The organism is Streptomyces agglomeratus, assembly GCF_001746415.1.
Lineage (GTDB): Bacteria > Actinomycetota > Actinomycetes > Streptomycetales > Streptomycetaceae > Streptomyces > Streptomyces agglomeratus.
This window is the reverse complement of sequence record NZ_MEHJ01000001.1, coordinates 8,143,636-8,200,271: the sequence shown is the minus strand read 5'-3', so window position 1 is coordinate 8,200,271 and position 56,636 is coordinate 8,143,636. Positions and strand designations below refer to the sequence as shown.

Annotated in this window: 54 protein-coding genes and 6 pseudogenes (1 of these 60 running past the window's edge); 34 read left to right on the top strand and 26 right to left on the bottom strand. The window is 68.0% G+C overall.

Features of this window, described 5'->3' with window-relative positions:
• Both AS594_RS45060 and AS594_RS45055 read left to right on the top strand, forming a co-directional pair.
• Positions 1-274, top strand: partial view of a hypothetical protein gene (locus tag AS594_RS45060; RefSeq protein WP_167368111.1) — the 3' portion only. The gene continues 152 nt to the left of window position 1, outside the view; the window shows 274 of its 426 coding nt (coding positions 153-426); the start codon falls outside the window, past its left edge; the stop codon is at positions 272-274.
• Between the two features lie 183 nt (positions 275-457).
• Positions 458-1,102, top strand: a complete 645-nt coding sequence (locus AS594_RS45055) for a hypothetical protein (protein WP_167368110.1) — start codon at positions 458-460, stop codon at positions 1,100-1,102.
• Between the two features lie 968 nt (positions 1,103-2,070).
• Here AS594_RS45055 and AS594_RS36080 read toward each other — a convergent pair.
• From AS594_RS36080 to AS594_RS36065, 4 genes are all read right to left on the bottom strand, one after another.
• Positions 2,071-2,397 carry a helix-turn-helix domain-containing protein gene (locus AS594_RS36080; protein ID WP_069935851.1) on the bottom strand — a complete coding sequence of 109 codons (327 nt, stop codon included), beginning with the start codon at positions 2,395-2,397 and terminating at the stop codon, positions 2,071-2,073.
• Entirely contained in the window at positions 2,394-3,422 is a 1,029-nt protein-coding gene (locus tag AS594_RS36075) for a tyrosine-type recombinase/integrase (RefSeq protein ID WP_069936060.1), read from the bottom strand. The genes AS594_RS36080 and AS594_RS36075 overlap by 4 nt, the downstream gene beginning before the upstream one ends.
• Before the next feature lie 405 nt (positions 3,423-3,827).
• Positions 3,828-4,061: a hypothetical protein gene (locus tag AS594_RS36070; RefSeq protein WP_069935850.1), complete on the bottom strand. Its 234-nt coding sequence runs from the start codon at positions 4,059-4,061 to the stop codon at positions 3,828-3,830.
• A 119-nt stretch (positions 4,062-4,180) separates the two neighbouring features.
• Complete coding sequence (locus AS594_RS36065) at positions 4,181-5,917, bottom strand: immunity 49 family protein (protein ID WP_107393254.1); 1,737 nt, start codon at positions 5,915-5,917, stop codon at positions 4,181-4,183.
• 258 nt (positions 5,918-6,175) lie between these two features.
• On the opposite strand from AS594_RS36065, the pseudogene AS594_RS47690 reads away from it, so the two are divergent.
• Positions 6,176-6,631, top strand: a pseudogene (locus AS594_RS47690) (ATP-dependent DNA ligase); the annotation flags it as partial.
• Positions 6,632-6,892: 261 nt separating this feature from the next.
• Here AS594_RS47690 and AS594_RS36055 read toward each other — a convergent pair.
• Positions 6,893-8,044 carry a HEAT repeat domain-containing protein gene (locus AS594_RS36055; protein ID WP_069935847.1) on the bottom strand — a complete coding sequence of 384 codons (1,152 nt, stop codon included), beginning with the start codon at positions 8,042-8,044 and terminating at the stop codon, positions 6,893-6,895.
• Positions 8,045-8,357: 313 nt separating this feature from the next.
• On the opposite strand from AS594_RS36055, the gene AS594_RS36050 reads away from it, so the two are divergent.
• Positions 8,358-8,756, top strand: coding sequence for a hypothetical protein (locus AS594_RS36050; protein WP_079148900.1), 399 nt, complete (start codon positions 8,358-8,360; stop codon positions 8,754-8,756).
• Here AS594_RS36050 and AS594_RS36045 read toward each other — a convergent pair.
• The 4 genes from AS594_RS36045 to AS594_RS36030 form a co-directional block, all read right to left on the bottom strand.
• Complete coding sequence (locus tag AS594_RS36045) at positions 8,738-9,190, bottom strand: hypothetical protein (RefSeq protein ID WP_069935846.1); 453 nt, start codon at positions 9,188-9,190, stop codon at positions 8,738-8,740. The two genes, AS594_RS36050 and AS594_RS36045, sit on opposite strands and share 19 nt — an antisense overlap.
• A gap of 515 nt (positions 9,191-9,705) precedes the next feature.
• Positions 9,706-10,308: a restriction endonuclease gene (locus AS594_RS36040; protein ID WP_240509206.1), complete on the bottom strand. Its 603-nt coding sequence runs from the start codon at positions 10,306-10,308 to the stop codon at positions 9,706-9,708.
• Between the two features lie 161 nt (positions 10,309-10,469).
• Entirely contained in the window at positions 10,470-11,150 is a 681-nt protein-coding gene (locus AS594_RS36035) for a restriction endonuclease (protein ID WP_069935845.1), read from the bottom strand.
• Positions 11,150-11,365 (bottom strand): hypothetical protein, encoded by a 216-nt coding sequence (locus AS594_RS36030; protein WP_069935844.1) that lies wholly within the window; start codon positions 11,363-11,365, stop codon positions 11,150-11,152. Before AS594_RS36030 ends, AS594_RS36035 begins: the two co-directional genes overlap by 1 nt.
• A gap of 582 nt (positions 11,366-11,947) precedes the next feature.
• Between AS594_RS36030 and AS594_RS45050 the strand changes: the two genes are divergently transcribed.
• Both AS594_RS45050 and AS594_RS36020 read left to right on the top strand, forming a co-directional pair.
• Positions 11,948-12,142: a hypothetical protein gene (locus AS594_RS45050; protein WP_167368109.1), complete on the top strand. Its 195-nt coding sequence runs from the start codon at positions 11,948-11,950 to the stop codon at positions 12,140-12,142.
• Positions 12,143-12,414: 272 nt separating this feature from the next.
• Positions 12,415-12,591, top strand: a pseudogene (locus AS594_RS36020) (helix-turn-helix domain-containing protein); the annotation flags it as partial.
• A gap of 26 nt (positions 12,592-12,617) precedes the next feature.
• Here the strand turns inward: AS594_RS36020 and AS594_RS46760 are convergent.
• From AS594_RS46760 to AS594_RS36000, 6 genes and pseudogenes are all read right to left on the bottom strand, one after another.
• Positions 12,618-13,076 carry a transposase family protein gene (locus AS594_RS46760; protein WP_240509319.1) on the bottom strand — a complete coding sequence of 153 codons (459 nt, stop codon included), beginning with the start codon at positions 13,074-13,076 and terminating at the stop codon, positions 12,618-12,620.
• 326 nt (positions 13,077-13,402) lie between these two features.
• On the bottom strand, positions 13,403-14,626 hold the full coding sequence (locus AS594_RS36015; protein ID WP_240509205.1) for a reverse transcriptase domain-containing protein: 1,224 nt from the start codon (positions 14,624-14,626) through the stop codon (positions 13,403-13,405).
• Positions 14,627-14,635: 9 nt separating this feature from the next.
• Complete coding sequence (locus AS594_RS46755) at positions 14,636-14,788, bottom strand: hypothetical protein (RefSeq protein ID WP_240509204.1); 153 nt, start codon at positions 14,786-14,788, stop codon at positions 14,636-14,638.
• Between the two features lie 502 nt (positions 14,789-15,290).
• The gene (locus tag AS594_RS36010) at positions 15,291-15,689 is read right to left on the bottom strand and encodes a hypothetical protein (protein ID WP_069935842.1); all 399 of its coding nucleotides are present in this window, start codon (positions 15,687-15,689) and stop codon (positions 15,291-15,293) included.
• A pseudogene (locus AS594_RS36005) lies at positions 15,686-16,533 on the bottom strand (IS5 family transposase). Before AS594_RS36005 ends, AS594_RS36010 begins: the two are co-directional and overlap by 4 nt.
• A gap of 533 nt (positions 16,534-17,066) precedes the next feature.
• Positions 17,067-17,740 (bottom strand): annotated as a pseudogene (locus AS594_RS36000) (ribonuclease H family protein).
• Between the two features lie 773 nt (positions 17,741-18,513).
• Between AS594_RS36000 and AS594_RS48110 the strand changes: the two are divergent.
• Together AS594_RS48110 and AS594_RS44105 are read left to right on the top strand one after the other, a co-directional pair.
• Positions 18,514-19,586, top strand: a protein-coding gene (locus tag AS594_RS48110; RefSeq protein ID WP_420877877.1) for an IS630 family transposase whose coding sequence is annotated in 2 segments (ribosomal slippage) — positions 18,514-19,024 and positions 19,024-19,586 — 1,074 coding nt in all. Because the reading frame shifts where the segments join, the coding sequence is not laid out codon by codon here.
• A 54-nt stretch (positions 19,587-19,640) separates the two neighbouring features.
• Positions 19,641-21,494 carry a hypothetical protein gene (locus AS594_RS44105; protein WP_141747222.1) on the top strand — a complete coding sequence of 618 codons (1,854 nt, stop codon included), beginning with the start codon at positions 19,641-19,643 and terminating at the stop codon, positions 21,492-21,494.
• A 181-nt stretch (positions 21,495-21,675) separates the two neighbouring features.
• Here AS594_RS44105 and AS594_RS41815 read toward each other — a convergent pair whose 3' ends face one another.
• Together AS594_RS41815 and AS594_RS35985 are read right to left on the bottom strand one after the other, a co-directional pair.
• Positions 21,676-22,083, bottom strand: coding sequence for a hypothetical protein (locus AS594_RS41815; protein WP_276207457.1), 408 nt, complete (start codon positions 22,081-22,083; stop codon positions 21,676-21,678).
• A gap of 237 nt (positions 22,084-22,320) precedes the next feature.
• Entirely contained in the window at positions 22,321-23,511 is a 1,191-nt protein-coding gene (locus tag AS594_RS35985; RefSeq protein ID WP_069935839.1) for a DUF1266 domain-containing protein, read from the bottom strand.
• A gap of 691 nt (positions 23,512-24,202) precedes the next feature.
• On the opposite strand from AS594_RS35985, the gene AS594_RS35980 reads away from it, so the two are divergent.
• Complete coding sequence (locus AS594_RS35980) at positions 24,203-24,913, top strand: anti-sigma factor (RefSeq protein ID WP_167368108.1); 711 nt, start codon at positions 24,203-24,205, stop codon at positions 24,911-24,913.
• Positions 24,914-24,933: 20 nt separating this feature from the next.
• Here AS594_RS35980 and AS594_RS46750 read toward each other — a convergent pair whose 3' ends face one another.
• A complete protein-coding gene (locus AS594_RS46750) occupies positions 24,934-26,172 on the bottom strand; it encodes a helix-turn-helix domain-containing protein (protein ID WP_240509201.1) in 1,239 nt (412 codons plus the stop codon).
• A gap of 539 nt (positions 26,173-26,711) precedes the next feature.
• Between AS594_RS46750 and AS594_RS35970 the strand changes: the two genes are divergently transcribed.
• Positions 26,712-27,335, top strand: a complete 624-nt coding sequence (locus AS594_RS35970) for a histidine phosphatase family protein (RefSeq protein ID WP_069935837.1) — start codon at positions 26,712-26,714, stop codon at positions 27,333-27,335.
• Positions 27,336-27,738: 403 nt separating this feature from the next.
• Here the strand turns inward: AS594_RS35970 and AS594_RS41805 are convergent, their stop codons facing one another.
• From AS594_RS41805 to AS594_RS35955, 5 genes are all read right to left on the bottom strand, one after another.
• On the bottom strand, positions 27,739-27,963 hold the full coding sequence (locus tag AS594_RS41805) for a DUF397 domain-containing protein (protein WP_079148832.1): 225 nt from the start codon (positions 27,961-27,963) through the stop codon (positions 27,739-27,741).
• A 160-nt stretch (positions 27,964-28,123) separates the two neighbouring features.
• On the bottom strand, positions 28,124-28,987 hold the full coding sequence (locus tag AS594_RS35965) for a helix-turn-helix domain-containing protein (RefSeq protein ID WP_069935836.1): 864 nt from the start codon (positions 28,985-28,987) through the stop codon (positions 28,124-28,126).
• A 537-nt stretch (positions 28,988-29,524) separates the two neighbouring features.
• Positions 29,525-30,013 (bottom strand): TrmO family methyltransferase domain-containing protein, encoded by a 489-nt coding sequence (locus tag AS594_RS35960; protein WP_079148830.1) that lies wholly within the window; start codon positions 30,011-30,013, stop codon positions 29,525-29,527.
• Positions 30,014-30,085: 72 nt separating this feature from the next.
• Positions 30,086-30,223, bottom strand: a complete 138-nt coding sequence (locus AS594_RS47685) for a hypothetical protein (RefSeq protein WP_338120203.1) — start codon at positions 30,221-30,223, stop codon at positions 30,086-30,088.
• Positions 30,224-30,235: 12 nt separating this feature from the next.
• Complete coding sequence (locus tag AS594_RS35955) at positions 30,236-31,468, bottom strand: NsdA family TPR-like regulatory protein (protein WP_338120202.1); 1,233 nt, start codon at positions 31,466-31,468, stop codon at positions 30,236-30,238.
• A gap of 282 nt (positions 31,469-31,750) precedes the next feature.
• Between AS594_RS35955 and AS594_RS35950 the strand changes: the two genes are divergently transcribed.
• The 12 genes and pseudogenes from AS594_RS35950 (at position 31,751) to AS594_RS35900 (ending at position 40,806) form a co-directional block, all read left to right on the top strand.
• Complete coding sequence (locus tag AS594_RS35950; RefSeq protein ID WP_141747221.1) at positions 31,751-32,233, top strand: ATP-binding protein; 483 nt, start codon at positions 31,751-31,753, stop codon at positions 32,231-32,233.
• A complete protein-coding gene (locus tag AS594_RS48105) occupies positions 32,230-32,805 on the top strand; it encodes a DUF5999 family protein (protein ID WP_420877876.1) in 576 nt (191 codons plus the stop codon). The genes AS594_RS35950 and AS594_RS48105 overlap by 4 nt, the downstream gene beginning before the upstream one ends.
• 50 nt (positions 32,806-32,855) lie before the next feature.
• The gene (locus tag AS594_RS35940; RefSeq protein WP_141747220.1) at positions 32,856-33,776 is read left to right on the top strand and encodes a Scr1 family TA system antitoxin-like transcriptional regulator; all 921 of its coding nucleotides are present in this window, start codon (positions 32,856-32,858) and stop codon (positions 33,774-33,776) included.
• A gap of 378 nt (positions 33,777-34,154) precedes the next feature.
• Positions 34,155-34,319: a hypothetical protein gene (locus AS594_RS45045; RefSeq protein ID WP_167368107.1), complete on the top strand. Its 165-nt coding sequence runs from the start codon at positions 34,155-34,157 to the stop codon at positions 34,317-34,319.
• A gap of 681 nt (positions 34,320-35,000) precedes the next feature.
• Complete coding sequence (locus AS594_RS35935; RefSeq protein WP_069935833.1) at positions 35,001-36,512, top strand: sensor histidine kinase; 1,512 nt, start codon at positions 35,001-35,003, stop codon at positions 36,510-36,512.
• A gap of 57 nt (positions 36,513-36,569) precedes the next feature.
• Positions 36,570-37,040 (top strand): roadblock/LC7 domain-containing protein, encoded by a 471-nt coding sequence (locus AS594_RS35930; RefSeq protein ID WP_069935832.1) that lies wholly within the window; start codon positions 36,570-36,572, stop codon positions 37,038-37,040.
• Between the two features lies 1 nt (position 37,041).
• Positions 37,042-37,404 (top strand): DUF742 domain-containing protein, encoded by a 363-nt coding sequence (locus tag AS594_RS35925; RefSeq protein ID WP_069935831.1) that lies wholly within the window; start codon positions 37,042-37,044, stop codon positions 37,402-37,404.
• Positions 37,382-38,057 (top strand): annotated as a pseudogene (locus tag AS594_RS35920) (GTP-binding protein). Before AS594_RS35925 ends, AS594_RS35920 begins: the two are co-directional and overlap by 23 nt.
• The gene (locus AS594_RS35915; protein WP_069935829.1) at positions 38,005-38,532 is read left to right on the top strand and encodes a GAF domain-containing protein; all 528 of its coding nucleotides are present in this window, start codon (positions 38,005-38,007) and stop codon (positions 38,530-38,532) included. Before AS594_RS35920 ends, AS594_RS35915 begins: the two are co-directional and overlap by 53 nt.
• Positions 38,533-38,592: 60 nt before the next feature.
• Positions 38,593-39,843 (top strand): acyl-CoA dehydrogenase family protein, encoded by a 1,251-nt coding sequence (locus AS594_RS35910; RefSeq protein ID WP_069935828.1) that lies wholly within the window; start codon positions 38,593-38,595, stop codon positions 39,841-39,843.
• Between the two features lie 53 nt (positions 39,844-39,896).
• Positions 39,897-40,397: a LuxR C-terminal-related transcriptional regulator gene (locus tag AS594_RS35905; RefSeq protein ID WP_069935827.1), complete on the top strand. Its 501-nt coding sequence runs from the start codon at positions 39,897-39,899 to the stop codon at positions 40,395-40,397.
• A gap of 55 nt (positions 40,398-40,452) precedes the next feature.
• On the top strand, positions 40,453-40,806 hold the full coding sequence (locus AS594_RS35900; protein ID WP_069935826.1) for an STAS domain-containing protein: 354 nt from the start codon (positions 40,453-40,455) through the stop codon (positions 40,804-40,806).
• 314 nt (positions 40,807-41,120) lie between these two features.
• On the opposite strand, the gene AS594_RS35895 is transcribed toward AS594_RS35900, so the two are convergent.
• Entirely contained in the window at positions 41,121-42,443 is a 1,323-nt protein-coding gene (locus tag AS594_RS35895; protein WP_107393252.1) for an NsdA family TPR-like regulatory protein, read from the bottom strand.
• A 233-nt stretch (positions 42,444-42,676) separates the two neighbouring features.
• On the opposite strand from AS594_RS35895, the gene AS594_RS44100 reads away from it, so the two are divergent.
• The 8 genes from AS594_RS44100 to AS594_RS35860 all read left to right on the top strand — a co-directional run bounded on the left by AS594_RS44100 (position 42,677) and on the right by AS594_RS35860 (position 51,162).
• Positions 42,677-43,096 carry a hypothetical protein gene (locus tag AS594_RS44100; protein ID WP_141747219.1) on the top strand — a complete coding sequence of 140 codons (420 nt, stop codon included), beginning with the start codon at positions 42,677-42,679 and terminating at the stop codon, positions 43,094-43,096.
• Between the two features lie 32 nt (positions 43,097-43,128).
• Positions 43,129-44,352 carry a class I SAM-dependent methyltransferase gene (locus AS594_RS35890; RefSeq protein ID WP_167368106.1) on the top strand — a complete coding sequence of 408 codons (1,224 nt, stop codon included), beginning with the start codon at positions 43,129-43,131 and terminating at the stop codon, positions 44,350-44,352.
• Positions 44,353-44,478: 126 nt separating this feature from the next.
• Positions 44,479-45,195, top strand: coding sequence for a uracil-DNA glycosylase family protein (locus AS594_RS35885; RefSeq protein ID WP_069935824.1), 717 nt, complete (start codon positions 44,479-44,481; stop codon positions 45,193-45,195).
• An 89-nt stretch (positions 45,196-45,284) separates the two neighbouring features.
• A complete protein-coding gene (locus tag AS594_RS35880; protein WP_069935823.1) occupies positions 45,285-46,064 on the top strand; it encodes a TIR domain-containing protein in 780 nt (259 codons plus the stop codon).
• A gap of 173 nt (positions 46,065-46,237) precedes the next feature.
• Positions 46,238-48,022 carry an AMP-binding protein gene (locus AS594_RS35875; RefSeq protein WP_240509200.1) on the top strand — a complete coding sequence of 595 codons (1,785 nt, stop codon included), beginning with the start codon at positions 46,238-46,240 and terminating at the stop codon, positions 48,020-48,022.
• Positions 48,019-49,155: a beta-ketoacyl synthase N-terminal-like domain-containing protein gene (locus tag AS594_RS35870; RefSeq protein WP_069774259.1), complete on the top strand. Its 1,137-nt coding sequence runs from the start codon at positions 48,019-48,021 to the stop codon at positions 49,153-49,155. Before AS594_RS35875 ends, AS594_RS35870 begins: the two co-directional genes overlap by 4 nt.
• The gene (locus AS594_RS35865; RefSeq protein WP_069935822.1) at positions 49,152-50,120 is read left to right on the top strand and encodes a beta-ketoacyl synthase N-terminal-like domain-containing protein; all 969 of its coding nucleotides are present in this window, start codon (positions 49,152-49,154) and stop codon (positions 50,118-50,120) included. Before AS594_RS35870 ends, AS594_RS35865 begins: the two co-directional genes overlap by 4 nt.
• A gap of 40 nt (positions 50,121-50,160) precedes the next feature.
• Positions 50,161-51,162: a thioesterase domain-containing protein gene (locus AS594_RS35860; RefSeq protein WP_069935821.1), complete on the top strand. Its 1,002-nt coding sequence runs from the start codon at positions 50,161-50,163 to the stop codon at positions 51,160-51,162.
• A gap of 77 nt (positions 51,163-51,239) precedes the next feature.
• On the opposite strand, the gene AS594_RS35855 is transcribed toward AS594_RS35860, so the two are convergent.
• Positions 51,240-51,629 (bottom strand): hypothetical protein, encoded by a 390-nt coding sequence (locus AS594_RS35855; protein WP_069774265.1) that lies wholly within the window; start codon positions 51,627-51,629, stop codon positions 51,240-51,242.
• A 612-nt stretch (positions 51,630-52,241) separates the two neighbouring features.
• Between AS594_RS35855 and AS594_RS35850 the strand changes: the two genes are divergently transcribed.
• On the top strand, positions 52,242-53,258 hold the full coding sequence (locus tag AS594_RS35850; RefSeq protein ID WP_240509199.1) for a phosphotransferase enzyme family protein: 1,017 nt from the start codon (positions 52,242-52,244) through the stop codon (positions 53,256-53,258).
• Positions 53,259-53,260: 2 nt separating this feature from the next.
• Here the strand turns inward: AS594_RS35850 and AS594_RS46740 are convergent, their stop codons facing one another.
• Positions 53,261-53,452 (bottom strand): hypothetical protein, encoded by a 192-nt coding sequence (locus AS594_RS46740; protein WP_069935820.1) that lies wholly within the window; start codon positions 53,450-53,452, stop codon positions 53,261-53,263.
• Positions 53,453-53,477: 25 nt separating this feature from the next.
• Here AS594_RS46740 and AS594_RS46735 point away from each other — a divergent pair, with 25 nt between their 5' ends.
• From AS594_RS46735 to AS594_RS35835, 3 genes and pseudogenes are all read left to right on the top strand, one after another.
• Entirely contained in the window at positions 53,478-53,690 is a 213-nt protein-coding gene (locus AS594_RS46735; RefSeq protein ID WP_240509198.1) for a hypothetical protein, read from the top strand.
• Between the two features lie 41 nt (positions 53,691-53,731).
• Positions 53,732-55,610, top strand: a pseudogene (locus AS594_RS35840) (ATP-binding cassette domain-containing protein).
• Positions 55,611-55,743: 133 nt separating this feature from the next.
• Entirely contained in the window at positions 55,744-56,331 is a 588-nt protein-coding gene (locus tag AS594_RS35835) for a phosphotransferase (protein WP_206281739.1), read from the top strand.
• Positions 56,332-56,636 lie beyond the last annotated feature (305 nt).

The window sequence follows — 56,636 nt, the reverse complement described above, 5'->3', positions numbered from 1 at the left end:
CGGGCAGCAGGTAGGGGGAGGCTTCGTCCAGAGCCCGGCGCATCCGGGTGGTGGTGCGGGGCTGGGCGATCTGCTCTTTGATGAGCTGGCCCAGTCTGGGCGGGAGCAGCACGGGGTGCCGGTCGATGGTGAGGTAGGAGCCGGTGTCGTCCTGGTGGAACCGGTCCGTGGTGATTTCGATGATCTTGGTGACGGGCAGGGCGTAGAGCCGGACCAGCGCACCGATGATGCGCACCTCGCGGGGCAGCGTGGTGTCGTTGAGGCAGCGGCGTAGCTGCTGGTCGTACTCGTCGGCCGTCTGGAAGGTGACCGCGAATGGGCGGCCCCGCTTGGGCAGTTCGAGTGGGCCGGTTAGGCGCCGGGCCATGGCCCAGCGGATGAAGGAACCGATCACGACGTGCTGGGTCGGGTGGCTGGTGAGCCAGAGGTCGAAGTCCGCCTGGTTCAAGGAGTCCAGTTGCTGTTCGCGTTCGTCGAGCCAGGTCAGGAACGTGATGGCGGCCTGGATGTCCTTGATATCTCCGGAGGCGGCACCGTAGGCGTAGCGGCCTCGGGCAGCCCGGCGGCGGGCGTCGCGGACTACGTGCCACTCGGCGAACGGCCGGATGACCGTGGCCTGGTGGTTGGGCAGCCGGGGGAGTTCGCTGGTCACCCATCGTTCCAGCCGGGCGAGGTGTTCGTTGCGCTCGGGCAGGACGCCGGCGATGACGAGCAGGGAGCGGACGTGCCGGATGGTGGTGCCTTGCGGGAGGGCGTCGAGCAGATCGTGGGTGAGCGGCTCGGCCCGGCCGGCGAGCTGAGCGAGGGCTTTGGCAGACGGGCTGCGGCGCAACCAGCCCAGCACGGGGTAGGGGTTTTCCGCGCTGGTCAGGGCGTCAGCCATCGCCTGCAAATGGTCCGGGACGGCGCCGTGGTCACCGCTGAGCAGATCACGGACCCGCTCGCCCAGGACGCAGCGGGGACACTGACCGTCATCGAAGAGATCACCGGGCTGATCACACCTGCCGCAGCGTGCGCCAGGGTCATCGCGTCCGCAGCAGGTGGCACACAGGTCGCTGCCGTCGGCCGCGCGGCCGATCATTATGCGCCGGGCACCACATGAGGAGCAGGGCGCCGGCGTCGCACGCCGGGTCTGGTAGCAGCCCGAGCAGACCGGCCCAAGAGGCCAGATGGTTTTGGTGCGCCGGTCGTGGCCGCACAACCCGCAGGTACGGACCGGACGCGGCCAGCAGGAACGGCAGTGAAAGGCTCCGCCCCGCTGGCTGACCTGCCCGCCGTGACGCCACCGGCCGCAGACGCTGCATTCGCCTTTCGGGCCGCGGTAGCAGCGGATGCAGACCTCCGGCTGCCCGTCAGTGGCACGCACCTGAATCTGCTCGATCTCGCCGCACACGCCGCACCGGCGTTTCGGCCCCTCGTAGCAGGCGCCGCAGACCGGGCCCGCCGGGGTCCGGGCGTTGACCTTGCGTACCCGGCCGCAGCCGACGCACTTCCTCTTGGTCCTCGGCGCGCAGTTGCAGCACAGCGCCGTCCCGTCCTCGGATCTGTACCCCGGAGGCCGCATCCGGTGACACCCCGCGCACTCCGTGACGACCAAGGGATCGCTGCGGTAGCAGCGCCGGCAAATAGGCCCGTCCTGGCGGCGGGTGACAATCTGGTCGACCCGCCCGCAGCGCCCACACGGACGGAAGTTCATCCGGGCCCAGCACCAGCCACAACAACGCCCTTCAGGTGAACGCTCAGTGGGCAGCGGATCCGTGCGCCCGCAGCGGACGCACGTCACCCTCGTGACCTTCTCCCCATGGCCGGCGGCGTGCAGCAAGTGCCGCAGCCTGACGACACTCAGCGGGCCGGTGACCACCCGGACGGTCAACCCGTCCGGCGTCTGCTCCAGATACCCGGCGAGCTCCCGGACCGGCAGGGGCCCCCACCCCTTCGCCTGTTCGACGGCGACCTGCGCGGCCTGAGCCGTCAAGCCTGGCTTGACGGCCTCACACAGGTGGGCCACCACCCACGCGCGGGTGCTCTCCAGTTCCTGCCGGGCTGTCCGCTGCCGCGGGGTGCGGTAGCTCATGACTGTCCCGGTCGGCGGACGACAGTACGCCGCGGAGCCGCCGGGGCTGGCCCCGGCGTGCCGTCGGCGCTCTTGCGGACCTGCGCGTTGACGACCTCGGGCTTGATCAGGTCGTTCGGCGTGCAGCCCAGGATGTCGCACAACGCGACGAGGGTGTCCATGCTCAGACGCTGCGGCGGCTGCGTGACCAGCCGGTAGACCTGTTCACGCGAGAGCGTGATACCGCGCTCGGCGAGCAGCGGAACCAGGTCCGAGGTCTGGAACATGCCCTGGTCCGCCATGAGCTGGCGCAACTTCCACTGGTAGCCCATTTTCTTGATCACACCGTCACGCTCCAGTCGTCGCCCAGGCGGCCCTTCAACGAAGCCTCCAGCAGCTGGTTGCGGTACTCGTTCGAGACGCCCATGTAAATGGCGGTGGTGGCCGCGTGAGAGTGGCCGACCTGCTCCTGTACGAACCGGGCCGGGTAACCGAACTCGGTCAGGTGCGTGATGTAGCTGTGGCGCAGACAGTGCAGGTCGAGGTCCTCGTCCAGGCCCGCGTCCTGGCGGGCAGCGACGAAGGCTTCGTTAACCGAGCGGGGCGAGAGCCGTCCAACCCGTTCAGTAATCCACAGAGCCGGGTGCCGGCCCGGTGAGAAGTGCGGCCGGATCTCCGTGATCCACTCGTCGAGGACATCGACCACCCAGTCCATCTCCGGAACCGTCAGCACCGTGCGCCGCTTGGGCGGAGAGCCCTTCGAGGACTTCCCGAAACGCACCATCATGCTGCCGTAGGCACCGAACTTCGGGGCTCTCCGATTACGCCGCAGATCCACCAGGTCGACCCGCGACGACTCGGTACGCCGGGTGCCGAAGGCGTAGATCGTCTTCAGCACCGCCGCATCCCGCAGCGCGGTCAAGGCCCCCTTCCGGCCCTGACCGCGCACCTTGGCCGGGCGCGCATCGGCCGCGTCGAACAGCGCCTGGACCTCGTCGTAGTCCAGCGGGCGCCGACGAGGGTCCGCCTCGTACTCCACGGTGTGCAGAACTGAGTTGCCCTCGTGGAAGACCTCTTGCGGGGCCTCGCCGAACCTCTCCAGACAGGTATCGGCCCAGCCGTAACGCCGGTCGAGCAGATACTCCAGGAAGAGCGCGATCGTCACCTCGTACGTGCGGGCCGTGGACATCTGGATCGGCTGCGTGCCGCTGCGCAGGTGCGCGATGAACGCCTCCCCCTCCGCCGGCGTCCACTGCCACGGATACAACCCGGTGAACTCCTCCAGACGCTTCACCAGACGCAGACGCGGATCGATCGTCTTCGCCTTCAGGAAGCGAGCCGCCTGCTGACGGGCCCAGCCTTCCTGCATCCCCTCGAACACCGCCGCTGCCGGGTCGAGATGCACCACATTTCGGGCCAGAACAAGCCGTGCTGACCCCGGGGCCTCGGTAACCACGAAGCTGTTGTAGCCAACGCAACATTGTTGCGACGACTACTCGGCCCCCAGGTCACCGCCAAGAGTGAACTTCCGGCGAAGGCGACCTCATCGCGATCGACCAGCAGTATCAAGAGTTGCCACGGCATACGGGATGTTGCATTCAGTGCAATTCATCCCGTTTTCCTTAGCCACCCATGACGGCACGCCAATGCGGTAGCGCCACGGGTGTCCCTGGGCGCTGATGAATTTCTCGTACAGGCGCACCTCCACGGTCTGCTCGTCGGGAAGGACCAGCAGTATCCGGGCGGGCAGGGTCCTGGGGCGGTCGTTCACCGGCTACGCCGTGGGGGCCGGCTCCAGCGTGCGGGCCTGCCTTCGCAAGCCCTCAAGGCGGCCCCTCCCGCCGGTCTTCTCCCAGTAGGGGTGAAAGAGGACTTGGGCGGACAGGTGCAGCAGACGGCGCCGCCGCTCGGTGTGGAAGCCGTAGGGGTCGGCTGCGAGCGCCTGGTATGCGCGGTGGTAGTCGATCTGTGCCTGGACGAGGTCGGTGGGATAGGTGTGCTGCTCCATGACACAATTCCATCACGTGTTCGAATGCCTCGTCGCGGTCGCGCGCCTGGGCATGATGAGTACGAAGGACTGCCGGCCCTGCATTTCGGTTGCTGCAGCCCTTCGGCGTGGGGCGCACCCTAGAAGGGTTCAGCAGCCCGCAGGAGGTACTGCGGCAGGTAGGGGGACTCCACGCGGATAGCCCAGCCGCGGCGGCGGGCGTGGCAGGCCAGCGCGAGGACGTCGAGGTTGACGGAGACCTCCGGATAGTCGGAGCGGTCGGCGACTTCGTAGTACGCGCGGTGGGCTTCCAGGGCGTCGGCCAGGGCCAGGTTGAAGCTCTCCTCGTCGCCCTCCACCAGTTGCGAGAGCAGCACGGCCGGCGGCATCGCGAAGCCCCAGTCCTTGGCCTTCTCGGCCTCTTGCAGCGCCCGCTGCGCCGCCGCTTCGGGCTCGGCGCCCTTCAGATAGGCGTGAAGGGCCTCGCGGTACGCGGTGAAGGCGGAGCCGTCCGGGCGGGCGAAGGTTGGGCCGGTGAGGACCAGCGGGGCGAGGTCCTCGCGTGCGCCGCTGATCAGGGCGAAGGCGGTGGCCGTCTGCCAGCGCCCGGCACCGGCATCCTCGCCGCGCTTGGCCTGGTAGCGCAGCGTGCGGCCGTCGATGTTGACCTCGACCTCGGTGCCCGGCTCCGCCAGGGCGATACGGAACAGGGCCGCCCCCGCGCGAGAGGCCAGCCAAAGGGTGGCGAGCTGGGCGTCCTCGGTGTCGCCGGGATTCCCCGCCCGCCACTGGAAGAGGCGCTTCTGATCGTCCATCACGCTGCCGAGGTGCCAGACGGCGAGGGGCTCCCCGTCGGCGGGGGCGAACGCCTCCCGCAGGTGCTCCTCGTACATGGCCTCGATCCGCGGGATCCCCTCGCGCTCACAGGCAGGCCGCTCCACCACCAGCGGGCCTGCGGCAAGCGCGGCGACCGCGTCCGGCCGCCGGTCCCGGCCGAACCCTCCGACCCTGGGGCCCCGGGTCTCGAAGCCGGTGATCAGCGCGTGCGGGAGGTAGTCGGTGCGGACGGCCGGCGCCCAGCCCAGCGTCCGGTACCCGAGCGCGGCGAGAGCGATGGGGACGAGCGGGAGCAGAGTGCTCGGAGAGGCCGCGGGGCCCTGCAGGGCGGCGTGCCTGGCCAGAAGATCGGCGAGCGCGGCATCGAAGGCCTCCCGGTCCTCGACGACAAGGGCGCGCAACGCGCGGAGGGCCGCGCTGTCCGGCCGCTCCAGAAGGGACTCGCCGGTCTCTGCGGCGCGGGTGCGGATACGGTCCAGGGCCGCATCGATGGCGGCGAGCTTGGCCTGCGCGCTCGGCGGGTACTCCTCGTCGTCGCCGGTGTCGTCCAGGACCACGGCCATCAATCCGGTGACGAGTTCGCCGGCAGGCGTGCCCTGCGCCTGTGCGGCGAACTTGTCGCGGGCGAAGTGGAAGGCCTCGCCGTGCCACTTGGCCTTGTCCCTGAGGACGGCCAGGCAGAGCGCGTCGATCCACTCCCCGGTCGTGACGCTCTCCTCGGGTGCGTCCTCACCCGGGTCGTAGCTCATGCCGAAATTCACGTACTCCAGGAACACCTGGAAGCTGCAGTGCGGGTGGTAGGCGGCGTAGGCGACGGCGCCGGCCGCGGCCTCCGAGGCGTCCTTGAGGGCCGCCTTGGCCTCCGAGGTGTCGAGGTCGGGTGTCGCGACGGAGAGGGCGCCCAGGTAGTCGAGGAACTCGTCGGCGATCGACTGCCATTCGTAGGTGGCCATCCGGCCGGCCCTCGACATGGACCGCACCTGACCCCCGATCCGGTTCGTGAAATCCTCGCGCGCTGCCGACACTGCTGCCCCGCTCACCTGGTGACGCTCTATTCGCACTGCCCTGCTCCTTGATCGATCTCTGCAACAGCCTAGATGCGGGATCTGACAGGCCAGCGACTTCTGTGACCGTGGCCCTGGTCGCGCCGCGCCGCCCCTGGGAGCCCAGGGTGGAGGGCAAACCGCCGTCGTCCGTCAGCCGCGGGCTGGGGCCGCCGAGCACCTCCGGCCCGAGTGCTGCGCTGCTGGTGAGCCGCGGGCCGCGCGGCGTGCGGGCGGGGCGCGGAAGGCGTAGGAGTGGAGAGTGCACCTCTCACCGCCGGTCGAGCCGATGCTGGCCCGCTCTGTGACGGCTCTGCCGTCGTCCGGGGCAAGGCCGGTGCTGTTCGAGCAGACGGCGGACGGGTCCGCGTCCTCGTGTTCACCGGCCCCAAGCCGTACCTCCAGTCCAAGCGCGGCGCCGATCTTGGCCCGGCCTTCCCGGAGATCACCCGGGCCGCGGCCGCGCTCGGCGTCGAGGCCGTCGTCGACGCCGAGCTGGTGGTCTGGCACAACGGCAGGCTGGACTTCACAGCACTTCAGCACCGGGCCCGGCTCCGCGGTGCCAGGGCCGAGCGGGCCGCCCGGGAGCAGCCCGCCCACCTGATCACCTTTGATCTGCTGGAGGTCTCCGGCGCCGTCCTCATGGACCAGCCCCTGCACCAGCGCAGGAGCGCGCTGGAGAACCTCCTCGCGTCCCTCGGACTCGCGGCGCCCTGGACGCTGTGCCCGCAGACCGCCGATGCCGCGACGGCCCGCACCTGGTTGGACCCGGCGTGGGGAGCGGCGGGCGTCGAGGGCTTGTTGCAGCCAGGGTTTGGCATTGACCGATTGACCGCTATGTTGCCGTGCCGACGGTCAGTCAATTCCCCATACCAAACGTCAGACAATTCCCCACCGTCTCACGCCAGCCGCTGTACGGTCAGGTCGACCGACGGCGTTCAGAGTGAACGTCAGTCGAGACGAGCGTCGAGCTCAGGTCGATGCGGTGCGCGCGCGAATGCGGTGCGCGGTCCGCAGTCCCTGCTTGGCGGCGGTTGCCACGAGGCCGCCGAGGGTGGTTCTGGCGAGGTCGTGGGCGGCGAGGCGTTCCAGTGCTGGCAGGGCCCGGTCGTCGGCGGTGGAGCCGAGAGCGCGGCAGGCCAGTGCTCGGAGGTCCGGGTCGGGATCGGTGGTGAGGGCGATCAGGTCGTCCACAACCGGCGGGCCGAAGGCGGCGATCGCTGAGGCGAGATGACTGGCCTTCGGGTTCCGGCGTTCCATCATGGCCTGCCAGAGCACAGCGAGTGCCCGGTCGCCGCCGATTTGGCCGAGCGCCAGGGCGGCCCTGCTGCGTACCCAGTTGGTCTCGTCGTTCAGCCGGGCTGCCAGCGCGGGCACGGCGGCGTGTTCCTCAAGGAGGCCGAGCGCCTCGCAGGCACCCTCGCGGACCATCGGATCGGGATGCTCCAGCAGGGCCGTGATCAGCGGAACGGCCCGGCGGAAGCCGAGTTCGGCACATGCGAGCGCCGACCACCGCACCCCGCGGTGCCCGGTGTCGGCGAGCGCGCGCAGTAGGCCCGGTTCGACGCTCGCGTCGCCGAACAGGGCGATCCGGTTGAGTGCCTTGGTCCAGACGGTGACATCCTGCGTCCGGTGGTCGGAGGCGACCTCGGACAGGGCCGCCCGGGCCTGCGGATGGCCGAGCTCGGCCCACTCCAGCAGGGCGTCGATCGCCCGCAGCCCGATCGTGCGGTTCCTGCTCAACTCGGCGGCGTGGACGGTGACGAGGGATGTCGGCCCGTCCGGCGGGTGGCCGAGTGCGTCCCCGAGCGGGCCGGCGAGCGGTGGTTCGAGCTCGCCCAGCCACAGGGCCAGTGGGCTGATTCGGGTGCCGACGTCCGCGTCGTAGCGGCCGTCGCCCCGCAGGTTCGCGGCCAGCTTGGCGACCGTACGGAACAGCAGCCATGCGCGGTCCGATGGGGAATCAGCGAGGGCGTCGAGTCGGCCGGACATCGCCGCGGTAACGGCGGTCGGCGGGCGACCGGTGGCCTCCAGGACCGCCTCCGCCCAGGCCAGTGGCTCGCCCTGACGCTCGTAGAGCTGGCGACCCCACAGGCGGAGGACGGCATCACGGTGGTCGGTCATCCCAGGATCGTTCCAGCAGGGAACACCGACAGCCAACGGGTTTTCCTCGCGGTCGGTCGGATACCAGATCATCTCGGCATTACTCCGGCAGCTTTTGTTACGAGCACCATCAACGGTCAGCGTCCCCCTGGGGAATCGTGACCGCCAGGGTGGCGAGGTACCTGACGCTGATCAGGCAGAACGTGGGGAATTACTTGATCGTTGACATGCCGGTCTCCAGCTCTACCTGTCACGACCGCCGCTGTCCCAAAGCCCTGCGCAGGTCACGCCGAATCCTGTAGCAACGCCTGTGTTCGGTCTCTACAGTCGCCGCGTGGCCACCGAAGACAAGAATCCAAGCCAGCGCGACATCACTGCGATGCTCAAAGACCAGACCAGTGCCTGCAAGGCAGCGCGCGACGCCATCGCCGCCGGCGGCGAGGTCATGCTCTACGACGGACAGCCGCCACAGTGGATGGTCCTTGGCATCGCTGCGACAAGGCTGAAGCGGTCGTTGAAGATCGGCCTGACAACCCTCGGCCTCGACGAGACCGTTGAGATCCTCCGCGCTCGGCACTGCGACGAGCAACTGCGTACGGGCAACATCGTCGCTGCAGACCGGTCCTGGTTCTTCACCTTGTACTTCGACGCGACCGGGACCGAGCTCCTGGCGTGCAGCGGCGTCAAGAACGAGCGCCCCTTGCGGAGGGACGGTCAGAAGCTCCAGCTGTAGAGGCCGCCGCCCGTATTCACCGCAGACGCTGCGAGGCGGGCAACGCCTTGCAGGACAGCCAGCATGTCATCGTCGGTCATGTCGTCTCTGTCCTCGGATCGGAGGCGCGTGGTCCAGCGGCCTGCAAGCTCTTCCAGCTCGGCGGAGCTCGCGTTGGCCAGCGCCCGGGTCAACCGCTGCGGCAGAGCGAACACCTCAACGCCGTCGTTCAAGGGGGCAGTGACCCAGTCTGGCCACGCCCACCCAAGGAGCTGATCAACCGGCGGGGCATCGGCCGAAGGCTCCTCGAAGTACATGTCCCATTCGGCGATGGCACTGTCCGGCTCAATGAAACGGCAGGTCACTGACTCAAAAGCCTCACCAGGTCCCCGCGGGCGCGTGGCAGCAGCGGTCTCGTCGTCGGCGGCGAGGAAGAACACTATGTCGTGGGCCATCTGAGCATGATGGCAGCCCGCCGAACCGACGCGGGTCGGCCTTTCAATCCCACCAGAATGTCCAGTGGGGGTTACCCACCAGAGCAGCCGTCACCTCGTACCGGCTCAGGACGACGCAACGGCGGCCCGGCCCCCCTGTGACCCGGGCCGCCGTCTGCGGACCCACGCTCAACCCCGCCCCGGCCGTCAGCCGACCTCCAACAGTCCGCTCCTCGGCCGGGCCCCACCACCGCGGCCTTGGCCAGCGAGCCCTGAGGGCGGGCACCATGCACCCCACTCCCGCCACCCGGCGCACCGGTATCCCGGGCGGGAGCAAGCCGCACACACCCAAGGCAAACTCGACGCCCTCGCCACGGTGACGCGAACCTCTAGGCCGAGAACCTCACCCTGGATTGGCCGCAAAGGCATAGCGGTCCTGCCGTCCCCGGAACGGGATTAGCCCTACCCGCGCCGCTCCCGCCACGCGGAGGTGAGGCGTGCGTGCCGACCAGCAGCAGGGCGGGGCCGGTCTCGGATCACTGCGTCGTGCTCTGGATACCAAGGACGTCGTAGAGGTGCTGGCCGTGGGCCCACCTCTTCAGTTCCGGACGGCCCATGAGGATGAGGTTGTGGTGCGCGGCGAAGTCGATCGCGGGCTGTGTGAAGCCGTTGAGGCCGATCATGATCGGGAGATCGGCTCCATGGTGGAGGCGGGCCGTTCCGTTGAATTTCTGGACGTGTCCTGAGCCGACCGGGTTCTGATACTGCTTGCACTGCAGAATCAGGAGCCGGTCGTCGTGGTCACGGGCGGTGACGTCCACTCCGAGGTCACCGGCGCCTCCCACCCTCCGTGTGCTGCGGAACCCGTCACGGGCCAGGAGATCGGCGCACGCCTGCTCGAAGCCCGTCGCGCTCGTCGCGGAGAGTTGCTTCATCTTGAAGGTCAGCACAGCCGGATCCACGGCCTCGCTCGACGGAGCGGCAGAGGCGTAGTCCTCGCCCTGTTCGACGTAGGCGTACGTGCCGGCGCCGAACAGGAAGGACAGCAGCTTCGCGAGAAGGACGAGCGTGGCCAGGGCGCCGACGACGATGAAGCCGGCCCACCAGGGATGATCAGCGATCAGCCCCCACAGATCCACGGTGATCCACCGGCTGACGTCTTCTGTGAGTCACTCCCACACCATCTTGCCCGCGGCCAGCGCAAGGACGGCGTACAACAGGAACTTCAGCAGCGGGTCCAGTGACCCCTCTTCGTCGAACACCACACCTCCGAAAGCGTTGACGATGGGAGAGCGGCCTGTCAGGCAGCACGCCTGAAGCGGGCGCCGCAGGAGCGGGCGGACAGCCCTAGGAGTTCGTGCAGCGCGGTTCCGTTCTCCGCCCAGCGCCGGAGTCTGTCCCGGTCGACCCAGTGGACGCCGTGCAGGTCGCCCCAGGCCATGGCGTCACGGGTGAAGGTGCCGTTGGTGACAACGACGGCGTGGTCGGCTCGGTGCGCTGGGCCGGCCGTCCCCTTCACGGTGTACATCACCGACGACCCCACCTTGCCGCCGACGCGGGTGTGCTTGGCTTGCAGGACGATCCGGCCGCGCTGCTGGTGGTCACCGATCACGTCAGCGGCCTGATCACCGCCACCGCCCACCCGGCGCGCCGGCCAGCCGTCACGGACCAGCAGATCCCGCAACGTGTACTCGAACTGCCGGTCGTCCATGGCATCGAACTCCGCCAGCGTGATCTGCAGCGCAGCCAGCCGTTCAGCGTCACGTCGCCGACCGCCCACGGCCCGCGCGACCCTCCAGGCGCCGACGGCCCCCGCCAGCAGGACCAGGGCCAGAAGGAACGGCCACGCGTCCTTGAGCGCCCAGACCGCCGCGGCGGCCGTCCGGACGGCCATGACCAGGACGGCCAGGGCCACGACGGCGGCCGAGAGGACCTCGGCCGCGCCGCGCGGGCGGCGAAGACGTAACCGCTTGCGTCCCATCAGCGAGTGGCCGGAGTGGAGATGGCCGGCTGCGGTTGCGCGGGCGGCGTCGTGTTCGTGGTTGTCTCTCCGAACCCGAACACCTGCCCCCACAACCACACGCCGGCCGCAAGGCCGGCGATCATCCAGCCGCTCATCCGCTTCCCGCTCCCCGGCTTCGGATTACGGCGGATGTGTCCGCGCACGTAGTGGAACCCGTCCGGCACCTTCGACATGTGTCCCCTCCCGTCGGCAAGCCGCACTCGCGGCCCGTCCCTGAAATTGGTGTAGCAGCGGGCACTGACAGAAACTGATGGATCATCACGAGGCCGAGCCGGGCCAGGACGTCATCAAGCCAGGCCCGGCACACCGCCCGGCTGCCCATCAGGCGGGAAGCCTTGACTGCTGACCTCGGAGAACGTCCTTTCTGGTGCCTATGTGGCCACCGTCGCCAACCGACGAAGTCCTGCGAGCTTCATCCGTCGGATGCCCCTCACCTGCGAAGAACGGCTGCGACCTGGTCAGGCTGTACCGCGATGGTGAATGGCGAAAAGCAACAGGAGCGCACTCACTGCTGGTGTGCGCCGGTGCCGCCCCCTGGGTTGAGGGTTCTCCGCGGTGCGCCGCGCCGTGTGAACCGCCCCCATCCGGGACCTGGGGCCCGGGGCTACCGGGCTGACAGCGGCGGCCTCGTCATCGACGCCGAACGGGAAACCATCATGGCTCGCGGCGCCGGCCAGCTTGCTGTCTGCCTTGGAGGAATTCGGCACTGCGTGCGCGTGGGTAACCCGGACGGCCCGGGCGGCGTTGAAGGAGACGTGACCACGACGATGCGGCTCACGCCTGTCATCGGCGTGCAGCGAAGCAGCGGTGAAACGGTTCCTCGCGCAGAGCTGGAGCCGATCTTCACCGAGTTGGCCCGGCGGTGGGAGACGGACGGCCGTCTCGTTCCCGGCCGGGCGGATGAGGAGTGGACGATCCTGGCCCGCCGGTCCCCCTGGCCCGGACGCTGACGCGCGGTGCGGGCACGGCCCCCACCGTCCCCGCACCGCATCCCAAGGAACCGCAGGCGCCCGCCGAGGGCGCACAAAACGACGCCGGGCAGCACGAAGCCCTGGTCCCGCGGGAGACCAGGGCTGTCGACAGCACGGCCTGGAAGGGGCGGAACCGGGAGCCGTTGACGCGGCCCCGACGCCAGAGCGCGGAATCGGGGGCCGCGGACTGCACCAGCCCGACGTGGGGGTCCAAACCCTCGAACAAGACTCCGGCCCGTCGGCTCACGCCCGGCCCGGACCGGGACAAGCTCGCCGAGGACCTGAAGAAGAAGTACGACTCAGGTGCGAGCATCCGGGCCCTGGCCGAGGAGACGGGTCGCTCCTACGGCGGCGTCCACCGCCTGCTCGAAGACGCCGGGGCCACCTTCCGCCCCCGGCGCGGAGCCCCGCGCCGCACCGAGTCCTGACCCGCGGGCCCGGGCGCACGGTGCACTCATGGCGAATCTGCACCGCCCGAAGCGCTACCACAGTTACTTACTGACTGGCGGAGGACATCGCGGTCCGTCGCGACGGCCCCGGCCAACCCGTGCCAGGGCCGTCGTGAACCTCGACGGAGACGAGGACCTGCCGAAGCCGATGGGAGCGGCTCGCCCGCACCCGTGCCGAGTTGCCCGCCCGTTTGGGCACCGGCCCGCCCGGCGAGCGCGAGGCCGACCGCGGCCAGCGTCGACCGCAGGCGCTCGGTCCGCCGACCGTACCGACGGGTCAACCCTGGCAGCTGTTCGGCGAAGGTCCGCCGCCCGCACGAGATCACCGGGCAGAGGAACCTTCGGACGCGTAAACAGAGAGCGACCCGTCTGCCTCCGCTGGGCACATCAGCAGGAAAGCGCAGGTAGGAGCTGTGAATTCGCCGCGACCAACTTCCGCAGCCAGGGCAATCGGACCCGGCCACAGTGCTCCGGGCCTCGATGCGTACCGCCTCATCGTTCACGTCGACCGACAGCACAGCCACGTCCGAGATCGACCGGAACAGTAACTCCTCCAGCCGGAGCACGACTTCTTCCACGGGCCGAACTGTCAGTCACATCGCTCTGGGGACGGATCATTTTCAGGCAGCCTCCCGCGGACCCGCCCACCCGACAAACGTCACTCAGCGTGGTGATCCGCTGAGTAGGCCCGGAGCGCGGTGCCGGGATTGCTCCCGGTCCGTTTCTCCGGACCTCTCGCCGAACCCGCCGTGCGTCTCTCAACGCAACGGGCTCTCCACGGTCTCTGCCGTCAGACGGGGTTCGCAGGCTGCCAAGGGTTGGGGATCGTGCTGGCTCGGTATCGGTAACGGCTGACCGTGACCGATGCGATCCGGAACAGCTCGTCCCCGTCCGCCGCGATCGGAAGCCACCGCCCGGTGGGGGTGGTGAACCGGCGGCGGATGTCGCCCCAACTCCATCGGTGACGTTCCCGCAGCATGCGGATGAGACGCCACCACACGAAGGCGTCGAGCCTGTCGAAGACATGCTTGGCGACAGCGTGCTTGAAGTAGTTGGCCCAACCGCGCATGATCTGAGTGAGTCTCTTCAGCACGGTGGCGAGATCCTGCTGCGATGTCCTGCCTGTCAGAGCACGGACCTTCGCCTTCAGCGACCGGATGGGCCGGTCGGCGATGAAGGTGTAGACGTGCCACTTGGTCGTGCCTCCTTTGCGTTTCCACTGGATGCGGAAGCCCAGGAAGTCGAACCCGTCGCTCATGTGCGTGATCCGAGTCTTTGCCTGTGACAGGCGCAATCCCAGAGGTTCGAGCACGTCAGCGACTTCTTCGCGCAGTGCCGCGGTGTCGGCCTCGGTGCCGTGCACCAGGACGACGAAGTCATCCGCGTAGCGGACGACCCGCCACGTGGGGTGACCTTTGCGGCGCCGGTAGGCGCGTTTGCCTTCGGTGGCCATTGCCCCACCTGGTTCCCATGGTCCGTGCAGGTGCTCGTCGAGCGCCGACAGGGCGATGTTCGCCAGCAGTGGGGACAGGATGCCGCCTTGCGGGGTGCCGGTCAGTGTCTCCTTGTTCTCGCCGAGTTCCGTGAGAACTCCGGCTTTGAGAAAGGCTTTGACCAGCGTCAGCACGCGCTTGTCCTTCACCCGGTGACGCACTCGGTCCATGAGAGCCGTGTGGTCGATCGAGTCGAAGCATGCCTCGATGTCCGCATCCAGCACCCAGCGATACCCCGGGTGCCGAAATAGTGGATCTCGGCGATCGCGTCCTGGGCCCGCCGTCGGGGCCGGAACCCGTAGGAGACCGGCTTGAAGTCGGCCTCGAAGATCGGTTCCAGCACCAGCTTCAGCGCTGCCTGAACGACCCGGTCCGCAATCGTCGGAATCCCGAGCTTGCGGACCTTCCGAGCCTCCCGGCTTGGGAATGCTGCGTTCCCGCACCGGCAAAGGACGGAACGAGCGTCCTTGAGGCGGCCCGCAGGTCGTACAGGAACGGGAACACCGATGACTCCTCGACATCAATAGCGGTCAGGCCGTCGACGCCGGGGTCCGGGCTCCCTGGTTGCCCGCGACCCGGTCGAACGCCACCAACAGCGTCGCCGGGTCGTGCACGAAGTTGAACAGGTCATCGAACCGGCGGCCGGGATCGGCCACCGTCCAACGGTGAAGCTTGGCCTGCATCTCCAGTACCCGGGCCCGAGGCCCGGAGCTCCGCTGTTCAGCGGGGCGTCTTCCGGCATTGCAGCATCCTTCCCTTCTCGATACCGCTGCCGCCCTTCCCCATGCGGCCGGCTTCCCGGCCTCGGAGTACTACGGCGGCTCCGCCCCGTCCCCAACCGATCGCGGTCGATGCGCCAGCCCAACAGCCTGCTGGCAGCAGACGACAGGGCGAGGTTCGGACGGTTCCCGTGTTCACTGTGGTTCGCTCGATGAAGGAGGAGCCCGACTGTGTCCCTGCGGCATCGCCACGAGTACGCCGCAGACTTTCCCCGTGGCCTCCCGGCCAGCTTTCGTAGACCGACCCAGGAGTTGTCAGACCACCCGAAAGGATGACCCGCATACGCACCGCTACCGGCCCCGATCCACCAGGTTCGAGCCGGAGGCACTTTAAGTGGGCGGTTCGTAAGACGATGTCCGTTTCTGGCTGAGGTGGGAGCAAGGCCGCTGGTGGAGGTTCTGTCGGCTATTGCTTCCTGGCGAAGTTGCCGGTGTCGGCCTCGGTGAGGATCCCGAGTTTGACCAGTCGTTTCAGCTTGGCGCGGGTGCCTTCGACGTTCTTCGGCAGCAGTTCGTGGCCAAGGGCTTCGCAGACGTCCTTGGCCCGTAGCGGCCCGGCTGCGTGGTTGAAGGCGTCGAGGATGCGGGGGTAGTCCGGGTGCTCGGGCAGATCCGGCGGGCCGGCCGGGAGCCGGTCGGCGAGGCCGATGACGGTCTTGCGGGTGATCGCGAGGTGCTCCAGGTGCGTCTCGGCCTCCCGCAACCGGGTCTGCAGGTCGTCCATCTGTGCGCGGAGGTCGTCGGCCAGGGCCTGGGCGGCGTCTTCCTGGAGGTCCAGGGCGTCGAGCAGGGGCCGGACGTTCACGCTGCCGCCGCCTGCGCCGTGCGCCAGGTGGGGGTGTTCGCGCCGGTGAGGCGTCGGGTCATGACGTGGGTCATCGCCCAGTAGACGCGGGAGGCGGAGGAGGAGGGGCGGTGCTCGTAGTCGCGGACCAGGCGCCGGTGCAGTATCAGGATCCCGTAGGTCTGCTCGACCTCCACCGCTTCGGCTGCGGCACGAACCCCTTGTCCTGTGGGTTGCGTCGGACGATCTCGACGTCGATTCCCAGGCCGGCGCCGTGCATGACGACCTGGTTCTTGAAGCCCTGGTCGACCAGGGCTTTGCGGACGGTTTTGCCGGCGTGCTCGGCGACCTGGTCCAGCAGGACGATGCCCGCGGCGTTGTCGTGGGTGTTCGCGGCGAGGACGACGACCGCGATGACCAGGCCGAGGACGTCCACGGCCAGTCCGCGTTTGCGTCCGGGCACCCGCTTGGCCGGATCATGGCCGGTCGTGGCGGCGGGGACCCCGGCGGCCGCATGGACACTCTGGGTGTCCAGGACCACCAGGGACGGGTCCTCTAATCGGCGGGCTCGTTCACGGACCTGGCAGCGCAGGAGTTCATGGATGACCTGGTCGGTTCCGTCGTCCCGCCAGGCGGCGAAGTAGTAGTAGGTCGCGCTCTTGGGCGGCAGGTCGTGCGGGAGGTAGGCCCACTGGCAGCCGGTCCGCCCCTGGTAGAGGATCGCGTTCACGATCTCCCGCATGTCGTAGGCGCCCTGGTGGCCGCTGACCGAGCGGTGCCGGTCCTTCCACGCGGTGATCACCGGCTCGATCAACGACCACTGCTCGTCCGATAAGTCACTCGGATACCGCTTGCGTTCACTCACCCGATCACATCACCAGATCAACAACCGCGGACCGGCAGATTCCGCCCTGCCACCACACCATTAGGCGACAGCAGATCCACTTAAAGACTCACGAACCGCTCACTAAGAGACGTAAAACGCCGGTTCCTCGCGTACTCTTCTCCATCACGCTCGCCGGACCCGCCCCATCTGGCAGTACTGGAAACGTCCCGGCTTTGTCAGGGCCGCTCTCGCCCTCCCCGGCATCACCCGGATCAGGCTGCCCTCAGCTTCAACCCGGCTGCTGCGACAGCGGGTTGGTGCAGGTCTTCCACCTCCACTCGAACCAACAGCGCCTCACGGCGCAAACACAAGTTGAGCCAGAACCACTACACGCGAACAAAGCCAAGCAGCAGAGCAGCACTCAACCAGACCTCAGTCCGTGTCGCACGCGACGTGTTTTCACTGCCTCTTGTTCGGCGGAAACGATGGGGCGCCGGGCCCGGAAAGCGAGTAGGCCAGATTCTCCATGCCCTATGGGGGCGGCGGCAGGCCGCGGACGCCGGGGCGGTGATCTACGCAGGGGCCGCCACCACGCAGTCCGGGTGGCCCCAGCCGCTGGCGTTCTTCGTGATCGTCTCGCCCTTGGCGTAGGGGCGTCCGCAGGAGCACCGGCCCGGGAACTTCGCTTTCACTGAACCACCGGAGGAAGGGCGCCTCGGACGGCCGATCGGCTCGAACGTGTCGCGACGGCCGGGGTCTCGGCCGGCGGCAGCGCCGAACCGGCCGCGGACCCGGCTGGCCGCTGTGTACGGGCGACGTGACTGGCCGCGCCGTCGGCCGCCGCGTTCAGCCGATCCCCGTCAACCTGGTGCGCCGGAGTGTGGACGAATTCCACGTCCCGGCCGGTCAGCAGCTGATCGATGGCCACTACCAGGTCCCGGTTGGCCACCGGCGAGCCTGCGGCCGTCTTCCATCCCTTGCGTCGCCAGCCCGGAAGCCAGGTCGTGACCGCCTTCATCGCGTACTGCGAATCCATACGCACCTCAAGCGGCACCGCCGGATCCGTAGCTTCCAACAGCCGCTGCAGAGCGGTCAACTCGGCCTGGTTGTTCGTCGCCCGGCCCAGTGGGCCCGCCTCCCAGGACGCCACCTCACCGTCCGCGTCGGCAATGACCCACGCCCAGGCCGCCGGCCCGGGATTTCCCTTCGACGCCCCGTCACACGCGGCAGTAATCCGTTCCACCATCTACCCGATGCTGCCACGTCCTCCCATGTCCATCTCGGTGGCCCCTCAACGGGCCCAGCAGCCCGCCAGGATCCAGCGCCACCAGCTTCATCACGCGACCGCCACCCGGGCCGCAAATAAGCCGGCCCCGGAGCAGGTTCACTCAGGCCAACCGGGTCTGCGCTCGCCGCCGTACGCAATGCAGTCCTGACCGCGCGGCAATCCTGGCGACCACCCCCAGGCGTACGGCGGCAACAGGCATCGCTGAGCGGTCGAAGGTCCTCAGCTGTTCCCGCACATGGGTCGCCGTCGCGGCGCTCCACCCGGTGCTTGGTACGCTCCTCCTCGCGGCGGCCCTGCTCGCTGGCACGGACCGGGAGTTCGCGATGTACGCCGGTGAGCAGACTCGTGCAGCGCAGTTCCCACCGTGACCGCGTGGCGTCCTTCGTACATGCTCTCGGGTGCGCTGGGCGTCTCCCTTCATCTCGGCTGCCTCAGTGAGCCTTTTCAGCTCTCACCCGCAGGGGTGGTGCCTTGCGAGGCGCTCACCGGCGAGTGGCCTGGGCAGAACTGGACTCCGGCTCCAGAGCTCGTCACCCGATCGGTGGCCACTCTGAAAATGCTCAGTGACAGGGATAGAGACCTCACTGTCAGTGTGGATCGCTACGCTGAATGGCTGAAGGCTGCAGCCTCCTAGATCTCAGGGTCCCGACCGTTAGGGGAAGGCCGTTACTGAGATTTTCGTGTTGTCGTCGGGTGGTGACGGTTCATGATCCCTGCGGTATGCCGGTGGGATGAGGTATTCGGAGGGTGGGGGCCTGACCGCTGAGCGTCGGGCGTTTCGTGAGGAGATCCGGCTTCAGGCCGGGCAACGGTTCGCGGCGGGTGAGAAGACCGCGGTGATCGCGAAGGACTTGCGAGTGAGCGTGCGGTCGGTGGAACGCTGGCGCCGTGCCTGGCGCGAGGGCGGCATGGAGGGCCTGCGTTCTGCGGGTCCGGCGAACTCACCGGCCATCACCGATGCCCAGTTCACTGTGCTGGAGGAGGAACTCGGCAAAGGCCCGGCGACGCACGGCTTCGAAGACGAACGCTGGACCCTGGTCCGGGTCCAGGCGGTGATCCGCCGTCGGCTGCGAGTGAGCCTGTCGGTGGCGACGGTGTGGCGGCTACTGAAACGGCACGGCTGGTCCTGGCAGGCGCCCGCCCGCAGAGCACTGGAGCGTGACGAGCACGCGGTGGAGCTGTGGAAGAAGGAGGTGTGGCCCCGGGTAAAAGGCTCGCGGCGGCCTCTGGGGCCTGGATCGTCTTCGAGGACGAGGCCGGCTTCTCGATGACGCCGCCCCGTGCCCGCACCTGGGGCCGGCGCGGGCATACCCCCGTCATCCGCGTGCGTGGCAGGTCCCGCCGCCGGACCTCGGTTGCCGCGCTGTGTTGCTACAAGGCCGGCGAGAAGAGCCGTCTCATCCACCGGCCCCGCACGCACCTCCTGCTCAAGGGCGCCCGCAAGAGCTTCTCCTGGCAGGACTATCGCGACCTCCTGGTGCGGGCACACATCCAACTCGACGGACCGATCGTGGTGGTCTGGGACAATCTCAACACTCATCTGGCCGCGGGGCTGAAGCGGTACGAGGCCGAACACGACTGGCTCACCACCGTCCGGCTTCCGCCGTATGCACCCGACCTGAATCCCGTCGAGGCCGTCTGGTCACTCGTGCGCAGAGCAATGGCCAACACCGCTTTCACCACACCCGACGACCTCGACCGCAAGCTCCGCAGCGAGTTACGCAGGATCCAACTCCGACCCCGTCTCATCGACGGCTGCCTCACCGCCACAAGACTGGCCATCAACCCACCGACCCCACCCTGAAAACCTCAGTAGGCATGGAGGCAGTTGCGAGGATTGCTGGCGAAGGGGCTGGCGATGGGCTTTGACAACCGGCAGATCCAAACAGCGGTGCAAGGTGGGCCGGAGTCTGACGAGCCGTTGCTCTGTCCGACCGATCCGGTCGATCTCGACTTCTTCCGTGAGGAGTACCACGGTGAGTCGTTCTGGTGTGGTGTCCTGCTGGGTGGATGCGGTGGGCAACTGACGACGAAGCGGTGTAGCAGCCGCGTGAGCCACTTCGCTCACTTCCCGGATCCTGATGGGCTGTTGCCCGAATGCGGGCGTCGGGCCCGCGGGGTCAGCAGTGCCGACCATCTGTACGTCAAGGCGGCCACCCATGCGTGGTTGCGTCGTCAGGGGCACACGCCGCGATACCACTTCATTGTGCGAGACGACGTGCCTGTCGGCTCCGTAGTGGAGATCGAGTTGGACGGCCACACCCTGCGCATTCACATGAATCCATCTGTACCGCCCGACTGGGATGCCGAGGGTGGTGGAGAACTCATTCTGGGGCCGGGTGTTCGTATCGACCCCGTCCGGCTGGCACGCCGGGGCTATGTCAACCGCGTCAAGCTCGAGAGCGACGGGCACAACCGTGTCCTGCGTTTTGGCACGGAGGTCCCACACGAGGGGACCACCTGGGGCTTCCACCCCTCAGACTGCGAAATCACTGGTGGAATGCTGCGGACGCCTGTTGTCGCGCGGATCTGGAGCACCGCCAAGCGCGTCCCAGCATCAGCTCCGGCGCCGGATTCCTCCCCTTCGCCTGCCTCTCAGGAGGGGACGCCCCGTCTCTCACCGGTCGTCACGGAAGCCCGTGAGCCGGTGCAGATCGGTACGCTGGTCCGCCGAATCAACACCGCTGTCCGCGAGCATGAGACCGCCGTCGCCCGCCGGCTGTGCGCAGATGCCGAGGGCGAGATGTCCCGGTGCGAGGGCGTGGCTCTCCACCATCTGCAGGCGGCTGTCGAGAAGGCCAGCGAGTGGCTCAGCACCCAGGACCGTCTTCGCCGGGTGCTCTTCAACCGCCTCGAGGAAGCCGAGCGAAACAACGACGCGTTGGTGGCGCGATCCCTGATGGGCCAGGTCAACGCCGTCCTCGCACACGATGATCCGCCGAGCAAGGCGGAGGCGGGCATCGTGGCCGCAGTCAGAGGACTCAAGCCGCCTCGTCGGCCCCAGCCAGCCCGTCCCATCCAGTCCCGGACGAAGCCGGCTCCGGGGACGAGCACGCCGCGGGAGGAACGGCGTGCTCGACGCATCGCGCTCGCGGAGGCCAGGAGCTTGCTCGGCCGTCTTGACGCCAAGTGTCTGCCCGCCGCAAAGGAGCAGCGGCTCATCAGGGATCTGGCCCGAGTCACCGAGACCGCCGGCGAATGGCTCTCCGTACGGGAGCGGGGTGATGTGGAGAGGTGGATCAGTAAGCTCGCCGCCCAACAGCGACAACAGGACGCTGACGACACTGCGAAGCCGGCGCCTTGCGCGCCTGTGAGCTCCTCGGTGCCAGAAGCGAGTGACCGACTCGGGCAACCTCGGCTCTCCCCCGACGTCCATGCGTCGGCGGCAGCAGCCGTGCGTGGAGCGCTGAAGAAGGCCGCCCGCGAGCAGACCACGACCAGTTGGGCTCGCCTAGGTCACCAGCTCGGCTCAGCCTTGCCGCCAATGGGCAACGCCGACCGTGTGCAGGTGTTGATCCTGGTTGACCAGGCGACCCCCCCCAACGAGCCGCTGCTGTGTTCATTGCTTGCCGCGGGCGACCTGGAGGTCCGCAAGGACTACCGCAGCGTGGCGGCTGCCCTGAGTTTGGAAGCACCAATCGACGATGAAGATCTCCGAGACGTCGTCGAAGCTGACGTCCAGCAGGTGTTCGACACCTGGCACAACCGCTGACGCCGCCCCAGTGCTTCGGCGCTGCGGCGCGGCTTGTCGCACTGGCCGCACGATGTGCGACCGTTCCAGGTGAAGGCGATCGGTACGTTGCGCGGGCTTCCGTTCTGCGATGTCGGCCAGGGCGGGTCCCGTCACGGGCCGGCGGCTCCTGGCTGATCGGGCAGTTCGGAACCCTGCGTCGTCAGTCGCGGCGACGTTTGGGCCTCGGCGGCGGTCCGTAGGCCAAGGCGAGAGCATTGCGTACTGCAACACGTCCGGCCGCTCGGAAGGCTCTTGGGTGGGAGTCCACTTCGTGGACACGCATGTTGCGCAGCACAACCGCTACCGCCGCAGTGGTTCCGGCGCCCAGCTCAGCCAGTTCTTCGCGGATGCCCGTGCTGAGGGCCGTTTGGTACGTGGCCAGCTCTGTTTGGCTCATGGATCCGTGAGCAGTGAAGTGGGCTGCCACCTCGAGCACGATTCCCTCCTCCCATGGCTCGAAGTCCACGGTGACCTCCGCAAAATCGGAGGGGCAGCTGCTCTGACGGGCATATACCGCTCGGACACCCCGGATGGGGTGGGGAGGGAAGGTTCTGGCTTCGGAGTCCACGTGACCACGGTAGTCCGAGAGATGGATGGTGCGGCCCTCGCCCTGCGCTCTGCTGACCGTGCTGACTGCCTTCAGCTATCCGTTCTGCTGGGCGAAGTCGCCGATGTGGAGCGAGCGGCCACTCCCGTCCTGGGCGCGTCGAAGCGGCACCGTAGGTGCTGGCACGTACTCGAGCCACTCCGTCGGGCGTGGCCCTCAGCGTGGGCCGGAGCTTACTCGTCCTTGGCCCGCGCCTGTTCAGCGCCAGGGTATGTTCCGCCATGGGCTGCCCTCATTCTCTGTCAGGAGACGGTGGGCAATGAGGTTCTGTTCGTACCATTTCCCGTACTTTTCGTCGTCGAAGCGCAGCACTCTGCCGAGTGCGTAGGCGGCGGAGAAGTCTTGCCATGAGTGGTAGGCCGACTTGCTCAGTGCTCCGGCGTGCACGATCGCTTGTTCGGCCTCGTGCGGGTTGCAGAACCGGGCTGACAGGCCCCAGCGGGCCAGGTTCACGGCGCGCCCGTAGTCGTAGGCGACTGTGGTGGTGACCCTGCCGTCCGGCGGGAGCAGCCCGTCGGCGCGGAACCGGGCCTCGTAGCGGATGATGCGTCGCACCAGGTCCTCGATGTCCTTGACCTTGGCCTGCCCCGCTCCCAGGTCTTGGGCGTGTCCCGCGGCTGTCTCGCGCCACAGATCAGCCGTCGGCATCTCACCGAGACCGGCCCGCAGCTCTTCACGTACCCGCAGGGCGAAGTCGGGCTCCGGCGGGCTGTTGCGCGCGTCCAGAAGGTAGCCCAACTGGGCTTGCCACTCGGAGCGTTCGGTGATGCCCCAGATCTTGCGCAGAAAGCTGAGCTCGTTGGAGTACTCGTGGTAGACGGTGCCGACCTCGTTCCACGGCACATCGTTCACGATCGCCAGGTGCACGCCGCAGGCGAGGCCGTAGGCGAGCGGCCCTTGGAGCGCGCCATGCCGAAGCCCGATCAGGCGGGCCCCGTCCGGCTGATCGCTCGGGACGCAGTACCGGCGCCATGCCTTGCGGTCCTGGGGCGTGGCGGCGAGGAGGACCTGTGCCGGAGTGCCGCCGTTGACCGCCAGCAGCTCATTTGGGTCCCAGTCGAACTTGGATATCCACTGGAGAGAGACGCCGTGGAACACCCATTCGGGATGCCACGGCGGCAGCATTCCGCGAGTGAGGACCGGCTTGCAGCTCCACCCGGCCGGGTTCCAGTGCGAGCGCCAGGTGACCCTGTCGGGAGCGGCGTCGACCTCGGCCTTCGGCGCGCCGATGTAGAGCTCGGCGCCGGCCAGCACCCGCAGCTGCCCGGCCACGTCGCCGCGCATCCCCGCTTCGTGCAGCAGGCGCTCAGTCTCGGATGGTGCCGCCCAAGAGGCGGGGTACCCATGCCCGTGCGGGATGTGTGGGGGATGGGGCTGGTTCGTGTTCATCAGGTTTTCCGGCCGAGACTCGAAGGGGGACACGCCCGTACTGGTGCAGGACCGTGCTGCGGGCGATGTGGGACGGTGAATGCAGGAGGATCAGCGTGCGGCCGGGCCCGCAGCGGATGGAGTCCTTGTCGCGAAGGCCCGTCGAGTTCCGTTCGTGTGTCGTCAGGCATCGATCCCTGAAACTGCCAATAGTCCGTTGGCATCCAGCACTTGTCTCTCCCCGTAGTCACGCACCGATCCTATGTAGCCGAATGCGGAGTCCTAGGCGACGGGTGGTGAGGAACGTCTGCCTGCCGTCTGGCAGCTGCAACGGCGCCGGATGCGGCACCGACGGTCAAGCCACGGAGCGCCGGTTACCGATGTCGTCGACTGGGCGGTCCAGCGGTGGAACAGGTAGGGGTCTGCTGACACCACCGCCGAACAGCCGCCAGCTGTTGGAGCACGGCGAGACGAAGGAGTGGCGCGCAGCGCACTGGGAAGAAGGGTGTGTCACCCCTGCCTGGGAAGCCACTGCGCGAGCGTGCGGGCGGTACCCCGTCACAGCAGGCAGTGCGAACACCAGCCGTCGAGCAGGCGCACGAGCACGCTCGACCACTTGGCCGCCAACCGACAGGCTGGAATTGTCGAGTTCCACGGAGCCATCACTGCGGCTGCTGCGTCCCCTTCTGCAACGAGTGGAAGGGGGGGCGACGTGCAGAACAGGACGGGGCGTCAGGTCCGGGCGCGGCTGGCAAGACAACGGGGCAGGCCGGGCCGGGTGCGAGCCCGTCAGGCGCCGGCAAGGCGGTGGTGGAACCGCGTCGACTGGGTGAGAGCCGGGACGATCGCCGCGATCGTCTTCGGCATCGGAAGTGTCGTGCTGACCGGAGTAGCGACGTACTTCGGGGCGATGGTCGCGAAGGATCAGTTGGAGCAGTCGCAGGAGGATGCCGACCGGAGAGTGCGTGAGCAGGCATCGCGCGTCTCGTTTTGGAAGGAAGGTGAGCTGACCGGCGAACGGCTGTACCTGATGAACAGATCGCCCGATCCCGTGACCAACGTCATCCTCCAGGCGGAGGTCAACCTGGACTGGAGAGACGGCACGACCACCACAAGGGGATGGAGAGTCCTACGGCTTGCACTGCAGCCCTGTTCGGTCACGATCTTCGAACGGAACAAGATGAGCGTGTGGGGCGACCCCAAAAGATGGGGCGAAGAGCCCGAAGAAACGCGCCTCACCCCCAAGCGCGTGAGCTTCACCGACCACGGCGGCGCCATATGGGAACGGCGAACCGACGGCAGCCTGCACCGACTGAACGAGCGGAGCGACTCCATCAAGGAGACTCCCAGGTGGAGGGCCATCGCATACGAGGGCGAACCGAACGTCAAGCCAGTCGAGGAGTGCGGCAGCTCAGGAAGCTAAAGTCTGTAGCGCCCGGCTTCCTATGTGGTCAGAGCGTCGTGGAGTTCGCGTACGGCGAGTTCGCGGTGGTGCCGGGAGGGGATTGAGCGGTACAGGTCTGTGGCCCGGCGGTGAACGAGCCCGGTGCGGTAGGGGGCGGGGAGCCCGTTCAGCACGGTGACCGTGCGCCGGCATGCCTGTTCGGGGTCGCCGTCGTGGTGGTCGCATGCGGCCGCGTCGATGGTCAGCAAAGTGCGGGTCATGGTGCTGGTGGGAGCGGACAGTTCCAGGGCCCGTTGCTGGCTTTCGCGGGCGCGCCGGGTGTCGCCGAGCGCGGTGAAGGCGTGGGAGAGGTGGACGTGGTGTTTCTGCTCGCCGTGGGTGAGCCAGGTGTCGGCCCGTGCGGCGGCATCGAGCCGCTCCATGAGCGCGTCGGCGTCCGCGACTGCTTGGCGGGCTTCCTCGGGCTGGTGGGACAGGGCGTAGGCGCGTGCGGCGACGGCTGCGGCCAGGGTCGCCGCGGCGGTGGGCCGGTTGCCTGCGGTCTGCCGGGCCTGCTCGGCCCGCCCGGCCGCCGTTTGGGGGGCGCCGTAGTTGAGGTCGAGCATTGCTTCGCGGGCCAGTACCCAGGCATGCAGCTGGCGGTCGCCGGACTCCTTGGCCGCCCGACAGGCGGTGACGAACCAGCCGCGGGCCTCCTTCCGCGCGCCGAGGTCGTGGAGCACGATCGCTGCCATGCCTGCCATCTGTCCGGCGGTGCGGCACACCCGCACGCGTGTGGCGACCGGCTGGGGGGCGGCCAGCATGGGGTGGAGGTCGGCGAAGTCGGTCACGAGGTCGGCGAGGACGCGGGTGGGTGGCTGGCCGTGGTAGCCGTAGCCGTACGTCTCGGCGGCTGCCTCCAGGTCGGACAGGTCGGCCGGGGCGGTGTCGGTGGCGAGGGCGAGGTCGAGCGACTGGCGTGTGTCGGTCAGGGCGGTGAGTGCCGGTGTGGTGAGGCCGGCGGCGAGTGCGCCGCGCAGCACCTGGCGGCGGTTCATCGGGTCGTTTCCATCGTGGGACTCCGGGTGGGGTGTCGGAGAGCTGTGCTCCCAGGGTCGCGCAGCAAGCCCGAGAAGGGCACCGGGAATGCGAAGTCCGTCCGCGATGCGCTCGATCGTGGTGAGCGTTGACACGGCCGCCTCACCGCGGGCGATCTTGGAGACCCGCTCGGGCTTCATGCCGCAGGCCTCTGCGATCCGGTAGTAGCTGATCCCGCTCTTGCGTGCCGTGGCGAACACTGCGGTGAAGTCGCGTCGTTGGGCGGCGTCTCAGGGGCCAGAGGGCAGTACCGGGCGAGTGGCAGAACCAACCGCAGGGGTATTGATGGGAGGAGGGGCCCTGAGCCGGGCACAGTGTCAGGGCCCCATGGGCGCGTACCCGTGGGGGACGGATCTAGCACGCGTCACAGGATTAACGCCGCTGGGCACCAGTTGGTCACGGCGCTAGGAGTGCGCACATGCTGATGGTGACACAGAGGTGCAGCAGCTCGCGATCACCGTGGGCTGCTCCCATAGCCGACGCTGCCGCTGTGGTCATCGCGCGTCACATCGGCAGGAGATTGGCTGAGCTGAACACTGAGTGCCTGCTTCTAAGCCGCGGTTCTGAGTAGCCTGGCGTCCTACGCTGGCGTGGTGTCCGAGGACGCCGGTTGGGCCGGCGAGAGCCGGGAATCGCGCCGCGTCGATCCGCCTGAAGACAGCCCCTTCATGAAACCGGCCTGCGTGGGGTCGGCGTCCCTCCAAGAGCGAACAGGACGACCCCACTGGAGGGCATGCCCATGATCAGTACCGCCGCCCGCTACCTCTATCTCACCCGGCACGGCGAGGCGTCGTCGGACGAGAGCCAGCTGACCGACGCGGGCCGCCACCAGGCCACCCTCCTCGGGGAGCGGCTCCGTGGGGTCCCGCTGACGGCGATCCATCACGGGCCATTCGCCCGCGCGGAACAGACCGCCCGGCTGGTTGGCGAACGGCTCGACGGCGTCCCCCTGCGGCGCTCCGACGCGGCCGGCGACTACATCCCCTACTTGCCGACACGCGAGGAACTGCCGCCCGAGGCAGCCGACGCCTGGCTCAAGTTCCTGGACCAGTTCACTGCTGAGGAACGCGACCAGGGACCCGCGCTCGCGGCGGCGGCGCTCGCGGACTTCACTGGACCCGTCCTTGGCGACAAGCCGTGCCACGAACTTGTCATCACCCATAACTTCCTCGTCGGTTGGCTCGTCCGAGCCGCCCTCGACGCGCCGAAGTGGAGGTGGCTGGGCATCAACCACGCCAACGCGGCCCTGACCGTCATCCGCTACGCACCCGACCGCCCCCCGTCGGTTCTCCTCTTCAATGACACCGGTCACCTCCCCGCCGAGCTCCGTTGGACAGGCTTCCCGCAGGAGCTCCACGTCTGAGGCCCAGGCCGCTTCCTCCGAATCACCGGACCGACTATGGTGCCCCCGACGTGGAGGGCTGCCAAGCCTTCGGGATCACCGCACGCAAGCGTGAGGCTCGCATCGACATCACTCGAAGCACCACGGATCAGGAACACGTACTTGGGGGACGCGGACGTTCTTGCCATCGAACACCGCGTCCTAGGACGGCCCAGTCCTTGCAGCAGCGTTGGACCGGCGGCCCGGGATGGGTTCACGCCGCCTGCAGCCGTCGCCACCTTCGCCATTGGACCAGTCGTCGAGGCAAGTGGGCCGGCCTGTTGCCACAGAGGCCAAAAGGGGTAGAAGGTGGAACGACAAAGCGTCCCTCCTCATCTGGGTTGAGGAGGGACGCTGTCGCGTTGCTGCCCGGCCTGCGGGGTGGTTACACAGCAACAGGGCCGAAGGAATCAGCCACTGCAGCCTCTACGAACTGACTCCATGCCTGTGGCTCGAAGCCGAGACACGGGCCCTGAGCGTTCTTCGAGTCACGGACGTACACCTTGGCTTGAGACGCGGGGACGGCGCACTCGACGCAGTCCCCTCCGTTCTGACCGCTGTAACTGCTCTTCCGCCACTTGAGCTGCTCTTCCAAGGGGGACTCTCCCATCCGGTTCTTCTCTAGATCCGCCGGTGCGACGGCTTCCAGGCATGCGACCTGGAGGTCTAACTGTCAGAGTCTCCCCTAGGACTTCTGAGGGCCATAGCCGAGGCCGCTCCTGAGGTGGCCTTCAGCCATGTCCGGCGCTCAGTTCCACGTCGCCATTCGGCTACAAGGCCGATATGGCGGATTTGATCATCCGCTCGGACGCTTCGGTGGACGCGGCGAGCTCCCTGAGCTTGCTGAACGCGTCGCTAAACGGAGTGACGACTGACTCATCCGACAGAACGCCGCCGTCCACGAGGTTTTCCAAGTAGGCGAGATCACCCACGGTTTCGTCTGCGAAGTCGAGGAGGGTGAAGGGGCCGTGCATCGCAGGGTGCGCGCCGGCGGAGAACGGGAGTACATGCACGTTCACATGGGGCGCGGCGGCGAGCTTGAGTAGCCGTTCGAGCTGCCGACGCATGACCCCACCGGGGCCAATCGGCCGGCGGATTACCGCCTCGTTCAGGACGATCGTGACGGTGGGCGGCTGCGGCCGGTCGAGGATGCTTTGGCGCTTGAGTCTGACCTCGGCTTGGACTTCCTGCGTCTTCTCGTCGGCGTCCGAAAGGCTCAGGATCTCCCGCGCGTACTCGGGATCTTGGGCGAGGCCGGGGATGAACTCCGACTGATAGATGTCCAGGGTCGTGGCTGCTGCTTCGAGCCCAAGGTACGCCTGGAACCACGCGGGGATGGTGCCTTTGAACGGCTTGAGATCCCACCAGTCCTTGCGGGTCTTCGTGATCTTGGCGTAGTTCTCCAGCTCCTCGCGCAACTCGCGAGGAGCCTCGTAGAGGTCGCAGAGGAGGCGGACATCGCCGATCTCGACTGCGGTGTCCTTGGTCTCCAACCTCGTCATCCGTGCCGTCGACCAACCAAACTGCTTGGCCACCGACGATGCCGTCAGTCCCCGGGCATCTCGCATCCTGCGGAGCTGCAGCCTGAGCAGGATGCGGCACAGGGCGACCGATCTGTCGTCCGTCGCAGCCATCTGTACTCCCTCGTCCGTGACTTGTCGTCAGTCTGACGGCTCGTGATGTCTTCATCAATGCCTGGTGGTTCGAAGTGACGATAGTCGCCACGCCAAGATCGCACATCGAGAAGAAGTGCTCTGCGAAATTTTCGCAGACTGGCTTTACGTAGCGAAGAAACCACTGCAATACTCCAGAGGTCGCAACAGAAGGCAGTTGAACGCTCACGCCTGGTAGGCGCTGATGTGCGCCAGCCGTGCCACCTCGACGCGAGGAATCCCGTCATGCTTCTCAGCTCGCATGAGCCTGCCCAACCCGGATGTCGGGCGTTACCCGCCGAGTTAGGCCGCCTGACAGGTCACGCCCCCGCTGGGGCAATGCCAGGTCGACCGTTCGGTGAAGGGTGGCAACGTTCACCGTGCCACCGAACCCCGGCGAGGCTGCCCGCACGTACGCTCCGCGAGCGACGGGCGCTAGCCCGCCGTGTGGGCAGGTGCCAGCAAGGGTTGTCCTTCTCGTACGACGAGGTCAATCCGGCCGCTTCAGTGACCTTTCGGTCAGGAGCGTTCCTCCGCGTTCGTCCAGTAGTCGCGCAGCATGTCGGTGGGCCACTCCGGCTGGTGCACGGGGCCGCGGGGCAGCATTTCTTGGAACACCGGCGCCAGGTCGATGACGGGGGTGCCGTCGTCGGCGTCCAGGTCGAGCACGTGAAGATCGCGGCCCTCGACTCGAAGGAGCCTGGGGTACGAGGTGGCGATGCGGGCGGGGCGTCGGTGGTTGCGGTGGACGAGTCCGCCGGTGGCCGGCCATGCCGGGTTGTCGCGAGGGCTGCGGGGCTCGAGCTCGATGTCCTGGTCCGAGCCGAGGCTGAAGTGCCACGTGACCTCGATGTGGCTGAACTCCTCGATCCCTTGCAGGGCGCCTTCAGGGATGCTCGGCACGATACGGATGATCGACTCGACGTTGCCCTTGTAGTCGTCGAGGCGGCCCCTGTGTCCTCCGACGACTCTGCCAATCACCGGCACCGTGATGTGCTCGTCGAACACGCTCTGCCCCTCGTGGGTCTCCGGCGGTCCGAGAAGCCGCCCTGCCCGAACCTATTGCTCTTACGGTACGCGTCAGCCTGCGAGGAGCACTGCGCGGGCCCTGGCGTCCAGCTCCGCAGCCTGGCTGCCCGCACGGTTGCGGAAGGGCGACAGCGCCCGTCGCATCTGGACGACCGTCTCCTTGGCCCGGCCCGACTGCACGCCGGTCATGGCGTCGAGTGCCTAGCCCCAGGTGTCGCAGGCGAGGTCGAGATGCCCCTGCTGTGCCTGGACGGCGCCGAGGTACCCCAAAGTGACGGAGTGCGTCCGCGCGAACTGCGCGCGTCGTGTCCGGACGCTGTGACTGAACTGCTTTTCGGCACCTTGAACGTCGCCGAGGTCACGCAACGCTGCGGCAGTCTCATGAGCGAGGCTGGCCTCGGCGAAGAAGAACACCCTGGTCGGCTCATCGTCGCCTGCGCTTGCGCGGCCGAGGTCCCGCTCGGCCTGCAGCAGCGCGGCCACGGCGGCCTTCTTCTCACCGGCGGCTGCCAGGCCGCGGGCGTGCACGACGCCGAGCAGCGAACGCTCCCGCCAGCACGCTTGCGCGTAGCGACGGCTGGACAAAGAGGCTTCGGCGAGTCGTACGGCTTCCTGCGGCTTGCCCAGGTCGACCGCTTGGTGAGCCATCGCCCGCAGCACGTGGCCGGCCAAGGGGGCATCTGCTGCTTCCTCCGCGAGTTTCGTGGCTATCGTCAGCCACCGCTGCGCAAGAGAGTGTTCCCCTCCGTCGAAGGCGGTCCAGCCAGCCAGGTAGGCCAGTTCTGCGGCTGCCGAGGTCATGCTGCGTCGGATCTCCTCGGTGGGGAATCTGCCGCTCAGCAGTTCCGCGACGTCGGTTCGCAGGTAGGCGACGAGGGCGATGCGTCCGGCGCGTCCGCCGCGCTTTTGGTCACGGCGGGAGAAGATGGCGGCCATCTCTCGGACATCCTCGACATCCTGAGACGTGACGAGGTAGTTCGACAGAGGTCTGCGCGCATGGGCCCGTTCTACGGCCTGTTCGAACCACTGCTCCTCGGGGAGGGCCAGCGCGGCCACCGAGTAGACCGAGGTAGCCAGCAGTTGCCGGCGGTCGATGTCCATGTCAGTGCTCCCGAGCGTCACCAGCGTCGTCAGAGTGTCGTCGCTCCACGCCGGCGGCTGCGGCTGCGGATCAGTGTCCGTCGCAAGCCCGATGTCTGCGAGCGTGACGATGCGACCGAGGCCACGGGAGAGCGTCTCGGCCAAGATACGGGCTGCTGGCGAGGCGGGGACTACGCCGCTGACCCACTTGGCGATGTGGGACTGGCCGACGCCGACCAGTTCCTCGACACCATGCTCTTGTGCCACCGCCCTGACGCGAGCGGCCAACCGGCTTTGGGACAAGCCCAGCGCTGCAATCGCAGCGGCCAGTTTGACGTTGCGCGTGCGCCCCATGGTGCGCCCCTGCCTTCGAAACGATCTTTCATCGCGTTCATCGCATCTGCGGGCCGGCCGGGATACCGCCCAGGCCTCAGACGCGGTTCTCTCGTGCAGACGATATTCCCGCAACGCCGGGACTGCGCAGGTCTTTTGGCCACCTCACGCTTACGAGCTCGGCCCAGGCCCGAAAACAGCTCATCGGTCAGTCGAGAGAAGGAGTTCACCGTGCACGAGAGGACGCATGGGACGCCGATTCGTCCGCGGTTGCACGGTGGGGCAAGTCGAGGAGCATGTGTGATGACGACCGATTCCCCCCGCTGCTCCTCCCCCGAGAGGCCGGACGGCGTCGACTCCGCAGCGCCCCGCCCGTTCGAGTTCGCTACGGCTCTGGCAACAAAGCGCGAAGCAATCGGCCCCATCCGGCACGAACTGGTGGACTTACTGCGGAGTTCCGGACTCGCGCACCTCGCGGATGAATTCGTGTTGGGCGCCCAGGAGCTCATGGCCAACGCGGTGATGCATGGCTGCCGCCGCATTCACGAGGGCACGATCACGGTCTCGGTCCGCTGCAATGGACGGCGTATTCGGCTCAAGGTTCAGGACCCCTCGGACGAGCAACCCCGGGTGCGCGACGCTGCACATGACGACACGAGTGGCCGCGGCATGCTCATCGTGGAAGCCTTCGCCGACTGCTGGGGAGTCGACGCACCGTCGGAGGGCGCCGGGAAGGCGGTGTGGATGGAGATGTCCTGCACCCCGTCGGGCCGGGAGGCGGCATGAGCCTCCTCAGTGTCGCCCGCGCTGCCATGAGTCGGCGTACCGCCCGAGTCACCAGCGCCCCCAACTCGATCGCTACTGCAGCAGCGAAGACCATCACCCTGGTGCTGGACGAGGAAGCCCCGGTGCTCGACAGCGACCAGGACGTCCACGACCTGCTGCTCATGCTGCGCGGGCACGTCATGCAGCTCGGCCCGGCCGCACACACGATGACGGGCCCGCTGGCTGAGGCGCTCAGCGCCGCGCAGGACCTTTCGGCCAAGGAGATGCCAGCGGAGTATGTGCAGGCCCGTGCGCATCTGCGGAACCTGGCGGCCACGGTGCAGGAGCTGCTCGCAGAGATGAGAGCAGCGGGCGCGCTGTGTGCTCACCACCCCGAGTGCCCGTCCGCCGAGGCCAGCGACGGCCAAGCGGCGCAGATCCGCATACACCGCCCCGAGGCCGGATGGAGCGTCTTGTGCAACGGGATGCTGCTCTTTGACGACACAGGCTGTCTCAGGCCGGATGGCGTGATCCTCAAACCGCGCCGGCCCCTGCCGTCGGCACAAGAGGCGCAGCAGGCGGTGAGCAGGTGATCGCCCAAGATCCGTCGTCCGCCGTGCAGCACCTCGATGGGAACCCCGCCATGCTGCAAGTCGTCGCGCCGCCGCCCACAGAATTACCCCAGGCGCCTGCCCAGATCGTGCTCGGCCTCTACCTGCGTGGCCTGCGCAAGGCGAAAGGCGAATCGCTGGAGGCTGCGGCCCGCGTCGCCGGCCAGTCGGTATCGGCCGTCAGCCGGTGGGAGCGCGCCAAGTCACCGATTCCCCCGTCCGCGCTGCAGAATCTGCTGCTCCACTACGGCGTACACGGGCCGCACGCCGACTTCCTCCTCCGAAGCCTGCCGCCGCACGACTACACCCGCAACGAGCACAAAGAGCACGGTTACGCCGCGCGTGCCCCGTTCGACCACTGGGCGGATGTGGCGGGTGAGGAGGCGACGGCGCGCTACATCGCAGTGATGCGGACAGCGAGCGAGTTCATCCAGTTCTCCATACAAGTCCCCGCAGGCCTGCGCACTCAGGCGTACCAGGAAGCGGTACTGAACCCCGCCGTTTGCCTCCGGCCGGATGAACCGGTGCTCGGGCTGCCCCGGTGGGTGCACGGCATCAGGTGGGCCGAGGGGCAGCAGCGGACGGTGGTGCTGGACGAGATCGTGCTGACCAAGCCGGTCGGCGGCCGCAAGGTGATGGCCGGTCAGCTGCGGCATCTGGCCGACCTCGTGAGCCGTGAGGGATCAGACCCGGAAGGTCTGTTCATTCGCATCTTGCCGATGAGCCCGGTGCTGTTCATTCACACAGTCCACTGGCCCGCCGAAGTGACCCTTCACGGCCACCGGCTGGTGACGACTTTCGGCTTCTTTCCCAGCTACGAGACCGGCTCCCGCGCTGCGAGGACCGTGAGCGCCGGCCTACGCGAGGCACTGTCCGCCGCCTGCGGCCGTGAGGAGACGTACGAGCTGCTCGTGCGCGCCGCGGACGCGATGGAACGGAGGGCCGCCTCGTGACCGCCGCCCGACTCCTCGCCCGGCTGCTCGGACCTCCCCACGCCGGGGCCATACAAGGCCCCAGCTTCTTACCCCCACCCACCACAAGCAGGAAGTCACCAATGTCCATCAGGGTCCTTGGCCGCACGTCGCCGGCGTGCCGCCCAAAGCGCACCCCCAGCGGATTGCCGGAACCCGGAGATCAGCATGAGGCCGCCTGGGTCAAGGCTGCCGTAGCCCGCGGCGGTCATGCGCTGCCCTGGAGGACCGAATGACCGTATTGGGAGCGGTCATGACCGCAGGGCTGGTTGCTGCGATGGCGGCCTTGGTCGTCATCGCCGCGACTCCGAATCAACCCCCGGGTTCCGAACCGGCCGACAGCCATACGCCTGAGGAGCCATGAGCACCGACCCGACGTCCGCCGACGGCACGAACCCACGGCCGCAGCCCGTTCCACAGATTCCCCGGCGAAGCTGGCGGCCCTCGCGCAACGCAATCCGTATCTCCGTGTTCGCCGTGGCCATGATCATTCTGATCATCGCGGGTGAGATCCGACGCGTCTGACGCCGCCGACCACTGTGCACCACGACGCGTCGCCTGCCGAAGGCGACCCCATAGCCCCGTTCTGGTGCCGCGCCACTTCCTCCCCCGCTAGGGCGCGGCACCAGAGCGGACCCCACGCTCGTACCGATCACAAGATCCACCCCCTGGTCCTTACGCCCGATCGTCCTGGCGCTCAGCTACCGCGCTCGCCCTTCCGTCCCCGACGGACCCCCGTCCCTACCGGAGAGCTGATGACTCCCCTACTGAGCACACGCCACCCCAGGCAACTCCACTTGAACGAGGTGCCACTCCCGGTGACATTGCCGCCGGCCTTCGACATCGTCCACGTCGGTATGGGACTGGGCGTGTCCACGCTCGACTCCATGATCGACAAGGGTCAGGCGGTCGGTCCGTCGCTGTACTGCATAACGCACCGGATGCTGCTCATCCCGGTTGGGTCAGGAACCGCCGACCTCTGGCGAGCCTCGCATTCCGTATGCACCAAGGGCCCGAGGCTGGCCTGTCTCTCGCAGGGGTACCAACGCCGCTGCGACACTCGCTTCTGGGCTGCTCCCCCTGCACCACTGGCTTCCCCGATCACCGCCCCGGCGGAGCTGCATGACGCTCTGAGCCTGACACGTGCACGGATGCAGCGCCCCGCAACTCGCTCACCGTTCATCACCCACGGGCGCGAGGTGTGCCATGTCTGACCACTTCGCACCCTCCGTCCCCACCACCAGGCGCCGGCGCGCTCACGCTGACGACGCCCTGCGCCTGCCCCCTGCCGTCACCGCCAGCGCCTTCACCGGCGCCGCGGTGGGCGGCGGCTGGGTCATGGACAGCCTGGGGGTGCTGCCCGCGTCGGTAGGCGCCATCGCTGCGGGCGCCGCGACTGGCGCTCTTCTTTGGCGGACCGCAGCCCGCGCCTCCAGCGCCCGCAAAGGCGTGGCCCGCCTCGAACGGGAGCACGACGCGGCGCGCAAGGCCCTCAGCGACATCATCGCCGATGCGGAGAAGGGCCGGCAGGACCTGCGCCGGGCAGCTGCGCAGGCCGCGCGGGGTGCTACGAACGCCGACTTCACTCCGTCCGCTCAGCGAGCTCGGACAGGTGATGTGTGCGGCGATGCCGCGAGCGTCCTGGCTGCTGTGCTCACGGAAGCGCGGCAAACCGTGATCTCGGCCGCGGCACATCAGCGCGGCATGCTCAGTGAGCAGGCCGAGCTGGCTGAGATCTTCAAGTCGATCGCACCCCGCCTCCAGAGCCTCGTCGAACGATGCCTCGATGTGATCTCTGCGGTGGAGAAGAGCGTTGCGGACCCGGAGCTCATGCACGAGCTGTTCCGCGTCGACCATCTCGTGACGCAGATGCGACGCGTGGTGGAGAGTTTGAGGGTTCTGGGCGGGAGCGTTCCCTCGCGCGACAGCGCACCCGTTCTCGTGGTCACCGCAATCCGACGCGCTATCGCAGAGATCCCCAAGTATCAGCGGGTGCGCCCGGCACTGTCTCACGAGAGGGCGCTGCTCCCGGGGTATGTCAGCCCGAACGTCGTGCACCTGCTGGCAGCGCTGATGGAAAACGCCACCACCTACTCGAGCGACCCCGTGGAGGTGTACACCCACCGAGCCACCGGCGGAGTGGTCATCGAGCTGCTCGACCGTGGCACCGGAATACCGCAGGAGAAGCGCGACGCACTCAACCGGCTCCTGGCCGCCCCTGAGAATGAGGATGTGCCCTCCCGTCTCCGGGAAGGCCAGATCGGCCTGTTGGTCGCCGCGCTCCTCGCGAAGCGACACAACATCACCATCCAACTGCACCCGAACCTGGTGGGCGGCACGCAGGCGATCGTAGTGATCCCCAATCAGCTGCTGATTGCCCACGCGGAAGAGGCCCCGGACAACCGCGTCGCTGGCATGCGGAACGCCGCGGCTCCCGCCGGCCCCGCTCGGCCTGTCCGCCCTGCGCATCACAGCGACGACACCACCGAGCTGCGCCGCATTCCGCAGACACCTCTCGAATCACCACGGCCTCAGCAGCCGACAGCGCACGGCGACGGCAAGCCACCGCTGCCGCGCCGCACCCAGGCCCCCCAAGACGCGAGGGTGCCTCCACGACAGCAAGTGCCCACCGGCAACGCGACCACCGGCCTGATGGCCAACTTCCGCTCCGGCATGGCCCGCGCTCAAGAACAGACACCCAGGCCCCCGGCGAGCTAACGCCGCTACGCCTTGCCACCTCCCCCACAAACACAAGAACAACACCAGGAGCAACCGATGCAGAACAAAGGATTCTCGACCACCGGCAACCTGCCGTCCGCGCGTCCCGCGCGCGAGCAACTGAGTAAGCTGCTCGCTGACCTCGCCAAACAGACCCCCGGCATGCTGCACGCTCTACTCGCCGCGGGCGACGGCCTCAAGCTGGCCCACACCATGACCGTGGACGAGGCGGACAAGCTCGCCGCCACCATTCCCCCGATGTACGCACTCGTCAAGGGCCAGTTCGCGGGCTCGGAGGGTGGTGTGCGCCAGATCGTCGCGGAGCACGACGCCGGTCTGCTCTTCATCTGCAGCGCCGGTGGTCAGGCGCGGAATGAAGCGCTCGTCGGCACGCTGCTCGCGGTGCTGACGACGCCGCAGGCCGATGCAGGTCAGGTGGCCTTCGAGATGGGCAAGTTCGTCAAGTCCCTCGAGGACCACCTGCTCGTGGCGGCCCGCCGGAACATGGTGCCCGGGCACGGGCTGTGACATGGGTGACGGATGGTCCGACGCCGCCTTACGTGATGTGCGTCCGTACACGGTCACCGGGGGACGGACCCACCCCAGGCACGCGCTGAATCTCACGACCTGTCTCATCACCAGGCCCACCCGCCAGCCGGTACAGCAAAGTGCGGAGATCGCTGAACTGTTGTTCCACTGCAGCGGCGGCCCTCGCTGCGTCGCCGAGATCGCTGCCGTGATGCACCAGCCCGCTCAGGTGATCAAAGTTCTGGTCAGCGATCTCCTCGACGCCGATGCCCTTGCCTTTGCCAACCCCTCAGGCCCCGTCACTGATGACGCCGAAGTCGAACTACTGGAGGCACTGCTCGATGGGCTACGCCGGAAGGTCTGACGTCGCGGCCCCGGAGGGGGGTCTTGTGCCCGCAGCCGAATTGAAGATCGTCGTGGCCGGAGGCTTCGGTGTCGGGCAAGACCACTCTGGTCGGCACGCTCAGCGAGATCCCGCCACTGACGACAGAGGAGATCCTCACCGTGGCCGGCGCGGGCATCGACAATCTCGAAGGGATCGCGAGCAAGGCGACCACGACCGTTGCCATGGACTTCGGCCGGATCACCTTCACCGAACCGCGCCCCATGATCCTTTTCCTGTTCGGAACGCCGGGACAGGAACGGTTCTGGTCGGCTTGGAACGATCTCGCGTACGGCGCGGTCGGCGCCGTCATCCTGGCGGACACCCGGCGCCTGGAGGACTCTTTCGCCGCGGTCAGCTGGTTCGAACAGCGGGGCATGCGGTTCGTGGTGGCCGTCAACGAGTTCGACGGTGCGGCCCACCGCTACACCACTGACGAGGTCCGTCAGGCCCTCGAGCTCGACACCGGTGTCCCCGTGCTGACCTGCGACGTCCGGCTGCATTCATCCGCCCTGGCCGTCCTGATCAACGTGGTCGGCCACAGCCTGGCCCGTCGCGCCCATAGACCCCTGGAGCTTTCGCATGACACAGCCCCCCGGCAACTCCCACGCCACGGCGCAGCAGGTCGAGCGTGATGCAGCGCTGCGTGCCCTGGGACTCACGGGTCCCGACCGGGACCTCGACGCCTTCGCCACACGTCTGGCAGAGGCCGCCGACATGCCCTACGCCATGGTCAACATCTTCGGCTCCGAGCAGCAGTTCTTCGGTCTGCACACCCCAAGCGACGCCAGTGATCTGCCCTCCGTCGGGCGCAGCATGCCCCTGGATCACGGCTTCTGCCCCGAAGTCGTTGACCGCAAGCTGCCTCTCATCCTGCCTGACGTGTTCGCCCACCCGCGGTTCGCCGGAAACGCGGTCGTCGACCTGATCGGAATCCGTACCTACGCCGGCGCGCCACTGCTCCACGGGGGCACCGTCCTCGGCACCGTCTGCTACGTCGGACAGGAGGACCAGCCCCTGAGTACGGGCCGAGCGTCTCTCAATCTCATCCAGCAGCACCGGGATGAGGTCATGGCCTTCCTTTACCAGCGCGCCGGATACCAGCCGTAGCGGCAGACGCCCGCGCCGCCGTACGTCAGGAGCACTCAGTCAGGGAGGGGAGCCCCAACGATGTCCGACTCATTCCTCACCAAAGAACACCGTGAACTCCGGCAACGGGTACGCCTGTTTGCCGCGACGCAGGTCGCGCCCAGGGTCGCGGACATGGAGCGTGCTGGGGCTGTTGCAGAGGGCCAGGATGCCGCGATCGCCATCGCGAAGGACCTCGTTGTCGCCATCGCCCAGCAGGGGTGGATCGGCGCGACCATCGACAAGGCCTACGGAGGTATGGGGGCCGGCCACCTCGCCAAGACCGTCATCATCGAGGAACTGTCCCGCAGCAGCGCTGCTGTCGGAGCTGCGGTTCAGGCCTCCCAGCTCGGCGCAGCAAAGATCATTCACTACGGCAGCGTGGAGCAGAAGCGCCGGTGGCTGCCGAAGATCGCCAGCGGGAGTGTGCTGCCCACCATCGCGGTGACGGAGGCTGGGTCGGGCAGCCATGTTCTCGGGATGCGGATGACCGCCCATCGCGAGGGGCTGCATTACGTGCTCAACGGCCGGAAGGTGTTCGTCGGCAATTCCCACATCGCTGACGTGCACGGGGTCGTCGCCCGCACCGGCGAAGGTTCCCGGGGCCTGACCGCGTTCCTCGTCGAGTCCAACCGGCCCGGCCTGACGGTGGCCCCGCACGGCCAGGCGCTCGGCCTTCGGGGTTTCTCGTTCGGGGAGCTGCACTTCAAGGACTGCCGGATTCCGGTCACCAACCGGCTCGGCCGTGAAGGAGACGGCAGGGACATTGCAGACTCCTCGAGCACCCTCTACGGACGCCCCAATCTGGCGGCTGTTGCCCTTGGCATCCACCAGGCGATCTTGGACCAGACGGCCAGGTTGACCAGCGAGCGGATGCGCTACAACAACCCCCTGCACCACCTGCACCACGTCAGGCTGAAGGTTGGGCTCATCAGGTCCCGGGTGATGACGTCCCGGCTCACCGCCTATCACGCGGCCTACCTGCTCGACGCAGGTCAAGCCTGCGATCCCGACCTGATGAACGCCAAACTGACCGGAGTGGAACTGGTGCTCGACTCCGCCCGGGCCGCGATGGAGATCCACGCCGCGGCCGGCCTCATGACCGACGCCCCTCTCGAGCGCTTCCTACGCGACGCGCACCACATCTATGCCCCGGCCGGCACCTCCGACATACAGGCGCTGCGACTGGCCGAAGCCGCCCTCGGCCAGTCCAAGGGCCAGTGGTCGCAGCGGCTGTCCGCCTTGCTTGCCCTCGCTCCCCTCCCCCGCACTCCGCTGACACCCGTGGCATGACGTCCCGGCCGCACCGCTTCCACTTCTTACAGCCTCGACCTCAGGACCCATCGATGACCATCACGTCCACATCCATACCCGCTGACCAGCGCCTCCGGTTCACGCCCACCGAGATTCGCGTGGCCGAGCGTCTCGTGGCCGGGCAGTCCAACGCCGAAGCAGCGGCAGCACTGGGCATGCAGCCAGAAACCTTCAAAAGCCACCTGAGCAAGATCGGCGAGAAGGTCCAGGTGCCCAGCAGTCGCCCTGCCCGCGCCCACGCCATCTTGATGAGCGGGCAGGTCCCTCCGCCCGCCACGTCGGCCAATCGCCCCCCGCTCACCGAGGACGACCGGCTGCTCCTCACGGCTGCCGCTGAGCACTCGACGACCGAGGGCATCGCCCAGGCCGTCAGCGCGTCTCCAAAGACCGTGCGCAGGAAGCTGGCCGCCCTGGTCACTTCGACAGGCGCCGACAACCTGACTCATCTGGTGGGGCTGAGCCACTACTGGGGTTACCTCGGCCCCGGGCAGTCCCTTGCCGCTACCGATGAGAACCGTGCTGAGCATGACTGAACCGCACGGGTCACCCAGCGGCCGCGGACCGGTCGTTCGCTTCGGGGACGCCTGGATGAGTTTCGTGCTCCGCCCCCCACACCGCGTGGTCACGGTCGGCGGTGAACTCTTCGTCTACGAGGCGCCCGGCTTACGAGCGGCTTTGTGCAAGGCGATCGAGGAGGATGCCGGCGACCTGATCCTCTCGACGCTAGAGGTCGAGTTCTTCGACTCGACCTGTTTGGGAGCCCTGGTCGGCGCGGTGATGCAGCTGCGAGAAGCGCCGGGCGGGCGCACCGTTCGGGTTGTCGACGCTGGACGAGTAGTGAAGATCCTGAAGGTCACCGGTCTTACCGAGGTGCTGGACCTCTACGCCACTGTGGACGACGCCCTGCTGGCTGCAGCCAACTCTCTGGCGAGGACGGCATGACCCTTCCAGCTCCGCATGTGTCGGCAGCCCGTGTCCACACCGAGTCCCTGGGCGGCGACAGTGCCCTCACGCTGGATCGCGTCGTGGCCCACTACGTGATCGCGGCGGCGCCGTGGTGGCTGTCGGCCGCCCGGGGCTTGCACCGGAATGACGCACGGCACGTGGCCCATCTCGCCGCGCGAGGTCTTGACCAGCTTCGCAACCGGGGCAGCGGACTGCCCTCACCCTGCGGCAGGCAGGTCCAGAAGATCGCCGCCGGCCTTTCGCAGGCGTGCAGCCAGCTGGGTGGCCGAACTGCCCGCCGGCCCGCCCCGTTATGCGACGGCGTGCAGCAGTTCAGGCACGCCTTCTGCCGCCCGGTAGGGGGTGAAGGCGGGAGCCAGATCGCGGACGAGCTGAACGCACCGCGGGGCTCCGATCCGTTCGGCCAGGTGGAGCGCTTCGAGGGCGTCTGCAGCCGCGGCCTCGGGTTCCCGACGGCTGAGGTGGCCCTGCGCCCGGTATGCGAGGAAGATGCCGCGGGTTTTGTCGCGGCTGGCTGGAAGGAGAGCTTGGCCTTCGGCGATGAGGGTGTGGGCCTGGGTGGTGTCGCCGAGGTCGAGCAGGCAGCGGCCCGAGTCGACAGCGAGGTCGGCCGTCGAGATCCACGAGCACCAGGCGGGGACGTCTCCCGCATCCCCGGCGCCGAGGAGGCGTTCTGCCGCGTTCAGGGCCTGCAGGGTGGCGCGGCGTTCGCCGAGAGCGGCTTGGGCGCGCGCCAGGCGCAGGTGCAGCAGCGAGCTGGCTGCGGGGTGGGTGGTGCGGCGCAGGGCCTTGGTCAGGATGCCGGCGGCGGTGGCGGGGTCGTCCCGCCAGGAGGCCTGATAGGCGAGGTCGCTGAGGAGGGCCGCGCCCATGTCCCGGTCGTCCCCGGCGTGGGCGTTGTGCAGCCCGGCGATCCAGTACCGGCTGGCGGCGCCGTGCTGGCCGTGGTCGAAGCGGATCCAGGCGACCGTCTGAGAGAGGCTGGCGGCGAGTTTGTGCAGGCGCGCTCCCAGGGGGCGGGAGTAGCGCTGTTCGTCGATCAGGTCGGTGACGCGCGCGAGGTGCGCGTCGTAGAGGGGCGCGATGTGCTGGCGTTGCTCGGTCGCCAGCGCGTTGAGGCGGGCGCTGGTCTCCTCCAGCAGGGCCACGACATCCTCGCCCACTGCGGCGCCGGGCGCGGGTGGTCCGGCGGCGAGAGCTGTGGGTTCGGTTCCGGCCCAGCTTCCGGCCAGGACGACGAGTGCGGATCCGGGGATGGCGCTGAGGAGGGTTCGGCGGTCCATGGTGTGCAGGGCCTCTCGCAGTGCGGGCACGGTGTTGGCGTGGCCGAGCGGTACGACACCTCTGTCGACGCGAGGAAGCCAGACCGGCCAGGCGGCAGGGTCCACCTCATCGGCTGGGATGCCCAGGACCTCCGCGATGTAGGTCTGAGAGACGGCGTCGGGCCGTACCCCGTTGACCTCCCACTTGCGCACCCGGGCCTTGTCCACGCCGGAGCGCAGTCCGTGACGACGGGCAGCGCCATGCACGGCCTCGGCGAACCCAACGCGGGTGAATCCCAGCGCGGTTCGCAGCGCGGCCAGCGGGTGGGGTGTGCGCTCGTCCTCGTCCACGACGAAATCCAATCAGGCAGGCACAGCCTGAGCGTACTGCCGCAAGTGGTGGGACTCCCGCGGGACTCCCGCCGAACCCTGTGGCGGCACGCACAGTTGGCCGACACTCGATCAACCCAGCGACCTTTCAGGCGCTGCGGCGCACCTCCCCGGTTCCGTCTGCACGGTGCCCCTGTGTGCACCCGGCCGCGTCCCTCGACGCCGAGCAGATGCGTTGCGAAAGGACTTCCTCAGTGATCAAGCAATCCTTGACGGTGGACGAAGTGGTCGGTGTGGCCGACCGTTATGCCGCTCTCGGTTTCGAGACTCGTGGAGACCTCGGGCAGCACTTCCTGCGGATCCCGGACGCGGCTCACGCCCTGCTGGAGCGGGCGGGCATTCCGGCGGGTGCCCACGTGCTTGAGGTAGGAGCGGGGCTGGGCACGCTCTCGTCCGCGATCGCGACAGCTGGACACCTATCGGCAACGACGTCACCGCGCTCCCCGTCGCCTTTGCGACTGCGGGCCGAGCTGCGCCCCGCCCGCCGTGGCGATCTCCGCCTCCGCCGACGCACTCCCCTTGCCGGCGGTGAGTGCCCGATGAGCACTCAGCTAGCCACCCTGTCTGCCGCCGTCGACGCTCCGTCCGTGCGCGCCGCGCAAGGTGAGAAATAGAGGCCCCCATGAGCCCAAACAGTTCCTATTGGATGAACCACGCCATTGGCGTCGCACAAAGGGCGCCACAATCAGGTCGGCGGGTCGGCGTTGCGCTCGTTTCTGAACACGACGAGTTGATTTGCTCCGCCTTCGAGGGGGAAGTACGCGGCGCATCCTGGTATCGCACTCTGCGGAGCAGGATGCAGGAACTCGGAATGCCCAGGGCGCACAGCGCATATCTGACAATCAACACCCTGTCGGCAAACCACTCGTTTGAGCTCGCCGAGCTCTTGAAGGAAGTGCGCATCGACAGGGTTTACATCGGTCTGCCAGACCCCGCGCTGACGAGCTACATTGATGACGATCCCGTCATTGCGCGAGGTCATGTACAACGCTTCCCCGACGATCTGCAGCGCGAGATCCTAGAGCAGAACCGAGACTTCTACGCAGCGAGCGAGCAAAACATCGAGTGCAACCCCCACTACTCCACACATCGCATCAGTGAAGCCGTCTCCTCCAGGCTGAAGTCGAAGGGTTTAGCGCTTTCCAGGAGTGATGTCAATGCGAACAGGGGGAGGATCGCGCTCGCTTCTCTGATCTGCCAGAGGTATGGGATCGAGTACAAAGAGGCTGATCGCGCCGTAAACGACACACTGTCCGAAGCCTTTGACGCGAAGTACGGCACCTATGACTACGCGTACGACGCTCGTGCCGCCAACTTGAGGTGGACCGACGACTTCATGTCGGTTTACGGGAGGTCGTCCACAAAGCCTCTGTCTACCGTCAACATCCTCAACGTCGGCGTCGGAGCCGGCTACGAAGCTGCAGCTCTGTTTTCGGATTGCCCGCAGATCACCTTTGTCGACATCGCGGAACGTGGTCTTGCAAATGTATGCGGACGCATTCCCTCGTCGAGAACGGTCGTCTCCAGCGCCGAAGACCTGTCCGCCCTGCCGGAGAACAGTTACGATCTGTATGTCTCCCTGAGAACGTACAACTCGTCGTTCTTCGATACGTCCGCGGCGGCCTCAGAGGCGCACAGAGTACTGAAACCCGGCGCGGTTATGATCGTCTCCGTAGCCAACGGATTTCTGTATACTCAGCGGGGCTGCGTCGTCCCAGGATTGATCATCCCCGGAACTGACTTCGTCGACCTCTATCGCGGGATGGACACAGCCAATCTGATTGGCGCGGAGCTCGACTGTGCCGAATTCAAAGATATCCGAATGTTCCCAACAAGCACCGAGATCTACCTGTCAGCTGTCACCGCCTGACGTTTCCACCGCCCCTCGAGTCGGCCATGTCCGCGACGTCCCATCAGTTCCGCGGGAAGGCTGGATCGCAGACGGCCGCGGCGACCGGACTGTTCAGAGTGACCAGCGCGAAGGAAGGACTTCTGCATGAACGGGCCAGTGACTGTTGCCCGTCGGATCCTGCAGTTCAACGAGGAACTTGCGGAAACGACGCTTGAACTGCCTCCCGGATTCACGGTCATCAACCCGTTCAGCGGCCCCCAGAAGGAGCGCGTTCGGGAGGTGACGACCGCGTTCTACAACAAGTACTACGACGACGATAAGCCGCGCCGTCTGGTACTGGGGAGCTCGCCCGCCCGACGCGGCACGGCCGTGACCGGGGTCCCGTTCGAAGACGCCAAGCTCCTCGAAAGCGAAACGGGAGTCGATATCGACGGCTATGCGGTGAGCCGGCCTTCCGCCGGGTTTCTGCACGACATCATCAGCCGCTACGGGGGCCGCGACAAGTTCTATGCCTACTTCGTCATGAGTTTTGTGTGCCCCCTTGGCCTGGTGAGAACGAACGCCAAGGGAAAGGAGGTCAACTGCAACTACTACGAGAACAAGAAGTTGCTGAAGCTCCTGCACTCTTTCCTCGTGGACACCTTGGAACGCCAGCTGGCATTCGGAACTGACACCTCGGTGTGCTACTGCATCGGCAGTGGCGAGAACTTCGCGTTCCTCTCGAAGGTGAACGAGGGTCAGCGCTTCTTCCAAAGGATCGTGCCCTTGGAACACCCGCGTTTCATCACTCAATACAACCGGGACAGAGAGGAAGAATTCGCCGAGAAATACCTGAGCGCCTTCCGCAGGCAAGGCGATTAGTTGCGTCCTCCGGTGCTTGCCAACCTCTCAGCTAATTCGACGAAGGCCGTAGGCTCCCAACGCGCCGGAACGAGAAGGAGAACAGTACATTGGCGACAGAAGGCAGAGTCCTGGTCCATTTCGGCTCGGAACGCGTGAGCGTTTACCGCTCCCGGAGCGGCGAGTTAAAACTACTCAAAAGGGAGCAGCTCGCGTTCGAAGACAGCCGCGCCCGCGAGGTGCTGGGAGACAGAGTCGGCGAGTTCTGCGCTGGCCTCACGGAGTTCAACGAGGTCGTCGACAACAAGACAACGCGCCTGTACGCCACTGGGGTCTTTCAGCAGCTCCTGCAGCCGGATGCGGCCGCACTGGTCAACAGCGTCTATGTCGACACTGGCCTCTATTTCAACATAGTCGGGCCTGAGCTGGAGCGGTTCTACCTGGAAACAGGCATGTCCGCGTGCGGATCGGACGACATGATGGAAGGTCTGATCCGGCGGGAGTTCCGGAATGCTGTTGTCTGCGGCAGCTTCCAGCAGTCTCTGGGGTACATCGAGGACATCATCGCCCGTCTGCGCGAGAGCGGCACCGTAGTGCTGAGCCCTCGGAGCACAAGGATCAAGCCGGAGACCGAGGGCACCGACTTCATCCTCTTCGACTACCAGGATCTCCTGAAGAACGACCGCGACACGTGGCGGCACAAGTACGTGCACATGGACGCGTTCAGGCAGGCCGACGCTGTTGTCGTATGCAACCCCGGCGGTCTCGTCGGAAAGGGCACAATCTTCGAGCTCGGCTTCATGTCCGCGCTTTCCAAGAGGGTCATCTTCACGGAGGAGCCCCTGGGCGTTTCTGTCTTGTTCCCCTGTGAGGTCGGCCTGGAGGCCTGAGCGCTCCAGCTGAGGGCTGCAGCGGCCCACCCCGTCCTTGAATCCCCGACCGTCACCAAGCGGCGTTTCGGCGAACAGGCACAGGGCCGGGAGCAGGTCTCCGGGTCACCCTCGCTCTCTTTCTAACCGGGTCTCACTTCTCGGGTACGAAGATACGGAAAGGATCCCCGACGGTGCGCGATGCAGAACCCATCGACATAGTGCGCGACCGGCTGCGAGAGATCGTGGCGTCTGTCCTCGAAGTGGAAAAGGAGGACATCGAGTCGGGTGCCCTGTTATATGAGGAACTCGGAATCAGCTCCTTGGAGAAGGTTGCGATCGTGGCCGCGATCGAGCGCGAGTGGGGAGCCTTGTCCGCTGAGGAAGCGGTAGCCCTCACCAGCCTGGACGCCGCGGTGTCCGTGCTCGGCGAGCGGGCGACACGCCTCTACGGTGTCGACCTGATCGACCGCCTGGTGGCAGGTCATGTCTCCGCCGGCCGGGGTGAAAGGACCAGCTACCTCGACCCCCAGGCGGGGGAGATCACCTACGAGGGCCTCCTGGAGGCAGCACGTGGGTACGCGGGCGCCCTCAGGGCAGTGGGCGTGCCCGAGGGCGCCCGCGGCCTTTTGGTCGCCGACGACTCGGTGGCGACCGTTGTCGCCGTCCTTGGCCTCTGGTGGCACGGCTGCGTCCCCGTGGTGATCAGTCCGATGCTCACGGACGACGAAGTCCGCTATATCGCCGAGAACTGCGCCGCCGCGATGGTGCACCTCGACGCAGCCCCCAAGCGGCGGCGCGCCTTGGAGGAGCTGTTCGAGACGACAACCCAGTTCGCCGGCGCTGACGTCCGCGCTGCTCTGGCGACGGCCGAGCCCGGCCCCGTACGCTGTCCGCAGGAGGCCGGGCCGCCGGCCGCGTGGAGTGCGGGGCGTGAGGCGCTCGTGCAGTACACCTCCGGAAGCACCGGGATGCCCAAGGGGGTGCGGCACTCGGCGGGTGCGATCGCGGCCATGGCCGACGGCATCGGCACTGTACTGGCGTTGACTCCCGAGGACACCGTGCTGTCCACCGCGCGGCTGTCTTTCGGCTACGGCTTCGGCAGTTCCGTCCTGTGCCCTCTGGCGGCTGGCTCCCGCGTTGCGCTCATCCGCGGCCCGGTCGACGTTCACTCACTCGCTGCCGCAATGCAGCGCCACCAGCCCACCGTGCTGTTCTCCGTCCCACGGCTGTACGCCGCGCTGCTGAACGCTTCCGGGACGGCGCTCGCCTCCGACTCCGTGCGGCTGTGCGTGGCGGCGGGCGAGAATCTGCCGGGTCCGCTCGGCGAGCGGATCCGCACCGCCTTCCAGGCCGAGCTGCTCAACGGTCTCGGCGCTACCGAGGTGCTCTACATAGTCGTCGGCACGCCGCCGGGGAAAGAGCGTCCGGGCACCTTCGGGGTCCCGGTGCCCGGGATCACCGCGACCGTCCGCGCTGTGGACGGCACGCCCGTCGCCGACGGGGAGGAGGGGCGGCTGCACATCGCCGGCCCGACCGTCGCCCTCGGCTACATCGGCCGGCCGGAGGCCGCAGCGGTCACGTTCGCCGACGGCGGTGCCTACACCGGCGACGTGGTGCGCCGTGCGCCGGACGGCACATTCACCCACCTGTGCCGCGCCGATGACCTGCTCAACCTGGGCGGCTACAAGGTCGTGCCGAGTGAGATCGAGAGCGTCATCCGCGGCGTGGAAGGGGTCCAGGAGTGCGTGGTGGTCGGCGGCCGCGACGTCGACGGCCTGGAGCAGGCCGTGGCGTACCTGGTGGCCCGGCCGGGATCCGACACGGCCGTGGTGCGGCGCGCGGTGACCGCCGCGATCCGTGGCGGTCTTGCCGCCTACAAGCGGCCCGCCCGTCTGGAGTTCCTCGACGAGCTCCCGACCACGTCGACCGGCAAGTTGGCCGCCTTCGAGCTCAGGAAGGCGGCTGCACAATCGTGACCCAGGACATCACGGGCATGGCGGCCGTTGCCAACATCGGTGCCAGCCCCTCCGAGATATTCGCCGCGTTGTGCGCGGGCCAGGAGAGCCGCAAGCCTCTGAAGGCCTTCGACCCGGACAAGTACAGGGCGGCCTACGCCTACGAGATCGACGACCGGCCCGAGGGCGGTGGCGACATCCCGCGGCGCGCCACCCGCTGGCTCACCCGCGTCGTCCGTGAGGCGGTCGCTGACGCGGGCCTGGGCGAGGACCTGTCGCAGGTACCCGTGCTGGTCGGGACCACCATGCGTGAGCAGCGCAGCCTCGAACTGTGGTGGCGTGACGACGCGGACGTCGCGCTCGAAGACCTGCACTTCGGCACCGCCCTGAAGGCGGCCTTCGGGGCGTCCACCACGTACACCTTCGCCAACGCCTGCTCCGCCACGCTGTACGCGCTCGGCATGGCCACCGACATGATCGAGCTCGGCATGGCCGACACGGTCGTCGTCGCCGGCACCGACGCCGCCACCGAGAGCGGCTTCGGCACGCTCGACCGGGTGCAGAACGACATCCCCGACGCGCTGCGCCCCTTCGACGCCACGCACAAGGGCATGCTGATGGGTGAGGGCGCGGCGGCCGTCGTCGTCCAGCGCGCCGGCACCGGGAGCCGGCCCGTGCACGCCCGGGTGCGCGGTGTGGGCATGAACTGCGATGCCCACCACGCCACCGCGCCCGACCCCGACGGCATCACCCGCGCGGTGCTCGACGCCTACCGCAGAGCAGGGGTGCGGGCGCAGGACATCGACCTGGTGATGCTGCACGGCAGCGGCACCCCCCTCAACGACGCGACGGAGTCGAGCGTCCTGCGCCGCATCTTCGACGGCGCCGGACCCGGTCCGCGGATGACCGCCATCAAGGCGATGACCGGCCACACCCTGGGCGGCTCGGGACTGCTCAGCCTCGTGATGGCGGTGCTCGCCATGAAGGAAGGGGCGGTACCCCCGGTCCTGGGACTCGCCGATCCGATCCCCGAGGCCGCCGGACTGGGCCTGGTGCAGGGTCCCCCCGTCTCCGGCGACCTGGCCATCGCGCAGATCGACGCGTTCGGCTTCGGGGGGATCAACGCCGTCGCGATCGTGGAGGCAGCCCGATGAGCACGACGAGCACCGCGCACATGAGGAACCCGAACGTCCGGGAGGTCGTCGTCACGGGCATCGGACTGGCGCTCCCCGGTGTCGCGACGTACGGCGACCTCCTCGGACCCCTGCCCGGAGAGGGCGGCTTCGACCCGGCCACCGGACTCAGCGGACGCAAGCTCCGCCACAAGGACCGCGCATCCCGGCTAGCCTTGCGGGCCGCCGAGTTCGCCCTCCACGACGCGGGCCTGACCGACGCCGACGCCACGTTCACGGGCGCGGCCGACTCGACCGCCGTCGTGGTCAGCACCAACCTGGGCAACGTGGACAGCGTCTGCGCAGCCACCGACACGATCGCCAGAGAAGGCGTCAGGGGCCTCAGCCCGCTGGGCCTGCCCCAGACCTCAAGCAACGTCATCGCCGGCTGGGTGGCCATCCGCTACGGGCTGCGCGGCCCCAACCTCACCGTCTGCAACGGCGTCACGGGCGGTCTGGACGCCCTCGCCTGGGCCCAGAACCTCATCGTGGCCGGGCGCGCCGAAGCAGCCGTCGTCGTCGGCGTCGAACCAGCCAGCGACGTGACGACGAAGCTGCTCGGCAAGCAGTCCACCGACGCGGCGGTCGCGATCGTCCTCGAACCAGCGAACGCAGCCGCTTCCGGTGGCGCACGGCCGCGCGCCACGATCGCCGGGTACGCACGGGCCCGGGACCTCGCCGCGGCGCTGACCTGCGCCGGTGTGGCGGAGGAGGAATTCGTCGGACTGTGGCTCGGGGACGAGGCGGATGCCGGGGCGGCCCAGCTGTTCCCAGCCACTCGCCGGATCGACCTGGAAGCCCAGCTGGGCCCGCTGTCCGGGGCACTGGGCGTTCTGCAGTGCGCCGCCGCGGCTGCCCACTTCGAGGGCGGCGCCACCGGGAACGTGCTCGCCACAGCCGGAGGCCCTCACCACGACGCGGCAGCCGCCCTGCTGCTGACCCCTTGACCGACCACTCGTCCATCCACGCAGGAGCCGGGGAGAACCCATGACCAGTGCGACCGTGAATATCGAGGAACTCCGCGCCCTGATAGCTGGCGTACTGGAGATCGAACCCGAGGAGGTCACCGACGAGGCGCACTTCACCGACGAGCTCGACGTCGACTCGTTGCTGATGCTCGAGATCTCAACCCGCGTGGAGAGCGCGTACGACGTCCCGGAGAACACCGTGGTCATCAGCGGTGCCAGGACCCTCGCCGAGCTGCACGCCTATCTCGTCTCGAAGCTCGTCGGCGAGACGTCGGCCGGGCCGGTCATCCGCCCGAGGCCGCTGAGCGACCCAGCGGCGCGCCTGTTCCTGTTCCACCACGCCGGCGGCTCACACCTGCTCTACCGAGGCTGGGCGGAACACTTCTCCCAGGACTGGGAACTCTGCCTCCTAGAGGCCCCCGGCCGAGGCCACCTGCAGACACTCCCGCTGATCGACGACTGCGACCGGCTGGTCGACTACTTCCACAACGCCATCGCTCCCCTGCTCGACCGGCCCTTTGGGTTCTTCGGCCACAGCCTGGGCGCCCTCATCGCCTACCAGCTCGCCCGCCGACTCCACCACGAGGGGGACCCGCTCCCCACCTGGCTGGGTGTGTCCGCCTATGGCGCCCCGCGAGCCGAGGCCGGCACCGACGACCGCCCTCACCTGATGTCCGACGACGAACTGCGCGGATGGCTGCGTAGCGTCGGCGGCAGCACACCGCAGCTTCTCGACAACGACGCTGTCTGGCCCACGTTCGCCCCTGTGTTCCGCAGCGACTTCAAACTCCTGGACACCTGGGCGCCTCCCCATGACCCCGAGCCGCTGCCCGTTCCGCTCTCGGTGTTCGGGGGCCGCCGCGACAAGCTGATCGGCGAGGACCGCCTGCTCTCCTGGCGAGCGTTCACCACGCGCTTCCGCGGACTCGAGAGGTACGAGGGCGACCACTTCTACGTGATGGACCACCGGCAGCCTCTCGCTGCCGCCATCACGGCCGCGATGCGTTCCGCCGCTGCATGAGCTCGCCTTCACGACCACGCCACCCGCTGGGTGATCAAGTCCAAGAAGGTGCCTGCGGCGGGTGCGGGGGCGGGCCCTCAGGCGTCGGGATCGACTTCGGGGTGCGTGAACCGCACGGGCCTGCCCAGCGACCGGGCGTAGGCGATTTCGGCCCGGGTGCTGTCTCCGATGTAGTCGCCGACCACGAGCACCTCGTCGGCGAGCAGGATCTTCGACCGGTGCAGTTCGTCGAGTCGAACCTTCAGCGCCTCAGCCTCGACAGGATCGGACCAAAACTCGTGCGGCGACTTCAGGTCGCAACCCGGCTTGACGACAATCCTCCCGGCCTTGGTCTCCCGCAGATCGGCCTCGGCCATCTCGGCCATGAAGCGAGTGGAGCCGCAGATCGCGACGATACGCGGGAAGCTCAGCTGCCTCTTCGCCTCGGCGAGCTTCTCCTCGGGGGTGATCACTGGCGGGGACGACACTGGTTCCTCCTGGTGGTGCGGCCCGAGGGGTGCCTGCGGAGACGAGAACGAAGGCGCCCAAGATCATCTTCTGGTGATGGACGTGGGCACCCGCGCGCCCGCACTCTATGTGACGAGCACCCCTACGTGGTGCCGCGCCGCCCGCCGGCCAGCCCTACGCCCCGCCTATGTGATGCCGAACCGGTCACCCCTCGCCACGAGAAGCCGGTGTCGGTTACCGCGTGCAACGCCTCGATCAGCCGATTCACGCGGCAGGGCGCCGCGGTGTCGGCTTGGTCGGCCGGTCCCCCGCCGGCAGCTGGTGGTGGTGCCGGGTCGGGCTCGGGCACTGCCACAACCCGAACGAGGGTGGCTCAATCAGATGACCGCGTTGACGGAGCGGTGTCCGCCGGCGACCTTGCGGCCCCGCTGCACTTGGTACGGCCCGCCGCAGCTGGCGGCCGCGGTTCATGCCCGCGTCCTGATCGACCCGACCGCCTGCCGCCCGCTCAGCATCTGAGCACTTCGCTGCGCTTCGACGAGGAGACCATGTCCACCGCCTCTCACCAGCCCGCCACCAAACCTGTCGCCGCGCCTTCCACACCCGGCCGCACCGCGGAGGAGGAGCAGATCATGGCGGTCGCCGACACGCTGGTGCTCGCGTACGGGCTGCACCCGGCAGACATCACGCGTATCCCGGAGGGCACCGCGACGGACAACTACGCCGTCGTGGACCAGGCGGGCCGGTGGCACTTCGCCAAGGTCTACCGCACTCGAGAGCACTTGGATCTGGAGCGGGCGTCGGTCGAACTGTCCGAGTACTGCGCCGACGGAGGTGTCGCGACCGCGCGGGCAACCCGCACGCGCGAGCACGAACTCATCGCGACCCACGGCCCCCTGCCCTTGTCCCTGTGGTCGTACGTGCCGCACACCGCAACCGCCGAAGGCGGCCTGAGGGGTGCACGGTGGGCAGCCGTCGGCACAGCGATGGGCCGCCTCCACAGTCGGCTCGCCGCTCACCCCGCCGCCGCACCCACCCTGAAACCTGGCGCCGCGGTGGGTGACGTGGCTACCGCACGAGACAGCTATGAGAGTCTGATTCTCGCGTTCCAGAGCAAGCCCAGGCTTGGGGAATTCGAGGCATGGTCGCTGCAGGCGACGCGTGAACGGCAAGCTCTCTTGGGTGGCGTCGAGCGCATCCTTGCTTCGCTTCCACCGCTGACGATCCAGATCCTGCACGGCGACCTGTCCGGCCCCAACGTCTTGTTGAAGGACGACGATGCCGCCGCGTTCGTGGACTTCCGACCGCCCACACCCTGGTACCTCGCCTGGGAAATCGCGCGTCTGGGCTGTGACCCCAGCAGCGTGCTGGCCAACGGTGTGGAGGGCTGGCTCACCGGATACACCGATCTCACCCTGGCCTACCGGGACGCCAACCCCAAGGCGTCCGCGAACGACCTCGTGTCCTCGCTCCGTGTGGGCTGTGCAGCCGTGCTCTGCTCGACGTTTCCGTTCTCGGCACCAGTTAAGCGTCCGCACATCGTCGACGCCGCACTTGAGTCCTACGGCAGGGCGCGGCACCAGGCCGATCTGATGCTGCTGGACCAGCTACCTGTCTTAGAGGAGGCCCTGCGCGACGCTCTTCGCTGAGTTCATGACCTCATGGCCGCGAAAGCCGCAGGCCAGCCCTGGCCGGCGGCCTCGGCGTCCTGCACCGGGCTTGCACCCGCGTCCAGCAGACCGCCCAGTTCGACACGGTCAAGAACACCGCCGTCCCGGATACCGCGCGGCTGGCGACCGTCGACGGGGACGGCCGGGTGCGCGGTGGCCGCGGTCGGGGTCACCGGCGACTGGAAGGAGCGGGCCGCGATGCTCCTCGACCACGGCGTCGACGCGCTCGTCGTGGACGTCGCCCACGGGCACGTGGGGACACCACTGTCGGCGATTCGGCCAACCGCTTCGTTCCACAGACCTGTTGCGGGGATTGGGTCCGTGCATTCTCCATACGGTCCCAGCCGCTCTATCTCGGGAAATCCGAAGCGACTCAAATACACCAGTTCGATATCTCGGCGTGGTCGTTGAGCCTGACGACGACGCTGGACGACCGTTTAGGGGGATCCGCCTTGACCTCGGCCGCAACGAACGATCAGCAGAAGACCGTGCCTCCGCCGCCCCTGCCAGCGGAGATCACGTACAGCGGGCAGTCCGCTCGCCGAGGTCTCCTTCCGGCGGATGTGCGCCCAGATCCCGGCCGTGCTGGGCCGGATCGGGCGGCTGTCGTGGCGGACCGACCGGTGGGCCGTGCAGCTCCTGCTCGGTTGCCAGGTGGTCACAGGCGTCTCTGCCGCCGTACTGCTGGCCGCCACGGCCCGCGCCATGGCACCGGTCCTCGGGGACGGCACCGCCGGCGAGCGGCTGCGCGGCGCCCTGCCGGCGCTGCTGGTGGTGGCACTCGCCGCCGCGCTGGCACGCGCGGCGGGGGCGGTCGCCGCGTACGCCGAGCGGCGGATCACTCCGCGGCTGACGACGGAGACGGACACCGCGCTGGTCGAGGCGGTGTGCCGCGTGGAGGCCTCGGCCTACGCGGAGGACGGCTTCTCGGACCGGCATGAGGCGGCCGAGATGGGGGTGATCCGCACGCACGTCATGGTCACCGACGCTCAGCGGTTCCTGTCCGCGCTGATCCGCATGGTCACCGCCGGTGGCGTGCTGTCGGTGCTGAACCCGTGGATGCTGCCGCCGCTGCTGCTCGCGGTGCTGCCGGCCGGTGTCGGCGCCGTGCTGACCGCCCGGGTCGACTACGAGATCCACTACGCCAACATCGCCGACCGCAATGTGCGCGGGATGATGCGCTGGTGGGCGACCGAGTCCAAGTACGGCGACGAGGTCCGCGCCAACTCGATGACGGACTACCTCATCTACTGGTACCGGGCCCTGTCCGACCGTTGTGACCGGCGCAGCCTGGCCGCCGCGCCGCGGACCCTGCGGATCGCCCTGCTCTCCGCGCTGGCCGGCGGTGTCTTCCTCGTCGCGACCTGGGGCGCGTTGGCGTGGCTGGCGGTCTCCGGCCGGGTCGAGCTCGCGGTCGCGGCGACGGCGGTCATCGCCGTGCAGACCACGCTTGCCGCGCTGTCCCAGGTGGTCATCAACGGCGCTGCGGTCTTCCACACCAGTCTGTACCTCAGTGACATGCAGGCCTTCCTCGACGATGCCGCCGCCCGCGCCCCCAAGCGCGGCACCCGCGCCCATGCCGCGCCGACCGAGGAAATCCGGCTCGAGGAGGTCGTCTACCAGTACCCCGGCAAGGACAAGCCGGCGGTGGACGGTGTCTCCCTGGCGCTGCGGCGCGGTCAAATCCTCGCCATCGTCGGGGCGAACGGCTCGGGGAAATCCACGCTCACCCGGCTGTTGACCGGCATTTACCTGCCGGACAAGGGCAGGGTCACGTGGAACGGCACTGACCTCGCCGAGGTGGATCCCGCCACGGTGTGGGCGAACACCGGCCTCGTGCCGCAGATCTTCGCGCAGTGGCCGCTGCGGGTCCGCGAGAACGTCACCCTCGGCCAGCCCCGCACCCACGACGACGCTCCCGTGTGGGAGGCCATCGACGCGGTCGGTCTGCGCGAGGCCGTCGATGACCTCCCCGCGGGCTTGAACACCCTGCTGGCCCGCGATGTCTTCGGCGGCTCAGAGCTTTCCGGCGGGCAGTGGCAGCGCGTGGCCTGTTCGAGGGCCCTATACCGACGTCCAGGACTGTTGATCTTGGATGAGCCGACTTCTCAGATGGATCCGCGCGGTGAGCACCAGATCTTCGAACAGATCCAGGCCATCGCCGCGGACCGCATCACAATCGTGGTCACGCATCGCCTGGAGAACACCAAAATCGCTGACCACATCGTCGTGATGGAGCACGGCCGGATCACCGAGCAGGGCTGCTACGACGACCTCGTCCGCGCCGGCGGAACCTTCGCCGAACTCCTGGAACTCTCCCAGGACCGCTGATCCGCTTCGCCCCGTCCCACCAACATGCGGACGGGGCCCCTCAAGGAGGAATCGTGCCCCCATCCCTGTCCGCTGCCAATGCCTTCGTACCCCGCTCCTCGCACACTGCGCACTCGAGCGCGAGGAGCACGACGTGAGGCAGACGAAACCCCTTCCCGCGACGGTGCAGGACTGGGCGGAGCAGCGCATCGGGCCGGCCGCAGTCGTACGCGACGCCTCACACGACTGGCACCGCTCCCGAGTGTGGGAGCTGGCCGGCCAGGACGGGGGCCGCTGGTACGTGAAGGTCTCGCCCTCGGCGAAGTTCTTCGCCCGCGAGACCAGGGCCTTCCGCCATGTCGTTCCCACGCTCGGGCACAGCCGGGCTCCTCAACTCCTCGACAGCCGCGCGGAGGACTTGGCCTTGCTGCTCACGGTCGCGCCGGGCGCTCCGGCGCCGGGGTTGGGTCTGTCCTGCGCCGTGTGGCGGGCCGTACACGCGCAGGCCGGCATGCTGTGCGCCCGGCTCCACGAAGCCGGTGAACTCGACCGCGGCGACCGGGCGGAGGCCGAAGGGGCTCTGGGGGCCGCGGCCGACGGCGCGGAGAAGTACCTGGGCCGCGCCGGGGACCGGCTCACCGGAGGCGAGCAGAAGCTGGTCCGCGACTACGCGGCCCAGCTGCGCCGCGTCGGCCCGGTGCCGCTCGGCTACATCCACGGCGACAACCAGGAACTTCACTAGGCAAGTCGCTTGTCGGATGTAGAAGTGTCGGTTGACCAGAACGGCCTCTTAACTGGTGCTGTGCCCCCGGTCGGAGTCTGCGGCTTCTGCGTTGCGGTGCAGCTCTACGCGTCAGAGCAGACGCCGAGCGTCGAGGACATTTTCTGGTTCATCAGGTGGCCGCGTAGGGGCGACGCGGTTGGTTGCGGCCTCGCCAGCTACAGCGGCACCGCCACGACATATTCCGGCGGCACGGTGGAGCGAAGGTTGCCCTGGAGGGCGCGCGGCACCGCGTGGGTTCCCGGTAAGACGAACACGCTCCCGTT

Coding starts and splice junctions, on each gene's coding strand:
- AS594_RS36075 (WP_069936060.1), bottom strand. CDS start 3,422: ATGCAGGAAGGCTGGGCCCGTCAGCAGGCGGCTCGCTTCCTGAAGGCG.
- AS594_RS36070 (WP_069935850.1), bottom strand. CDS start 4,061: ATGGAGCAGCACACCTATCCCACCGACCTCGTCCAGGCACAGATCGAC.
- AS594_RS36055 (WP_069935847.1), bottom strand. CDS start 8,044: ATGACCGACCACCGTGATGCCGTCCTCCGCCTGTGGGGTCGCCAGCTC.
- AS594_RS36045 (WP_069935846.1), bottom strand. CDS start 9,190: ATGGCCCACGACATAGTGTTCTTCCTCGCCGCCGACGACGAGACCGCT.
- AS594_RS36035 (WP_069935845.1), bottom strand. CDS start 11,150: ATGGGACGCAAGCGGTTACGTCTTCGCCGCCCGCGCGGCGCGGCCGAG.
- AS594_RS36030 (WP_069935844.1), bottom strand. CDS start 11,365: ATGTCGAAGGTGCCGGACGGGTTCCACTACGTGCGCGGACACATCCGC.
- AS594_RS36015 (WP_240509205.1), bottom strand. CDS start 14,626: ATGTCGAGGAGTCATCGGTGTTCCCGTTCCTGTACGACCTGCGGGCCG.
- AS594_RS46755 (WP_240509204.1), bottom strand. CDS start 14,788: ATGCAGGCCAAGCTTCACCGTTGGACGGTGGCCGATCCCGGCCGCCGG.
- AS594_RS44105 (WP_141747222.1), top strand. CDS start 19,641: ATGGGCTTTGACAACCGGCAGATCCAAACAGCGGTGCAAGGTGGGCCG.
- AS594_RS35985 (WP_069935839.1), bottom strand. CDS start 23,511: ATGAACACGAACCAGCCCCATCCCCCACACATCCCGCACGGGCATGGG.
- AS594_RS35970 (WP_069935837.1), top strand. CDS start 26,712: ATGATCAGTACCGCCGCCCGCTACCTCTATCTCACCCGGCACGGCGAG.
- AS594_RS41805 (WP_079148832.1), bottom strand. CDS start 27,963: ATGGGAGAGTCCCCCTTGGAAGAGCAGCTCAAGTGGCGGAAGAGCAGT.
- AS594_RS35965 (WP_069935836.1), bottom strand. CDS start 28,987: ATGGCTGCGACGGACGACAGATCGGTCGCCCTGTGCCGCATCCTGCTC.
- AS594_RS47685 (WP_338120203.1), bottom strand. CDS start 30,223: ATGACCGGCGTGCAGTCGGGCCGGGCCAAGGAGACGGTCGTCCAGATG.
- AS594_RS35955 (WP_338120202.1), bottom strand. CDS start 31,468: ATGGGGCGCACGCGCAACGTCAAACTGGCCGCTGCGATTGCAGCGCTG.
- AS594_RS35950 (WP_141747221.1), top strand. CDS start 31,751: ATGACGACCGATTCCCCCCGCTGCTCCTCCCCCGAGAGGCCGGACGGC.
- AS594_RS48105 (WP_420877876.1), top strand. CDS start 32,230: ATGAGCCTCCTCAGTGTCGCCCGCGCTGCCATGAGTCGGCGTACCGCC.
- AS594_RS35940 (WP_141747220.1), top strand. CDS start 32,856: ATGCTGCAAGTCGTCGCGCCGCCGCCCACAGAATTACCCCAGGCGCCT.
- AS594_RS45045 (WP_167368107.1), top strand. CDS start 34,155: ATGAGCACCGACCCGACGTCCGCCGACGGCACGAACCCACGGCCGCAG.
- AS594_RS35935 (WP_069935833.1), top strand. CDS start 35,001: ATGTCTGACCACTTCGCACCCTCCGTCCCCACCACCAGGCGCCGGCGC.
- AS594_RS35930 (WP_069935832.1), top strand. CDS start 36,570: ATGCAGAACAAAGGATTCTCGACCACCGGCAACCTGCCGTCCGCGCGT.
- AS594_RS35925 (WP_069935831.1), top strand. CDS start 37,042: ATGGGTGACGGATGGTCCGACGCCGCCTTACGTGATGTGCGTCCGTAC.
- AS594_RS35915 (WP_069935829.1), top strand. CDS start 38,005: ATGACACAGCCCCCCGGCAACTCCCACGCCACGGCGCAGCAGGTCGAG.
- AS594_RS35910 (WP_069935828.1), top strand. CDS start 38,593: ATGTCCGACTCATTCCTCACCAAAGAACACCGTGAACTCCGGCAACGG.
- AS594_RS35905 (WP_069935827.1), top strand. CDS start 39,897: ATGACCATCACGTCCACATCCATACCCGCTGACCAGCGCCTCCGGTTC.
- AS594_RS35900 (WP_069935826.1), top strand. CDS start 40,453: ATGAGTTTCGTGCTCCGCCCCCCACACCGCGTGGTCACGGTCGGCGGT.
- AS594_RS35890 (WP_167368106.1), top strand. CDS start 43,129: ATGAACCACGCCATTGGCGTCGCACAAAGGGCGCCACAATCAGGTCGG.
- AS594_RS35885 (WP_069935824.1), top strand. CDS start 44,479: ATGAACGGGCCAGTGACTGTTGCCCGTCGGATCCTGCAGTTCAACGAG.
- AS594_RS35865 (WP_069935822.1), top strand. CDS start 49,152: ATGAGCACGACGAGCACCGCGCACATGAGGAACCCGAACGTCCGGGAG.
- AS594_RS35860 (WP_069935821.1), top strand. CDS start 50,161: ATGACCAGTGCGACCGTGAATATCGAGGAACTCCGCGCCCTGATAGCT.
- AS594_RS35850 (WP_240509199.1), top strand. CDS start 52,242: ATGGCGGTCGCCGACACGCTGGTGCTCGCGTACGGGCTGCACCCGGCA.
- AS594_RS46735 (WP_240509198.1), top strand. CDS start 53,478: ATGCTCCTCGACCACGGCGTCGACGCGCTCGTCGTGGACGTCGCCCAC.